Genomic DNA, 57,671 nt, shown 5'->3' with positions numbered 1-57,671 from the left:
TCTGCACGATACCACCGACCTCTTTTAGTGGCACATCTCCAACGACTAGCTTTTCAAAGCTTTTAAAGATAAGCTTTGAAGCCTCTATGGTCTCGCCAAAAGCAAATTTTAGGCTCTCTAAACCTGTGTGATAAATTTTCACCACTTCGCCATTTGGAGAAATTCCGATCAATGGTCGCTGCACCTTTTCATTAAATAGATTTATCGTCTCGCCTATCTTTGGTGTTAAATTTATAGTCATTTGCGAGCCGTTGCGATCTATCAAAATGGTGCTTGGCTCAAGCTTTACATTTTTACTGATCTCATCCCACTCGTTTATCTTTACGCCATTTATTGCTAAAATTTTATCATTTTTAGCTAGTCTAGCGCTCGCAGCTGCCGAGCCTTCAGCTATGTGGCCTACACTTGGTGCAAGTCTTTCAACTCCGATAGATCCAAGCAAAATGTATATAAAAAATGCTAAGATAAAGTTAAAAAATGGTCCAGCAAAGAGGATGTAAATTCGCTTTATAGGGCTTAGCACGTTGTAGCTGTCCGCGTCGTAGTTTTTAGCTTTTGGGTCGGTATCGTCTTGACCTTTTAGCTGTACGTATCCGCCAAGTGGGATTGCGCTTAGGCAGTAGTCGGTGCCGCCAATATTTTTGGTGTAAATTTTCTCGCCAAATCCAATACTAAAGGTGTTTACCTTTACGCCAAGCGTTCTTGCTGCCAAAAAGTGGCCAAGCTCGTGAAAAAATATAAGAAAACTAATGGCCAAAACAGTCACTAAAAAATAAAACGAATACGCATAAAGCCCAAGGCAAAGCAGGACTAGTGTGAAGAAAATGCCTTTCAAAACTTACCTTTTTTTGAAAAAATTGATGAGATTTTAGCCAAAGTTTATAAATTTACTCTCAAATTTGCCTTGCCATCTAGGCGAAAATTTCTCTTAGCCAAGAGAGTGTTTTGGCTCTATTTAGCCCTTTGCTGAGGCTAAAATAAGTTTTGTCTTTATCATCTAGGTCAAATTTCAAATCAAAACGTGACTTTACTTGATCAATGAAAGGCTCTAAATTTAAAATATCAGGGCGGGGCAAAATATCTTTTGGCAGCTCTTGCAAAAAGCTCATGCCATCATCGTTAAAATTTATTCTAGCCCTTGGCACAGCGTCGTTTCTAAGCTCTATCTCAAATGTGTGATCATACACAAATGGTGCAAAAAGGCGAATTTCTAAGTGAAATTTACTGGCTAACCCCTCATCACTTAAGCCTTGATTGCTAAACCAGTAGCCAAAATTTACAGCATTTAGCGAGATATTAAAATCATAAGGATCAGTAGGACTCACGCCTATACGGCGCAAAAGCTCATATATAGGCAGTTTTGCTTGCAAGCTATCATAATAGTCATAAAGCTTTGCAAGCAGCGGATGCGAACGACCGGCCTTCTCTTGCAAGCGTAAAATTTCAAAGATGTATCTGTGGGCAAACGAGCGGTGCGATACCGAGCGAGTAGCTTGCATGCTTAGATAGTCTAAAATGTCAGGGCTTTTTGAAAAGCTCATCGCGCTCCAAATGCCACGCAAAGTCTCTATGTCGTTATCAAACGTATCAAATTTATCTGCATGGGTTTTGTCGTATTCTAAAGCGCAGCTTAGTAAAAATTCGTTTAGCTCAGGGCTGATCACACCGCCGATCTTTTCTAAATTTTTAGCATCGTGATAGAAATTTGTGTTGATGATCTTTTGATTTAGTTTTTTTGCTTGTTTTTGTAGCGCTGGCTCTAAAATTGCAGTGCGTTCTAAAATAATCTCTTGCAGGTCGTAGCTCAAATTTAACTCTTTTTCATCGCTTTTACATAGGCAAAGACGTATTCAAATCCAGAATAAAGCGTAAGCGCAACAGCTATCCATAGCAAAAGCTCGCCACCAGGCCAGCTCATCAGCAAAAATCCAACCGCAAACATCTGCGAGACTGTTTTTACCTTGCCAGCCATCGAAGCTGCGACTTCGACGCCATCACTTGCCATCACGACACGAAAGCCAGTTATAAAAAACTCTCTTATCAAGATAAGATAAACAGCCCAAGCGCTCGCTCTGCCAAGCATCATGAGACCCAAAAATGCAGCAAGAATTAGCATCTTATCAGCTAGTGGGTCAAGGATGGCGCCAAGCTTGGTCTTTTGATCCCAGCTTCTAGCGATGTAGCCGTCAAAAAAGTCGGTCACCGAGGCGATCACAAAGATGAGGGCTGCGAAGTAGTTTATCCAGCTTATATGAATTTGCGTAAAAATTTCTGGCGCATTTACGAGCATAAAAAACATAAGCGGAGCTAGCAATATCCTAAAAAATGCCAACGCATTTGGTAAATTTAAACTCACAAATATGCCTTTATGCTTAGAAATTTCACTCTCATTTAAAAGTCGTGCCGCCATCTATTATAAATGTATGTCCAGTCACCCAGCTAGCCTTAGACGAGCATAAAAATAGACATGCTCCGGCTAGGTCAGTCGGCTGTCCCATGCGGTTTAGCGGGCTAAGCTTTGCTGTCATATCGCGCACCTCTTCGTAGTTGGTAAAGGCTCTTAGTGCATCTGTCTCGATAGGGCCGCCACTTACGACGTTTACACGGATATTTTTCTCGCCAAGCTCGGTCGCAGCGTATCTTGCCATGGCTTCAACGGCTGCTTTTGCTGTGCCATGACCTGCGTAGTTTTCGATATATACTAAATTTCCAGTCGATGATAGGCTGATGATACTGCCGCCACCAACTTTTTCTATACGTTTTGCAGCTTCTTGGGTGCCTACGACAAAGGCATTTACTGTTGCTGTAAAGATATTGTTTATGCCTCTTGGTTTTAGCTTCATAAATTTAGTGTATCCGCCAGCTACTGCGCGACCTGAAATAATTGCATTTGATATAAAAAAATCAATCCTATCAAAGTCCTCGTCTATCTTTAAAAATAGCTCTTTATAAGTCTCTGGCTCGAGGATATTTAGCGCGTAGGCTCTTGCTTTTATCTTGTAAGTAGCCTCAAGCTCTTTTGCCTGCTCTTTTGCAAGCTCTTCGTTTGAGTTATAGGTAAATGCTATGTTTACGCCAGCTTTTGCAAATTCTTCAACTATGGCTCTACCGATACCTCTAGTGCCGCCACTGATAACTAGCGTTTTACCTTTAAATTCGTTTAGTGTGTCCTTCATTAAAATCCCTTTATTTCATAATTTTTTATTACTTCTTCGATTTTTTTAAAATTCTCTTTACTTGGTTTGCAAAGTGGCAAGCGGTACTCCAAAGAGTCGATGAGTCCGGCTAAATACATCGCTGCTTTGATTGGTATCGGATTGCTTTCGCAAAAGAGTGTTTTATTTATCGTGTATAGATTGTCGTTTATTAGTTTTGCTTTTTTGTATTCTTCGTTCATTGCAAGGTGCGTAAGCTGTGAAATTTGATCTGGCAAGAGGTTTGCAGTAACTGAGATAACGCCTTTGCCCCCATTTGATATGATAGGATAGTTGATCGCATCTTCGCCGCTAATGACTACTAAATTTGGCTCGTGAGCTAGCAGATCTACGCATCTATCGATACTGCCTGTAGCCTCTTTGATACCGTAGATATTTTTACACTCTTTAAAAAGCCTAAAAACGGTAGATGGCAAGATATCCACGCCAACTCTGCCAGGGACATTATAAAGAAGCACAGGAATTTCAATGCTATTCGCAATGGCCTTGTAATGCTCATAAAGTCCTTCTTGCGTTGGTTTGTTGTAATAAGGCGCAACTGAAAGGATGCCATCAGCACCATGAGCTTGGGCAAATTTAGCGATACCAATAGCCTCGTGAGTGGCGTTGCTACCAGCACCAGCAAGCACTTTGACGTCTGTACCTTTGCATGCATTAACAGCTATTTCGATACAAATTCTATGCTCATCATGAGTTAGAGTTGCACTCTCGCCAGTGGTTCCTACTGGTACGACTACATCGATGCCATGTTTTATCTGTCTTTTTATCAGTTTCTCAAAGCCAGCTTCGTCTAATTTTTGATTTTTAAATGGCGTAATGAGTGCTGTCATCGCACCTTGAAGCGAATTTTCCACATTTATTCCTTTTTTAAAATTATTGTCGTGCTAGTTTTTTCATTAAAATATCTATTTGCTATATCTTTTAAAAGTTTTGCATCAATTTTATCGATACTTTTTTCAAGTTCATAAAGTGGCTTTATATCGCCTCTAGCAAGGTACGAGCCGTATAAATTTGCAACCTTACTTGCACTTTCAAACGAATAGATAAAGTCGCTTTTGATTAAATTTTTAACTCGCAAAACATCGTTTTTGTCGATAGGTTTGTTTTTAATATCCTCTATAATCTTTAAAATTTCAGCCTCAACTGCAGTTGCCTCGACATCCGGGTTACAAATTGCTAAAAATATAAATAAATTTTCATCAACACAGCTCATATTATAAGCGTAAATTTGATTTACAAGCATTAGCTCATCGACTAATTTTTGCTGTAAAACCGAGCTTTTGCCAGTAGCTAGATATTCACTGATCGCATTTAGACCTACTTGATCGGCGTGTTTAAAATTTGGGATTTTGTAAGCGATCGCTAGCATTTGTGTTTGGCTATCTTTGTAGATAATGGCTCTTCTAGCCCCATCTTGCTCAGGTTCTTTACAGTGAGTTTTTGGGATGGCTCTTTTATTTTTTATGCCACTAAAATTTTTCTTAGCTAGCTTAAATGCCTCATCCTTGTCGATGTCGCCACTTATCATCAAAATGGCATTTTTTGGTTGATAGTATGTAGTGTGAAATTCTTTTATGTCGCTAATGTTCCAGTTTTCGATATCTTTTATAAAGCCTATCGGCGTCCAGTGGTATGGATGGTAGATAAATGCGTGGTTGTAGAGCCTAAAGTAGAGATATCCCATAGGATTGTTGTCTGTTCGCCACCTGCGCTCTTCGTGCACTACGTCTCGCTCTGGTTGAAATTCTTTGTCTTTTAGGCTTAAATTTTTCATAAGCTCAGCAAAAAGACCAAGCGTTTTGTCTAAATTTTCATTTGAAGCTTTTATAAAGTAGTGGGTGTAGTCAAAGCCCGTACTTGCGTTATTTACGCCACCAAAACCCTTTACGATCTCGTCAAATTCGCCAGCACGTAAATTTTTAGTTGATTTGAAATTTAGATGCTCTAGCATGTGGGCGATACCACTTTTGCCCATCACTTCGTTTCTTGAGCCAACTTTGTAAAAGACATCGACGCTTATCACTTTTGAACCAGGATTTACTGGTACGTGATAAATTTCAAGTCCGTTTTCTAGTTTAAATTTATTAAATTTTATCAATCTTTTGCCTTTTATTTTTTAACATCTATGCCGACCGCTTCGCTAATAGAGGCAAAGCCATCTCTTTTTAAAAGTTCTAAAATTTCTAAATTTATATCTCTTGTGATCATCGGCCCTTTAAAGATAAAGCTTGTAAAAATTTGCACTAAATTTGCTCCCATTTTTATGCGTTCATATGCTTCTGCACCGCTATCTATGCCGCCACATGCGATAAGCGTCGTCTTGCCATAAAGTTCGTCTGCCACGGCTTTAAAGATCTCTTTGGACTTTTGAGCGATCACCTTGCCACTTAGTCCGCCAAAATCCTTTAAATTTGACGAGTGAGAAAGTGTGTAATCAACGCTTGTATTCGAGACAAGCACGCCGCTAGCGCCATTTTCTACCGCGCAACTACAAAGCCTGATCGCATTTTCGTGACTCATATCTGGAGCGATTTTGAAGATGATTGGTTTTTTGGTAAGTGATAAAATGACACTAAAAAGCTCTTTTATGAAGCTCTCATCTTGCAAGGCTCTCAAATTTGGAGTATTTGGCGATGAGACGTTTATGACAAATGTGTCGCAAATTTCACTAAATTCTTTTACTAAAATTTCATAGTCTTTTATCGCATTTTCATTTGGTGTGACCTTATTTTTGCCGATGTTTGCCCAGATTGGTATGGTGAAAGGATAGATCTTTTTTACTCTATTTTTGATAGCCTCACAGCCGTCGTTGTTAAAACCCATCGCGTTTTGGATACTCTCTTCATCTATGAGTCTAAAAAGTCTTGGTTTGTCGTTGCCAGGCTGCGGTTTTGGTGTAAATGTGCCAAATTCTAAGTGCCCAAAACCAAGGGCTGTTAGCGCCTCAAACATCGTGGCGTTTTTATCAAAGCCGCCAGCTATGCCAACTGGGTTGTGGTAAGTGCTTGAAAATAAATTTTGTTTTAGTGCATTGTCATCGACCACGCATTTGTGCGCTAAAAAGCTTAGCGAGCCAGGGAAGATTTTATTTGCCCCAACCATCGCGACTTCAGCGATCTTGTGGGCAGTTTCAGGGTCAAATTTAAAAAAAATAGATTTTAAAGTATCGTAGTTTAAGCTCATTTTAACCTCTTTAAAATGCCTAAAAATTTCTGCAAATCTTAGCAAAAATCGCCTTAAACTAAGGCTTTGCCCTTAAGTCTTGCATAAATTTCATTTCTCTTGCTAAGCTCCTCGTCGCTTCCACTATCAATGATCTTGCCATCGCTCAAAACTGCGATCTTATCGGCATTTTCAACAGTGCTTAAGCGGTGAGCGATGACAAAGATGATCTTTTTGCTTCTGAGGTTGTTTATCGCCTTTGTGATCTCTTTTTCGCTCTCGTTATCAAGTGCTGAAGTGGCCTCGTCAAAGATGAGAATTTGCGGGTTTTGATAAAGCGCTCTAGCTATGGCGATACGCTGTCTTTGACCGCCTGAGAGGTTGGTACCAAATTCGTTTAAGATAGTATTTATGCCATCATCAAGCTTGCTTACAAATTCATAGGCATTGGCTAGCTTGAGAGCGTTTATCACGGCATCTTCGTTAAATTCTCTGCCATAAGCTACGTTTTTAGCAACTGTGTCGTTAAAGATATAGACACGCTGTGTTACAAGGCCGATATTTTGGCGAAGTGAGTGGATCTTGATATTTTTTAAATTTGTATCATTTATTAAAATTTCGCCGCTATTTACGTCGTAAAATCTCATGAGCAAATTCATGAGTGAGGTTTTTCCGCCGCCACTTGAGCCAACGAGGGCTATAAATTCTGACTTATTAGCCTCTAAATTTATACCTTTTAAGACCTCTTTGTCGCCGTAGTTTAGGCAGACATTGTTAAATTTGATAAGTTTTATCTCTTCACTTAGCTCTTTTTCGCCATCTTTTATCTCGCTTACTTTATCCATCAAGAAAAAGGTTCTCTCGCTTGCAGCAACGGCGTCTTGCATCTTGTTGTATATATTTACGATGCGCTTTAGTGGAGTGTAGAGCATAAAAAGTGCAGTTAAAAACGAAAAGAAAGCACCCATGTTTATGTTACCATCAATAACATCTTTGCCACCTACGATGATAACGGCTGCGACACCAATAGAGCCTATCGTCTCCATTAGCGGGCTTACTACCTGCTCAATTTTTACGGTTTTAAGATTTAGTTTAAAAAATTTATTATTTTCATCAACAAAGCGTGAATGCTCGTATTTTTGGGCGTTATTTGCCTTTATTATCTCGATATTTGTAAAAATTTCACTCAAAGCTGAAGTGATATCAGACGTCTTTTCTTGTGACTTTTTGGAAATTTTCTTCATCTTTTTTGCAAGACGAGAAATCGGATAAATCGCTATTGGCATAACTACAAGTGCAAAAAACGCTAGCTTTGGGCTTTGATATATGACTACACAAAGTAGGCCAATGATCGTTATAAATTCCCTCGCTAATTCAGGTATCATGCTTGAGACTATCGATCTTATGCGGTCGATGTCGTTGATAGTTCTACTTATTAGCTCGCCAGTTCTAAAGGTGTTAAAAAAGTCCATATCTAAATTTATGAGGTGTCCGACTAGCTTTTCGCGAAATCTCCTAATCGTATCTTGTCCGATATATGCCGTAAAATAGGCCTGCATAAAGGTTCCTATATTTTTTAACACATAAATAGCAATAATCGCACATGGCAGCATATAAAGCAATGTTTCGTTTTTTTCAACGAAAATTTTATTTAATACAGGCTCCACTAGATACGCACTGACTGCTGTTCCGCCACTTGCGAGAGCCATGCCGATGAAGGCTATGATAAAGTGTGGAATGTAGTCTTTAAAATATGGGCCAAAGCGTTTTAGCACATCTTTTAAGCCAAAGTTATTCATTATTTTTCTCCCAAACTGCGCCATTTGGCGTATCCATGATAGAGATATTTAGGCTGGAAAGCTCATCTCTTATCTCATCAGCCCTTGCAAAATTTCTCTCTTTTTTGGCTATCGCGCGCTCATCAAGAAGTCTTTGGATGTGCTCTTTTTGCTCATCACTTACACCAAATTGAAAATACTCCACATAATCTGTGCTAGCAATGCCTAAAATTTCACTTATCAGCTCTAAATTTGCCACTATTTCGGACTTATAGACTTTATCTTTTGGATTTGTGTCAAGCCTTTCATTTGCTGCTTTTATAAACTCATCAACACTTGCAAGTGCTTTTGAAGCGTTTAGATCATCACTTAGTGCTTCAAGTAGCTCATTTTTAAAGCTTTCATTTACAGCACCTGCTACAGCACCTGCTTGCACGCCATCGACTCTTTTTTTGAGGCGATAAATTTTATCAAGCCTCTTTTTAGAAGCGCTTAGATCCTCATCTGAATAGTTAAAGTGCGCTCTGTAATGACTCGTAAGCAGATAAAATCTAAGCACTTCACCATGTACGTACTGTAGCGCATCTTTTACGAAAAAACTGTTATTTAGGCTCTTGCTCATCTTTTCGTTATTTACTTTTATAAAGCCGTTATGCATCCAGTATTTGCTTAAATTCTTGTGATAAGCACATCTGCATTGGCTAGCTTCATTTTCATGGTGCGGAAAGAGTAGGTCGATGCCACCAGCGTGGATGTCGATCTCAAATTCTTCATTTGCTTTATCGCTTAGAAATTCTCTTATCATAGCCACACATTCAGTGTGCCAGCCAGGACGACCCTTGCCAAATGGACTCTCATACCATTTTTCGTCAAATTTCCAAAGCACAAAGTCTTTTTCATCTCTTTTTTCACCAAAACTTGCCACGCGTGCAATAAGATCAGTGTTATTATCCTTGCCGCTAATGCTAAAATATCCACTATCCTTGCTCGTATCAAAGTAAATTCCATCACTGGTTTTATACGCCGCCCCTTTTTGCATAAGCAGTTCGATGTAGCCAATGATCGCCTCCAAGCACTGCGTAGCCTTTGGCTTAAAGTCTGGATCAAGCACGTTTAGAGCCTTCATATCGCTCTCATAATGCTCTATATATTTGTTTGTGATCTCTTCTAGGCTTTGGCCGGTTTGTGCCATTTTGTTTAAAATTTTATCGTCGATATCGGTGTAGTTTCTTGCAAATTTTACCTTGTAGCCAAGCGCTTTTAATGCCCTTCTTAAAAGATCAAAGCTAACGGCTGACTTTGCATGTCCCAAATGCGCGTCGTCATAGACCGTTGGACCGCACAGATATATGCTAACTTCACCTTCTTTTATCGGGCTAAATTCTACTTTTTCTCTTTTAGAAGTATCAAAAATTCGCATTAAATGTATCCTTTAAAAATGTTAAACCAAAATAGAGCAAAACCGCTGCAGCAGCGATAGCGACTATAAATTTAGGCTCGATTATAGCTAAAAATCTCTTAGCTCCAAAGGCTCTTATGTATAAAACAAGCTGTAAAAATCCCCCAAGCGAGCTTGCAAATGCAAGGCCAGCTGCTCCAAATTTCTGCATCAAAATGACAGCTAGGATCAAATTTGTCACAAGACAGATGATAGAAATTTTTGCTGCATCTTTTTGTTTCATATTTGCATAAAGCCAAAGTGAGAAAATTTTAGCTAGTCCAAATGGCGTGAGCCCCACTAAATAGGCACTTAGCACCTTGGCACACTCAAGCGTGTTTGCCCTTGTGAAATTTCCCCTCTCAAACAAGAGCCAGATGATAAATTCGCTCAAAACCACACCTGCGATCGTGGCGGCTAGCAGGGCGCAAAGGAGCAGATAAAAGCTCTTTTTCGTCCAAACTAGGGCGTTTGCTTCGTCTTTTTGCTTTAAAAGCCTAGTGATTTTAGGGAAAAGTGCCTGAGAGAGTGCGATCGCAAAGATGGCAAGCGGGAGCTGAAAAATTCTATTTGCATAAAAGAGATAGCTTATCGAGCCGCTTACCAAAAAGCTAGCCAGCCAAGTGTCCATAAATGCGCTTATTTGCATCGCACTTGAGCCAAGTAAGCCGTGGTAGAAATTTACAAAAAAGCCCTTTGTCGAGGCTCTTTTGCCCTTAAAATATCCCTTCAAGCCTCCCCAAAAGGCTCTATTTAGGCTGTTAAATTTCATTGCCAGTAGATGAACAAAGACTTGCAAAACTCCGCCTGCAACGACGCCAAAGCTAAGATAAAGTGCGACCATGCTCTCGCTCTTGCCACGAGCTAAAAGTAGCGATGCGATCATGGCTAAATTTAGCAGTGCAGTAGAAAACGCAGTCGTTGCAAAGTGCCCTTTATACTGAAGCAGTGCACCTATGAAAGTGACGATATAAACAAGGGCTAGATAGTAGAAATTTATGCGCACAAGTGGCACTGCATCTGTGATATTTTGTTCACTCAGACCGCTTGCGATGATCTTTATAAAATAAGGCGTAAATAAATTTACAAAAAGTGTCAAAACGCCTATAAAAAGTAGAAATTTGATGAAAATTTCAGCCTGAAAGATCGCTTTTTTCTTGCTATTTGTAAAATTTGGTAAAAATGCCTGCGTAAAGGCGCCCTCGCCAAAGATACGGCGAAATAAATTTGGGATTTTAAAAGCGATAAAAAAAAGATCGCTAAATATGCCAGCTCCAAGGATAGAAGCTGTTAAAAGGTCTCTTATAAGTCCAAGAATTCTTGAAACCATAATGCCAACCGAGTTTGAAAAAAAGCCTTTTATAAACATCGCCTGCCTAGTAAAAATTTAAAACGCAATAGTAACAAAAGATGCTTTAAAGCTTACATAACCCAAATTTAATAAAATTTTAGAGATAATAAGAGCCAAAAATTTATGTGAAATGGATCAAATTTGAGCGAAAACGTGCAAGAAAACGAGAGATTTTTACCACCAACACAAATTCAAACTTCAACACCTTATATATCGCTTAAAGAATTAAGCAAGCAACACAGCGTACCGGTAGAATTTATAGATTTTAAAATTTTAGACATTTTGACTTATTATAAAAATAAAGATAATGAAGAGCCAGTTTTTGTCCCTGAAGAAAATTTAGACTTTTTTGATGATAATGCTTTTTATCTTGACGAGACACTAGAGATCGAGCAGGTCTATGACGTGGAATTTTTTGATGTTAGGCTAAATGCTGTACCAAAGCTTCCAAAGATAGAAATCGGTGTAAATTCAACGGTTACAAAAGTAGTCGCAAAGGTAAAAGCCACAAAAGATTGTGAATACGAACAGCATTACGAAGATAAACTTTTTGAATACATCGCCAAACAGCTTATGAAAGCTCAAATTTTAATAGGTATAAGGATCGGCAAACTAAAAGATGAGTTAAAACAAATCGCCTCGGTTGTGCATGTAAAGGGCGAACTTGATAAAGACTACATGCTAAATATAACACAAGGTATAAATCCAAAAAAAGCTACCGATGCAAAGATACTTTACTACTACAAAGATAAACTTGATGCAATAAAAGAAGAAGATAAGGTTGATTACGCTGATAGAGGTTTTGTTTTTGGCGTGGCACAAGATGAAGTGATAATGGAAGAGAAAAAGTCTCACGAAGGGCAAAATGGCCGTGATGCGAGGGGTAAATTATTAGCAGTAGAAAAGCCAAAAGAAGATACTGGCAAAGAGATAAGTATAAGCGAAAATATAGAGAGAGTAGAAAATGACGATAGCATAATATACATCGCTAAAAAATCAGGATATGTAGTTGAGAAAAATGGCTCATTTGATATTGAAGAGCGCATAGAGATAAATGAAGCAAATTTTAAAACAACTGGCTCTATTCAAGCAGGCACTGATACAAATGTGACTTTGGTGGTTAGAGAAACTGACACTATAAAAGATGCCATCGGTACTGGTATCATCGTGGAGGCTGACGAGATCGAGGTAAAAGGAAATGTCGGTGCAAATGCGATGGTTAAAGCAAATGAAGTAATAATCGGCGGTCAGACACACCAAAAGGCTAAAATTTATGCAAAGAATGCAAAAATTTCTATCCATATCGGTAAGGTTGAAGCTGAAAATGTCGAGATAGATAGGCTAGAAGGCGGAAATGTCGTAGCAAAAAGGGTTAAGATAAATAGCGTCGTTGGTGGCTCTATAACCGCTCAAAATATCCAAATAAATACGCTTGGCTCAAACTGCACTATCACAGCTTCACACTTAATAGACGTAAGATATCTAAGAGGCACTGACAATAAATTTATAATCGATACCAGTAAAATGCCTGAAAGTGCGGAGGCTACGCAAGAGCAATTAAATAAGATCGAATATACAAAAGCAGAGCTTGCTTCGCTTCTAAAAAATATTGAAACAAAGAAAAATATCATAAATGAAAATAAAGACTCGATTTATACCATAAAAGCAAAGGTAGAAGAGCTCTCAAAAGCTAAAGTGATACCGCCAGTTACCTTTATGAAAAAGCTAAAAGAGTATCAAGGTCTAGTCAATGAATACAACACTTTGCTAAAAATTTTTAGAGATAAAAAAGATTTATTAGCTACTCTAAAAGATGAGCTTGAGATCATGCAAAATGGAATATTTTCTGCAAAAGTGATAAATAGAGGCAACTGGGTTGAATTAAATGAGATTAGATTTGTTATCGTTGATCCTCCACAAAATGTCACTTATATCTCAAAGCAAAATGAAACCGCTCATGCTATTACTTTAGAGAAGATCGGCGATGGCGATGAGGCTGAGTATAAGATCAAAAAGTCAAATAAATTAGAAGACTACACAGATACAAATTTTTAAGAATAAAAGGTTAAATGATGATAAAAGCGATCGAAGGTATTGTCAGCAAAAAAGATCCCGCATTTGTGATACTTAAGACAAATAGCGGCGTAAGTTATGGAATTTTTATCTCACTTTTTTGCTCAGCCAAGCTTAGCAAGGGCGAAAAAGTCGAGCTTACCATAACGCAGATCATAAGAGAGGATGCAAATTTACTTTACGGCTTTTTAGACGCAAATGAGCAAAAGATGTTTGAGATGCTAATAAAGCTAAATGGAATAGGGGCAAGTACGGCTATGGCAGTTTGCTCAAGTCTTAGCTCACAGGCATTTACAAACGCCATAATAAGCGGCGACGCTGACACTTTTAAAAGCGTGCCAGGCATCGGACCAAAGACTGCTAGACGCATTATAGCCGAGCTAAGCGACGCAAAGCTAATAAGTGACGAGAGTGTGCCAAGCTATCAAAATGAGGCACTTTTGGCACTTGAGGCGCTTGGCTTTAAACGTGAGAAGATAGTAAAAATTTTGCCTGAGTGTAAGAGTGAAAATACGAGTGATCTTATAAAAGAAGCATTAAAGAAATTAGGATAAGGATTAAAAAGATGAATTTAGGCGTGATATTTGGAGCAAAGAGCTATGAACATGAGATAAGCATAGTTAGTGCGATAGTTTTAAAAAATGTCCTAAAACAAGAGCTAAAATTTATATTTTGTGACGCAAATAGAAATTTTTATCTTATCGAAGAGAAAGATATGAGAGCAAATTTCTTTAGCTCAGGCAAGTACAAAAATTCAAAAAAGCTCATTTTATCTAAAGGCGGATTTTTCATACACTCTCTTTTTGGCGATAAAAAAGTAGAGTGCGATGTCATTATAAATTTGATCCACGGCATGGACGGCGAAGATGGCAAGATAGCGGCACTTTTTGACTTTTACGGCATAAAATATATAGGTCCAAGGCTTGAAGTAAGTGCGCTTAGCTACAACAAAGAGCTTACTAAATTTCTAGCGCAAAAAGCTGGCGTAAAGGCGCTTGACTATGAGATGCTAACTCGTCAAAGTGAGCCAAAATTTCACTATCCTATTATCTTAAAGCCAGCAAGACTTGGAAGCAGCATTGGTGTAAACATAGTGCATGACGCCAGTGAGCTAGCTTATGCAAAAGACGTAGCATTTGAGTTTGATAAGGATGTGCTTGTCGAGCCTTTTATAAAGGGAGTAAAAGAGTACAACCTTGCAGGCTGTAAGATAGATGGGAAGATAAAATTTTCTATCATCGAAGAGCCAAAAAAGAAAGAATTTCTTGACTACGAGCAAAAATATCTTAGCTTTTCAAATGAAAACAAGGTAAAAGAGGCTGAAATTTCTGAAGAGCTAAAGCAAAAGCTTAAATTTAACTTTTCAAAAATTTATGATTGTGGATTTGATGGAGCGATCATTAGATGCGACTTTTTTGTGATAGATGATGAGGTCTATCTAAATGAGATAAATCCAAATCCAGGAAGCCTTGCAAACTACCTATTTGAAGATTTTGAGAGCACTTTAAATGCTCTTGCAAACTCACTTCCAAGAGAGCGTAATATAAAGATCGATTATAGCTTTATAAACTCGATCACTTCAGTAAAAGGTCGCGGGAAAATTTAGACCATTTAGTAGATTATAAAGTAGTTTGTGATATTTTACGTAAAATTTTACATAAAGAGCGACAATGGTAACTTTTACAAAAGATGAAATTTATACAGCAACTGAAGTGGTTAGAAATTTTAGTTCAGTGCTCTCTCGTGTGGGAGCTAATGAATTAAAAAGAGCGGTCATTGTTAAAAATAATAAATTTGAAGCAGTGCTTTTAAATATGGAAGAGTATGAGCGCCTTTGCGAAGCAGTGAGTGTGCTTGAGAGCATTTATACTGCAAAAAAAAGAGAGAACGATGGCGAGTAGGGCGGTAAAGTACGGCTCAAATGAGTTTGATATAAACTACGAGATCGTAAATCCAAAATGTAAAAAAATAGTGCTTTTCTTGCACGGCTGGGGCGCTAATAAAGAGATAATGAAAAAGGCATTTGGCTCATATTTGAGCGAACTGTGCCATGTTTATATCGATATGCCAGGCTTTGGTAAAAGCTCAATTACTGATCCATTAAAAACAAGTGATTATGCAAAAATTGTTGAAAATTTCTGTGGTGAGCTTGACATAAAGCCAGATATCATCGTAGGTCATAGCTTTGGTGGCAAGGTCGCAACGCTTCTAAGACCGCAATATCTTGTGCTTTTAAGCTCAGCTGGCATAATTGTCAAAAAGCCATTTATTGTGCGCGCAAAGATCGCTATTTTTAAAATTTTTAAGCTTTTTGGATTTGGAAAATTTTATAAATTCTTTGCCACAAAAGATGTGAGCGGTATGAGTAGAGTGATGTATGAGACCCTAAAAAACGTCGTTGATGAGGATTTTACGAAGAATTTTGCTAGCTTTAGCGGCAAGGCTTTGATATTTTGGGGCGAAAATGACAAGGCAACTCCTATAACAAGCGGAGAGAGCATACATAAGTTCATAAAAAATAGCTCATTTTTTCCGCTTAATGGTGATCATTTTTTCTTTTTACTTCACGCTAAATTTATAAGCGAAGAGATAGAAAAAGGGATAAATTTTGAGCCAAATGAAGCAAAAAATGTCGTGCTTGACGATGAGAGCGGTATCGAGGAGATAAGATGAATATATTTTTAAACATAAGCACAGTTTTATTTATCTTTGCGCTCGCTTTTTATGTGATTACTTGCTTTCAGTGGTTTTCATATAGGCCTGAGCGTGTGCTCTTTCACTTCACAAAGCCCGCTTGGCACGTCCTTTTCTTCATCGTGCCTTTGGTGCTATTTTACACGACTGGCAAGTGGTTTTTTATCTATTTTTACTTTGCGCTTTTGCCAGCTCTTTATCTTTGGCACAAAAAACTTGATAAAAAGCTAGTCTTTACTGGCAGGATCAAGCACTTTTTTGTGATCCTTGCTTGTGCTATTATCCTAAACTACGCTCTAAATTTTATCATTCACAGGGCATTTTTAGCTCCGATGCCACTTTTTGTCTTGGTTGTGAGCCTATTTTTTAGTGAAATTTTAGAAAAGATAAAATTTCAAGGATTTAAAAACAAGGCGCTTAAAAAACTGGGTGCAAATAAAGATCTAAAAATCATCTTGATCACAGCAAGCTACGGCAAAACTAGCATCAAAAATTTTTTATTTGAAATTTTAAAAGATAGCTTTGTATGCTACAAAACACCTCGCAGCGTAAATACAATGGCTGGCATCATCAAAGATATCAATGAAAATTTAAGCGAGCAAACGCAAATTTACATCGCAGAAGCAGGCGCTAGGCTAAAGGGCGACATCCTAGAGATCACAAAATTTCTAAACCCGCAAATCGTCATCGTAGGCGAGATCGGCGCGCAACACATTGAGTATTTTAAAACACTTGATAATATCCGTTCTACCAAGCTTGAAGCACTTCAAAGCGCTCGTTTACAAATAGCATTTTTACATAGCTCGACAAAAAAAGAGCCAAGCCAAAATATAGAAATTTACGATGAGAGCCTAAAAGATATAAATGCAAATTTAGATGGAATTTCATTTATGCTTGATGGCAAAAACTACGCTTCGCCGCTACTTGGCAAATTTAACGCTACAAATTTAGCCGTTTGTATAAGGGTGGCAAAATACCTAAAAATGAGCGATGAGGCGATAAATAAAGCGCTGTCTAAGATGAAAAATGTCGAGCACCGCCTAAGCAAGATCGAGGCTGGTGGCAAGCTGATAATTGACGATAGCTTTAATGGAAATTTCTCAGGTATGAGCGCAAGCTACGAGCTTGTAAGCACCTACGCTGGCAGAAAAGTGCTGCTAACACCTGGTATCGTTGAGAGCGATGCAGAGCAAAATGCAAATTTAGCCAAGGTGATAAATGAAATTTTCGATCTCGTCATCATCACAAGCTCACTAAATGCTGAAGTTTTACTAAAGCACATCATAAAGCCAAAGATCATCATCTTAAAGGATAAAAATAAAATGCAAGAAATTCTAGCTCAAAATACGCGTGCCGGCGATCTCATACTATTTTCAAATGACACACCGAGCTTTATATGAAAAAGATAGTTTTTTTAATCCTAGCTTTAAATTTGGTATTTGGCTTTGATATTGATGATTATGACAGAGGTATTGAGGCGCTAAATGCCGGAGATTACGCAACTGCGTATGAAATTTTCTATGATGGCTGTGAGCAAAAAGATGTGCTTTCGTGCGAGGCTTTGGGCGATATGTTTGTAAATGAAGAGATAAATGAGCAAATGGATAGTGATCTAAAAAAGCACTCAAATATCGAGCTTGGCGTGAGTTATTATATGAAAAGTTGCGACCTTGGCTACCAAAATGCTTGTGATGATGTGATGAGCTTAAGGGATGATTTAAACATAAGCCTTCCAGCTGGTGTTTATGAAAACGCCAAAGCAAGGTACGATGAGATAAGACAAGAAGACGAAAAAGAAGAAGCCTTAAGCGAGCAAAATGCGACTTTGCAAAAATAAATTCTCTAGTTTTAGACTAGATTTACTTTTAGCGTATGCTCTTTTAAGCTTGCTGGAATTTTGCCATTTTCAAGCTCGATCAGTTCGCTAACTCTTAAAATATAAAAATCCTGCAAGCTTCTGTTTGCAAATTTTTCAAGCTTTTTTGAAAGCGTGTCAAACATATAAAACTCAGCCTCATTGCTAGCTAGTAAAAAATCAGCCCCGCTATCAAACGCATTAAAGATGGTCTTACTTGCAAATGCAAATGCAAATGCAAGCTTTTCGTTTACTTTTAAAAGCTCAAATCCACAAGAAAATTTATTGTTTAGATTTATAAAATTTGCTCTAAATTTATCTAAATTTACGGGGATTTTATCGCTTACGGCTATTTTAAACTTTTTAAATTTATCTAAGCTTTTTATCTTTTCAAGCTCATTTTTTAAGGTTTCATCCTCTTTTATTCCTAAAATTTCTTTAAAAAACCTAATCGCTTCGGTATAAATTTCGCTTCCGCCAAAGATAAAATCATCAATCTTGCAAGCTATTAAAATACCATTTTTATTGTTGATAAGCCTCATGATCTCATCATTTTTTTCTTTCTTATAAAGATGATGAGCCAGTATGATAGCAGCTGCACCTATAAAATTTGGCTCGTATTCTCTCACAAAATCAGCATAAAAATATGGCTTTAAGCTTGCATAAAATTCTTTGTCTGCTTGATCGCAAAATTTCTCAAATGGCTTAAATTTCTCCCAAAAGTCGTCATCGTTTATCTCAAGATCTAAAACCGCCCTTTTTTCATCAATTGGCGAAATCACAAGCTTATCTGCAAATTTCTCATATAAATTCTCTAATGGTTCAGCAGTGTTCACTACGACATCATTTACTTTCACAAAGCCAGTTGTTGGCTGAAAATAGGGATCAATTTTTTTAACATGCAAAAATAGCTCGTCAAGGTTTGCGTAATTTAAAATTTCTAAAAAATATGGTTTAAAATATGACAAAATATCCTTTTTTGCATTAAATCTAAAAATTTCTATTTTTTGCATTTGGCTCCTTTTTTGGCTTATTTTATCCTAAAATTAAAAGGAGTTTCATTATAATGGCTCGATGGATAAAGAAAATTTTACGATTGAATGCTTTGGTAACGCTTATATTGGCGATGATGCGGCTGTGCTTGGCAAGCAGGTCTTTAGCAAGGACATCTTTGCTGAAAATTCGCACTTTAAGCATGGCTGGCTAAGCCTTGAAGAGATCGGCTACAAGGCGATGATCGTAAATTTTTCAGATACGATCGTGATGAATGCTAGGCCAAAATTTGCGCTTCTTGGACTTAGCTTGCCAAAGAATTTTTCGCCGCAGCAAATCAAAGAGCTAAGTGGCGGCATAAACAGAGCTTGCGAGGAGTTTGGCGTAAAGATAATCGGTGGTGACACGATAAGTAGCAAAATTTTAAATATAAGCGTTAGTATAATTGGCGAGCTAAATGGTAAAGCTGTGCTTAGGAAAAATGCAAAATACGGCGATCTGGTAGCTTTTACTGGCGAGCTTGGAGGTAGCAAAAAGGGGCTAAATTCGCTTCTTAGGCTAGCTAAAATTTCAAAAAACTCACGATTTAAAAAACCTATTTTAAGAGATAAATTTTTCTACAAATCAGCCCATCTTATAAACTCCGCTATGGATATCTCGGACGGACTAAATGCCGATCTTGCTAAGATTTTAAAGGCTAGCAAAAAGGGTGTTAAATTTACAAAAAAGCTAAGTAAATTTGAGCTTAGTAGCGGCGAAGAGTATGAAATTTTATTTACTTTTAGTCCTAAAAATTTAAATGCCATCAAAAGGATCGCCGCAAAAACACGGACAAAGATTAATATCTTTGCAAAAATTTCAAATAAAAGGTTAAAACAAAATGCAAGAAACCACCACTTTTAAGCCACTTTATGCACTCACTCATGCACCTATCGAGGCTTACTTTTCTAAAAATTCAGATGATTTTGTCGTGCGCGAAATACCACTTTATGAGTTTAGCGGTGACGGCGAGCACTTAATCGTTGAAATTTCTAAAAAAGATATGACGACAAGCGACGCTTTGCATGTTCTTAGTGAAGTTACAGGGGCTAAAATGCGCGACTTTGGCTATGCTGGACTAAAGGATAAGCAGGGTATGACGACGCAGTTTATCTCAATGCCACGCAAATTTGAGAGTGCACTTACAAACTTTAGCCACGAAAAGATGAAAATTTTAAGCCTTAATGTGCATAAAAATAAGCTTCGAATAGGACATCTAAAGGGAAATAGCTTTTTTATTCGCCTTAAAAAGGTGCTGCCAAATAATGCCAAAAAGCTAGAGCAAGCATTTGTTAGCATCGATAAAATGGGCTATGCAAACTACTTTGGCTATCAGCGTTTTGGTAAATTTGGCGACAACGCTGCAACTGGACTGGAGCTTCTTAAAAACGGGACGATAAACGGTAAAAAGAGTAAAAATCCAAAGCTAAACGACTTTTTGATCTCGGCATATCAAAGCGATCTTTTTAACCGCTGGCTTAGCAAACGTATGGAGATTTCAAGGTTTGCGCAGGATTTTAGTCTAGGCGAGCTAACCCAAATTTACCCGTATCTGGGCGGCGAAAATTTGAAAAAATTAAAATCGCAAAAGAGATTTTTTAAGCTGATAGAGGGCGAAGTTTTGGGGCACTACCCGCACGGCAAGTGCTTTTTGTGTGAGGATTTGGACGCGGAGGGCGCGCGCTTTGACACTAGAGATATCACTAGCTGCGGGCTGATAGCGGGCGCGAAGGCGTATGAGTCGCAGGGCGCGGCTAGGGCGGTCGAGGATCAAATTTTCGCGCAGGCAAATGAATACAAAGCTAAAATGACGGGATCTAGGCGCTTTGCGTGGTGCTATTTGGAGGATACGAGCTACAAATACAACGAGGAAAAGGCGCACTTTACGATAAATTTCACGCTGCAAAAAGGCAGCTATGCGACTGTTGTGCTAGAAGAAATTTTGCATAAAAACATTTTTGAGTAGAGCAGCGGCTCGTCTCGCGAGCGCTTTTAAATGAATTTTGTGTCTATGCTTGCAAGTGCAAGCAGAGTATAAATTTTGCTCTGCGATAGGCTGTATGCCTTATTTTTGGACGAATTTTACTTCTTTTGTTTAGCTACGAGCATAGTGGCACATAAAACATTTAAAACCATCTCACAAAACTTCGCCTTAACTTTCAAGTTTAAATTTCACAAATCAAAATCTGCCTTGCCTAACGCTTTTTAAAAGCTGTGAGCCAAGCGGGACAAAAACTTTGCCTTGTCGCTTTAAGCTCAAATTTGAGGCTAAATTTATTGCAATTTTATACACTAAGACCCATATCTTAAAATCTCTAAATTTTACCCGTGGAGCAAGACGCGAGCGACGCGAAATGCTAGCGTTTCTAGGCTCGTTTGGATATAATGAGTTTGCAAATTTATATTTTAAAAGGATTAAAAATGGCGAATATTTTTCTTTGCTCTTATTTCGCGGAGGTTGCGAGCAAGATCAATGAAGTGGTAGATTTTCAAGGTAAGCATGTTGCTTTTATCGATACGGCAGCAAAATTTGAAGAGGTGAATTTTTACGTAGATGAAGCGGTGGAGATTTTAGAAAATTTTGGTGCGAAGCTAAGACGCCTTGATGTCTCTTGCACCCAGAGTTTAGCTGTGCCAGTATCTGAGAAAGATGAGCTATTTTGCAACGATGAAATTTTATCCGCCATTAGTCAGTGCGACATCATTTACATTAGCGGCGGAAATACATTTTATCTACTTAATGAGCTGCGAAAATCGCGCGTCTGGCAAGCTATAAAAAATGCAGTCAAAGCGGGCAAAATTTATATCGGTGAGTCAGCAGGTGCGGTCGTAGCGGCACCAGATACGAGATATGCTACGCCTATGGATGAAAATAGCGTAAACGTGAGTGATTTTACAGGCTTAAATTTGGTGGATTTTTTCATAGTGCCACACTTTGGTTGCGAACCTTTTATAGAAGCTACACGCGAGACAATGAAAAAATTTGGCAATTCTTGTGATTTGCGTCCTATAAATAATGCAGAATTTATCGCACTTTAATATAAAAATACAGCTATTTGACTAGTAAAAATTTATATAAAACGTAAGCTAGACTTTTGCTCAAATGGTTGTCTATAAAGTCGCTTTTTGTATGTAAAATCATATGGCTTAGAAGAAGTAAGTGTAGTTGTGATAAAAGCTAAAGCTATAAATTTAAGCCAAAACCGCTATAATTTCGCTCTGGCACGGTAAGCGATCGCTTTTGTTTTGAAAAAGAGGAAAGTCCGAGCTGCGATAAGACAAGGTTCCATCTAACGGATGGCTAGGGAAACCTAAGGGATAGTGTAACAGAAAGTAGACTTCCGCTTCGGCGGTAAAGGTGAAACGGCGGAGTAAGAGCCCACCGGCACGCTTGGTAACTTGCGTGGCCATATAAACCCAACCTGCAGCAAGAAGGGATGGTTTTGGTCTTATATTAAAACCCTTCGCTAGAGCTTGTTTGTAAAAGCAAGCGTAGATAAATGATCGCTCAAGACAGAACTCGGCTTAACGCCGTGCCTTTAAATTTATAAAAATTGATTAGTTTGTTACGTATTTTTGCGCTTTTTGTAGTTTTATAAGCTCATTTTGAATATGTGAAGACTTGCTTTTTAAAAGCTCTATTGCGCCGCCAATTAGTGCTTGTGCTTCTTGTGCTGAAGCTAGGCTTGTAAACATATCTTCACTAAAATTTTGTGATAAAGCAGCTATCTTGCTCGTGTCTTCGTTTATCAATGCTAATTTAAATTCATTGATCCAACTATTCACCTGAAGTTACCTCTCTCCATGCTTCAGATAGTTGCTTTACGACATTGGTTACTTCATTTAAGGCTGCGATATCGTTTTGTATATTTGCCATAGCAAGAAGCTGCATCTGTCTTGTATAAAGGCCGCTAAGATAGTGGGCTACGTCGCCTTGAGAATAATCAAGCGAATTTAAAAGCTCAACAAAAATAGCGTTTGTCCTATTTATATAATAAACTTTTTTCTCTATATTTCCAGCTTCTATCGCCTTTTTTGTACGAAATATAAATTTTAAAATTCCGTCATAAAGCATTTCTATTAATTTAGTTGGGGACTCAATGCCCCCAAAACTAGACTGTGCGTATGCACTATATGCACTTTGATTCATCTTTCTCTCTTATTTTCTGCTATTTATCTCTGCATCGATCATTGATTTTAGTGTCGAGAACTGATTTTCTAAGCTTGCAATGATAGCGTTATACTTGATAAAGCGCTCTTGCATTGTTGTATATTTCTCATCTAAAAGCTTTTGTGTGCTCTCTTTGTTTTTTGTGATCGACTCGTTTTCATCTTTTAACTGATTTTGCATAGCAACCATCGTACCACTTTTGCCAACGACACCATCAAGCATTTTAGCTAGCTTTGTAAATAGCCCATCTGTCTTTTTGGTTACTGGATTTATAGTAGCTTCATTCATACCTAGAGCTGTTAAGGCTGAATTTTTACCTTTTACCTCGATATTTTCGCCATCGCTTCTTTTTAAGACGATTCTTTTGCCACTTTTATCAAGACTAGCTGTAACTCCAGTTATGCCAGCGTCATTTATAGCTTGTTGAAGTTTTAGTGCGTTCTCTTCGGCTGTGGCTGTGGCAGTAGTTGAGAACGTAACTGACTTACCGTTTATCGTAAGATCACCAGCTTTTATGTCTAGTGCTCCAGCGCTAACAGTCGATGCCCCCATATAGCTTATTGGCTCGATCTTGCTTGATCCCATGAAAAATTTCTGAATCTCTTCAGGATCTTTGCTAAGAGCTGCATTTAGCTTATTTAGATCAAGCTGAAGCTGTCCGTCTTTATCAGGCACTATGCCATATTTGCTTAATGCTTTGCCTTCGCTATCTTGTCCATTTACAAGACGGCCAATGTTTGATCTTAAGCTTGAAATTTCGCTAACGCCCTGGAAAGTGCCAGCTCCTTTTTCCTCGTCATATTTTGTGGCTATACCAAGGTTCATGGTCATTAGGTTGTAGTCTTTGATAAATTCCTCAACCGCTTTTATTACCTCTTTTGTATCCTGAGAGACGCTTACGTTTGTTTTACCAGTTTCATTTAATGTAATAGAAATTCCTGGCCTTAAGTCGTTGAAGGTATTTTTACTTCTTTTTACATTTACTCCGTTATATGTAAATTCTGCATCTTGTGCTTTTAGAATTCTATTTTTTTCAAAGTTTGATGTCATCTTTGGTGTGCCATCAGGATTTGTTAGTAGAGTGCCATTTGCATCTTTGTCCTGAAACTGCGTACTATCCCAGCCAAGCTTATCTAAAACACCAGCCGTATCATTTGAAAATTTAATAGTCTGCGTAGCACCAGTGTTACCTGATTGAAGCATGATTTGATTTGGCTTATCTCCGCCAACATTTAAAATTCTAGCTTGCAATTTACCGCCACTAATATCATTTATCTTATCTACAATATCTTGATATGTGGTTGATCTAGTTATGCTAATAGAAAATTTTTGTCCATCGATCTCAACGTCAAAAGAGCCGTTATTTGTCGCACCTACTAAGCTTGAAGCATTTTTGAAATTTGAGCTTTGAAATGTATCTTTTTGAGCAAGTTTTTGCACATCGATACTAAAATTTTGCACGCTAACGCCATTTGCTGCTGAGGCTGTTACGCTTTTACCAGCGTTATTTGTAGTTCTTTTTAGATAAAGTGCCTCTCCGCCAAGTGTTTTGCCACTTACGTTTACGTTGCTAACTAGAGTTTTTAGCGCTGCAAGGTCTTTTTGCTTTAGATCATTTCTTTCTAGCCTTGCGGTTAGTGGTTTGATCTGTCCTGCTTCGTCTGCTTCTTTTAGCTTTTTGATAAGATCGTCATTTAGTCCGCTATTTTTTGTACCGATACCTAAATTTGTTACATTACCTACTGCCATTTTTAACTCTCCTTGTCAAAAAGTATTCCGATGCTTTCCTTGAAATACTCGCTTATTCTTATAGCTTCTTTGCTTGGAAGTTGTGTTATCTCTTCTCCAGTTTTAGCGTCTTTTACTTGCACGACCATTAAATTTAGCTTCTCATTGTAAGCAAATCTTACATTAGTATCGAGCTGCTGCATTTGATAGTTTAGTCTATCGGTGACCTCTCTTGTTCTTTTGGCAAGCTCTTCGTTGCTAAGTCCGTCTAGCTCGTTAACATCTTTGGTTTCATTGTTTTTATCAGCACTTAATTTAACATCAGAATGCTCGATAGGTCTGCTGTCTATTTGACGCTGAGCAGATGTGCTCATGCTCGTATCTAGTACCTGATTTGCTGCTGCCTTAAAGATTTCCATAGTTTTACTCCTTAAAACTTACGTTAGCTTCTACATCGGTAAAATTTTAAAATCCTTTAGTGTTTATATAAATTTTTGATTATTTAGGCTAAAATCGAGCAAAAATTTATAGGAAGAGATATGAAAATTTCATTTGAATGTGACTGCATTTTGCTGCAAAAGACCTTGTTGCTTTTTTGTGGAAATTTAGCCGCTCATCATAAGGATTGTGATTTTGTAGTAAGTGACCGTGAGATCGTCACAAAAAAACCGCTATTTATAATAGGTAAGAATGCTCATCTCTCTCATCCATTCACAAGAGCCACTCTTCTTGATACGCTTGAAGAATTTTACTCAGCCACGCAAATTTCAAAGGCAAAAGAGCCAGATCAGATAATAAATGAAAAGAGTTTGGAGCAAAAAGTATCGCTCTTAATAGATAAATTTAAAGCCGATCTGCTTGAAATTTTAAGGGCAAATCAGTGAAACTTTACACCAAAATTTCAAGTGGTAAATTTAAAGGCAAAAGGCTTGAGCTACCAAGTCTAAGCACGACTAGAAGCACAAAAAGCATCGTAAAAGAGTCCTTTTTTAACGTCATCAGAGATGAAATTTACTCGCTTACATTTATAGAGGGCTTTGGCGGAAGCGGCGTGATGGCAAGCGAGGCTGTTAGCAACGGAGCGCGCGAGGCTATCGCTATCGAAAAAGATAGAGCCGCTTTTAAGATCACGCAAAGCAATCTTGCAAGCCTGCAAAGTCCAAATTTAAAAGCTATAAATGGCGATAGCTTTGCGCTTTTGCCTGATCTTGTAAATTCGCAAAATAGCAAAGTTTTGCTCTATCTTGATCCACCATTTGACATAAGAGCTGGCTTTGATGATATCTATGAAAAGCTTGTAAATTTGATCTCGCAGCTAAAAAAAGAGAAAATTTATATGATAGTTTTTGAGCACAACGGCGACTTTAAATTTGGCGATGAAATTTCTGCATTTAAACTTATCAAATTTAAAAAATTTGGAGCCACTTCTCTCTCTTATTTTCAGTAAATTTTGGAACATCTTTTGCTTTAAAAACCTAAAATAACTAAATTTTAGGAAAAAATATGAATAAATTTTTATCTTTTGTAGCAGTTTCAGTGATAGCTACTTCAGCCTTTGCTACGCAGATAAAAGAGCTTGCAAACATCGTTGGTGTAAGGGACAACCAGCTAATAGGCTATGGTTTGGTCGTCGGACTAAACGGCACAGGGGATGGCTCAACGTCAAAATTTACGATCCAGTCGCTATCAAACATGCTTCAAGGCGTAAATGTCAAGATAAATCCAGATGATATCAAGTCTAAAAACGCAGCCGCTGTTATGGTGACAGCCAAGTTACCTGCATTTGCAAGGCATGGCGACAAGCTTGATATCGAGATCTCATCTATCGGCGATGCAAAAAGCTTGCAAGGTGGTACTCTTCTCATGACGCCACTAAAAGGTGTTGATGGCGATATCTACGCTTTGGCTCAAGGACCTCTAAGTATCGGTGGCAAGAGCGCGGGAAGAAGTGGCGGCAACCACCCAACCGTTGGCACTATCCTAAATGGAGCTTTGGTCGAGCGAGAAGTGACTTATGACATTTACAATCAAGATAGCATAAAACTAAGCCTAAAAGATACAAATTTTAAAACCGCTCTTGATATCCAAAACGCCATAAATGCAAACATCTCAGACGATACCGCAAAGGCGATCGATCCAAGAACGGTCATCGTTAAAAAGCCAGATGATGTTAGTATCATCGAGCTTGCAAGTGCTGTGCTTGATCTTGACGTGGAGTACAAGCCAGATGAGAAGATCGTAGTTGATGAGAGAACTGGTACGATAGTTAGCGGTATAAACGCGGTAGTTAGTCCAGTCGTGATAACTCATGGCGCTATAACTATAAAGATAGAGCCAAACAGCTACGAAGAGGCAGCGCAAAATGATGTAAATATAGGTAGCGACACCTCGGTGGCTCCTAGTCAAAATTTACTTAAAATTTCAGGCGAGAAAACAACCGTCGCAAACGTGACAAGAGCGCTAAACAAGCTTGGTGCAACACCAAGTGACATCATCTCGATACTTGAAAATTTAAAACGAGTTGGCGCGATACAAGTCGATCTGGAGATAATATAATGCAAATAGACAACACCTTAGCACTAAATTCATACAATGAAATTTCTACAAATAAGATAAAAAATGCAAATGCTAAACAAGATGCGCTTTTAAAAGAGCAAACTGATGCATTTGAGGCTTATATGGTAAAGGCTGTGCTTGATATTGCTTTAAAAGAAGATGAGCACAACTCCCTATATCCAAAAGCTGCTGGTAGCGACATTTATAGGTCAATGTATAACGATGCAATGAGTAAAGCATTGAGTGGAAATCTTGGTTTTTCAGAACTTTTGTACGATTTTTTAAAGAGAGACTCTTAAGTAAATTTATATTCTGCCGATGTAGTGATATAAATATTTTATTTTAAGAGGTATGAATATGATAAGGCCTTTGAACCAAAGACCAAATTTTCAGGCAAATACGCTAAATAAAAATAGCGATGCCAAGGTCGAAACTCAGAGTAAAGAAGTAAGAACAAACGAAAACACAAAGCTAAAAGAGATAGCTGATGCCATAGCAAATGGTACTTATCAGGTTGATATCTCAAAAACGGCTAGGGCTGTGGCTGATGCGTTGCTGTAATTAAGGAATTTAAATGATAAAAAAGCTTTTGGACGAGGCTATAGGCGAGCTTGATGAGCTCATAAATTTAACCATACAAGATATCGCAAATATAAAAGAGGCTAAGCACTCAAGCGTTGATGAGAGTGTAAAGAAAAAAAATGCCTTAGTTCGTGCATTTGAAGATACAAAAAGAGCACTAGATAAAGAGCTTTTAAAGGTATCAAAAGAGAGCGGTACGACTACACTTGCTAGTGTTTTAGACGATGAAGTGAAGTCAAAGCTTGTTCTTATGCGTTCAAAGCTTGAAAATTTACATAAAGTTAATAAAGAATATGCAAGGCATGTTGTTGCTGTTAAAGAATTTTTTGACTCACTTAATGAAAAAATTTTTGGCACTAAAGCAAGTGAATACGGCCAAGATGGAAATAGCATAGATAATAATTTTTATAAATCAAGGGTTTAAAAATGGCTAATATCTTTATGTCATTAGGCACGGGTGTTTCAGGACTAAATGCGGCCCAGCTTCAAATAAGTACAACCGGAAATAATATCGCAAATGCCGATAGCAACTACTATACAAGGCAGCGTGTTGTCCAATCTGCATCTCCAGCGATGAATACAGTCCCTGGTGGAGTTGGCACAGGCACACAAGTAGATACTATAACAAGACTTCATGATGAGTTTGCCTACTCAAGACTAAAATACTCATCGTCAAATTTAGAAAACACGGCCTATAAACAAAGAATTTTGCAAGAAGCTACAAAATATTTTCCTGACCTAAAAGATAATGGAATGGTGAAGGACATTCAGGAGTATTTTTCCGCGTGGAATAACTTTGCTTCAAACCCTAATGCAGGTGCTCAGAAAGTAAATTTGATAAATAAAGCAAGTGTATTGACTGCGAGCATCAACCGCTCATCAAAGATGCTTTATGATATGCATGAAAAGATTGATGAAACAATAAAAATAAATATAAATGAGATAAATTCGCTAGGCAGACAAATAGCAAATATTAATAAGCAAATCCAAAGAATAGAATCAGGCGCGGACGCTGGTATAAAAATAAATGCAAACGATCTTCGTGATAAACGTGATGAGCTTGAGCTTGCTATGTCAAAGCTGGTAAATACAGCAGTTTATAAAAGCGATCTAAAGAGCAATTCTAGGGTAGATACAGGAATAACAGATCAAGGAAAATACTACAATCTAAACATTGGCGGTGTAAGTATCGTTGATGGTGTAAATTTTCATGAAATTTCTATGAGTTCAACCGAAAGTGGACGATATACAAAAATTTATTATGAGAGAGAAGACGGTAGAAGAATCCCAATGGAAGAAAAGATTACAGGCGGTAAAATCGGAGCTGCGCTTGATCTTAGGGGTCGAAACTACGAGCCAGATAATGATAAATTTAGCGACGGAACGATCCAAAAATACATTGATAATCTAAATACATTTAGTAAAACCTTGATAACAAGCACAAATAATATCTATGCCGAATCCGCAGTTGAAATTTCTAACTCAGATCCGATAAGTTATTTAGAAGGCGATAAGACATTGATGAATCATGATAATAGTATAAGAAATGGAAGTTTTGAAGCTATTGTTTATGATAACAAAGGCAATGTCGTGGCCAGAAAAACTATAAACGTAAATGGTACGACGACGATGAATGATACAAGATATGGCAACTCTATCGTCAAAGACTTTAACTCAAACTCAGATGACAATAAAGATAATAATATGCTAAATGACGTTGATGACTTTTTTGAGGCGTCATATTTTTATGATAAAAATACTAAAAAAGGCACATTTTCTCTCATTCCAAAACAAGCTCAAGGGCTTTATAGCATATCAATAGTCGATCACGGTACAAATTTTCCAGGCGCTGTTGGCATAAATAGATTTTTTTCAGGTACTGACTCAAATAATATCGGCATAAATCAAAATTTTACCCAAGACCACACAAAGCTTCGTGCCTACTCAAAGCCAGTTATCGGAAATAATGAAGTTGCAAATAAAATGATCCAGCTTCAGTATCAAAAGCAGACCTTTTACTCAAGTGGCATAGCGCTTGATAGAGATGAGACGATCGAGGGATATTACCGCTATCTTACGACTGACATGGCGAGTGATACAGAGGCGAATAATACGATCCACGATACAAATACGTCTTTGCAAAAGACAGCTGAAGAGGAATTTCAATCAACAAGTGGCGTAGACACCAATGAAGAGCTTACAAATTTGATCCGCTTTCAAGCAAGTTACGGCGCAGCTGCAAAGATCATCACGACCGTTGATCAAATGCTTGACACGCTTCTTTCATTAAAACAATGAGCGAGCTAAAGAGCCTTTTAGACTCGCACGTACTTAGTAAAAATACAAATCTGGGGCTGTTTGAAGCCCCAGATCCACTTCAAGTAGCTACTAAATTTAAAGAGCCAAACATAGCGCTCATTTGTGCGTTATTTGCTTATGGTAACGCAAAAATGATAGTGAAATTTCTAAATTCGCTTGATTTTGGTTTGCTTGATGAGAGCGAGCAAAATATCAAGAAAAATTTATCAAATTTCAAATACCGCTTTCAAAATGAAAATGATGTGAGAGAAATTTTTATCACTCTCTCACGTCTTAAAAATGAGGGTGACATAGAGGAAATTTTACGCCAAGGTCTAGCAAAAAATGGCGAGATGATAGATGGCATAAATGAACTTATCAAATTTATATATAAGCTAAATTCTTACCGCTCTGACGGATATGAGTTTTTCTTTGGTAAGAGTTTTGATAAAGAGCCACAAAGTCCATATAAACGCTATAATATGTATCTTCGCTGGATGGTAAGGGATAGCGACATCGACCTTGGATTATTTAAAAATTTGCCAAAAGATAAGCTTTTGATACCGCTTGACGTGCATACACATAGAGTTTCTTTAAATTTAGGACTTATAAACAGAAAGAGCTATGATTTCAAAGCAGTCATGGATCTTACAAAAAAACTTAGAGAATTTGACGAGTTTGATCCGATAAAATACGACTTTGCGCTTTATAGAATAGGGCAGAGCAAAGAGCTAGAAACTATCATAAAAAATCTTAATCAATAAAAATTATTGCTAAATTTTTAAATTTAGGGTAGACTTGCCATACAATTTTATCCATAAGGAGCTTGTATGAAAAAAATCGTTTTACTAAGTGCAGTTTTAGGAACTTTGCTTTTTGCTCACGAAGGTCATCACTTTGATGCAAAAGCTGGAGAGCATCTAGTTATACCTGTTAATGAACTAAGTGAGAAGGGCGATAAGAGTGTCGGCGAAGTAGTAGCTGTTAAGACAAACTACGGCGTTGCGTTTTTTCCAAATTTAAAAGGCCTTCCTGCAGGACTTCACGGCTTCCACATCCATGAAAATGCTGACTGTGGTGCGACTGAAAAAGGCCTTGGTATGAAAGCAGGCGGACACTGGGATCCAGCTGGCACAAAAATGCACTCTTTTGCTTGGGATGATAAAGGTCACAAAGGCGATTTGCCAGCACTTTACGTAGATGCTGAGGGCAATGCGAACTATCCAGTACTAGCCCCAAAGATAAAAAGTCTTGACGAGCTAAAAGGTCATTCATTAATGGTTCATGTTGGTGGCGATAATCACAGCGACAACCCAAAAGCACTTGGCGGTGGCGGTGCTAGAATGCTTTGTGGCGTTATTAAGTAATCACTTTAATAAACGAGTCTTTGAGCTAGATCTAAAGGCTCGTTAAAATTTATAAATTTTAAAAATCTCTCATTTCAAATATAAAAATTTTACAAAAAGATAAGTACAAATAAATTACAATCTGCTTTTATTTCAATTATCAAAAGAGCAAAAAATGGAATTTGATCTACTTAGCTATGTCGTTTTTTTTGTAGCTGCGTTTTTAGGTGGTTTTATCGATTCTATCGCTGGTGGAGGTGGGCTTATAACGCTTCCAGCTATTATGGCGATGGGCGTGCCGCCACACCTTGCACTTGGTACAAATAAGCTCCAAGGAGTTTTTGGTAGCTTTACAGCGACTCTAAATTTCACAAAACGGGGATTAATTAATTATAAAGAGTGCTTTGTAGGTATCGTTTTTACTTTCATTGGAGCTATCATCGGAGCGGTGGTTATCCTATTTTTAAATACAAATTTTTTAAAGATAATTATCCCATTTTTACTGATTGCTATTTTTATCTATACGCTTTTTATGCCAAAAGTCGGCGAAAATGATAGAGCTGCAAAGATGAATGAAAAACTATTTTATGTAGTTTTTGGACTAATGCTTGGCTTTTATGATGGTTTTTTTGGTCCAGGAACAGGCTCTTTTTGGACATTTGCGATAGTGGCATTGATTGGGCTAAATTTAAAAAAGGCTGTTGCTCATACGAAACTCTTAAATTTTACTAGCAATATCGTTGCTCTTGGCATTTTTATAGCCGGCGGACAGATGCTTTGGGCTGTTGGACTTTTGATGGCAGTTGGTCAAATTTTAGGTGCATATTTTGGATCAAATCTTGTCATTAAAAAAGAGGTAAAATTTATTAGAATAATGTTTCTAGTGGTAGTTGCGGTGACTATTTGTAAATTGCTTTTCGATTATTTCAGAGTTTAAAATTAAAAATGTTTTAACAATAATTTTGTTACAATCACGCAAAATTCTAAATCCAAGGTAAATTAATGAAAGATTTGTTTCTATTTTCAAATTTCCTAAATAACTCCCACGCCTTTATCTATGCGTTTCACTTTCTGCTTGTAGCTTTGATTGTTATCATAGTTGCTTATATAGCAAGGAGTAAGATGCAACTTGTGCCAAGAGGTCTTCAAAATATAGTTGAAGCTTATTTAGAGGGCGTTATATCGATGGGAAGAGATACTTTAGGTAGTGAAAAACTAGCAAGGAAATATCTTCCACTTGTTGCAACTATCGGTTTTATCGTATTTTTTTCAAATGTTGTAGGTATTATTCCTGGATTTGAGTCGCCAACTTCAAGTCTAAATTTAACTCTAGTTTTGGCTTTAGTTGTATTTGTTTATTACAACTTTGAGGGCATTAGAGAAAATGGATTTTTCAAATACTTTGGACACTTTATGGGACCGAATAAATTTCTAGCTCCTATTATGTTTCCAGTTGAAGTCATCTCACATCTTTCACGTGTAGTTTCGCTATCATTTCGTCTTTTTGGTAATATCAAGGGAGATGATTTGTTCTTGCTAGCAATGCTTACACTTGCACCTTGGTTTGCTCCACTTCCAGCTTTTGCGCTTCTAACACTTATGGCTGTTTTGCAAACATTTATTTTCATGATGCTAACTTACGTTTATCTAGCTGGTGCTGTTGCTATTAGTGAGCACGAGCATTAAAATTTAAAGCCATATTTTTATATGGCTTTTTCCTTTTTAAAACTCTTTAAATTTTTAAATCACATTCTTTATTTTTCCAGTCAAAACGCTCATTTTTAGATATTTTAAAAGAAAGTATCGCTAAAATATGCCTTAAAAATTTGCATAAATTTAAAGGTAAAAATATGTTTGAAGTCGTTATCGGTTTAGAAGTTCACACTCAGCTTAATACAAAAACTAAAATTTTCTGCTCTTGCTCGACTAGCTTTGGCGACGAGGCAAATACTCACGTTTGTCCGACCTGCTTAGCTTTGCCTGGAGCGCTACCTGTGCTAAACAAAGAGGCTGTAAAAAAGGCTATCAGTTTTGGCACAGCGATAAATGCTAAGATCAATAAAAAATCAGTCTTTAATAGAAAAAACTACTTCTATCCAGACCTTCCGAAGGCATATCAAATTTCTCAGTTTGAGATACCTATCGTAGAAGGTGGCGAGCTAATAATCGACGTAAATGGTACTAAAAAACGCATCGGTGTAACAAGAGCACACCTTGAAGAGGACGCTGGCAAGAACATCCACGAAGAAACCGAAAGTTTAGTTGATTTAAATAGAGCTGGCACGCCACTTCTTGAGATAGTCAGTGAGCCAGATCTTAGAAGCAGTGATGAGGCGGTGGCTTATCTTAAAAAATTGCACTCGATCCTTCGCTTTTTAAATATAAGTGATGCGAATATGCAAGAGGGTAGCTTTCGCTGCGACGCAAACGTCTCTATTCGCCCAAAAGGCGACACCAAGCTTTATACAAGGGTTGAGATAAAAAACCTAAACTCATTTAAATTTATCCAAAAGGCGATTGACTACGAAGTAGAGCGCCAAAGTGCAGCTTGGGAAGATGGCAAATACGATGAAGAGGTCTATCAAGAGACAAGGCTGTTTGACACGACAAATTTAGTGACAAGATCGATGCGTGGTAAAGAGGATAGCGCGGAGTATAGGTATTTTCCTGACCCTGACTTGCTACCTGTTGAAGTGTCAGAGCAGATGTATAACGAAGCGATAAAAATTCCAGAGCTTGCCGAGCAAAAGGTCGCAAGATATGTTAGTGAGCTAGGCGTAAAAGAGAGTGATGCGCTAAATTTAACTCAAAGCGTTGAGATGGCTAGATATTTTGAAGAGCTGATCGCTGCTGGAATTCAGCCAAAACTTGCTACTACATGGCTCATAGTCGAGCTTCTTGGTCGCTTAAATAACGGCGTGACGATCGAGACAAGCCCAGTTAATAGTACCAAAATGATAAATTTACTAAAACGCATAGAAGATGGAACGATAAGCGGCAAGGCTGCAAAAGAGGTTCTAGACTACCTAATGGAAAATGACGCGGATGTCGATAGCGTCATCGAAAAGCTTGGTTTAAAACAAGTTAGCGACGACTCAGCGATTATCGCGATCATAGATCAAATTTTAGCTGCAAATGCCGACAAGGTCGAAGAGTATAAAAACGGCAAAGATAAGATGTTTGGCTTCTTTGTCGGTCAGGTGATGAAAGAGGGCAAGGGTGCCTTTAATCCAGGCAAGGTCAATGAGCTTTTAAAGGCCAAAATAGGCTAAAAGGGCTAAAATGAGCATAGCAGTCATCGGAGCTGGCAAGTGGGGAAGTGCGCTATTTCACGCATTTAGTGAAAATAACGAGTGCGTCATCAGCTCAAGAACGCCAAGAGAGATGCCAAATTTTGTAAGCTTGGATGAAGCTTTGGAGTGCGAATACCTAGTCTGCACGATCCCAACACAAGCTACAAATTTATGGCTAAAGCAAAACTACAAAAAAAAAGGCCAAAAGATCTTAGTCGCTAGCAAGGGCATAGACACGGCAAATCTTAAATTTTTAAATGAAATTTACGAGGATTTTGTTGATAGAGAAAATTTGGCCTTTCTTTCAGGACCAACCTTTGCAAAAGAGATCATGCAGAAGCTTCCTTGCGCCTTGGTGGTAAATTCTAAAAATGAAAATTTAGCTTTAAAATTTGCTTCATTTTTCCCAAGCTATATGAAAGCCTACACCTCAGATGATGTGATCGGCGCTGAAGTGTGTGGGGCGTATAAAAACGTGGTCGCCATAGCTGGCGGCATCTGTGACGGCCTTGGTCTTGGTAACAATGCAAGAGCAAGTCTCATTTCACGTGGGCTTGTTGAGATGGCTAGATTTGGCAAATTTTTTGGCGCAAAGGATGAAACATTTATGGGGCTAAGCGGTGCAGGAGATCTTTTTTTGACTGCCTCATCGATACTTTCACGCAACTACCGCGTAGGTCTTGGCATCGCAAGGCACGAGAGATTAGAGAAAATTTTAAATGAGCTTGGCGAAGTGGCCGAGGGTGTGGATACGGCAAGGGCTATTAGCAAGATCGCCAAAGAAAAGGGTATATATGTGCCGATCGCTAGCGAGGTTGAAAATATGCTAAATGGCAAAGACGTTTTTGAGAGCGTTAAATCGCTTTTGGGAAGAAGATGAGAGCTTTTAAATTTATAATTTTTGTGGCCATTTTTGCTTTGGGGCTTAATGGCGCAGAAGTGAGCCTAAGAGCTAAGGTCTCGCAGATGATAATGGTTGGCTTTAACGGAGCTAGCACAAAGGATGCTGCATTTCGTGCGATGCTAAGCGACGCTGGATACGAGAGATTTGGCGGTGTAATGCTACTTGGCAGAAACGTGACTAGCAAAGTCCAGCTAAAAGCAAGCATAAAAGCTATCAAAGAGAAAAGTCCTAAAATTTTCATCGCTATAGACGAAGAGGGCGGCAATGTAAGCCGCATGAAGGATAAGAGCTTTGACGGTCCATATCCTAGCGCATACGAGATCGCAAGTACGCTTGATATCAAAAGTGCTTATGATCTCTACTCAAAAATGGCTATAAATTTAAAAGAGTGCGGCATAAATATAAATTTTGCCCCAGTAGTTGATCTACACGATGAAAACTCGCCGATCATTGCTGCTAAGCAAAGAGCGTTTAGTGAGTATGCAAGCAAGGTGGTGATCTATGCTGATGCCTTTATGGACGCATTTAAAGAGCAGGGCGTGATAACTACGATCAAGCACTTTCCTGGGCATGGCAGCTCAAAAGAGGACTCACATAAAAATAAGAGCGAGATCACGCTAAGCAAAGATGCGCTGCTGCCATATAAAGACGCCATAAGCACAGGTAGAGCGCAGATCATCATGATCGGACACCTTTTTGTAAAAGGCATCGACGAGGACAATCCAGCCACGCTTTCTAAAAAAATAATAACCGATCTTTTGCGAAATGAGCTTAAATTTAATGGCGTAGTCATCAGCGATGATATGCTGATGAAAGGCGTTGCAGACGAAATTTTGGCGCAAAAGGTGGTTAAATTTATAAATGCTGGCGGTGACATCTTGCTCTTTAGTGAGTTTAAGATAAATAACCAAAGAACGGCCGATCTAGTCACTCAGATCATAGTCGATGCAGTAAACGAGAAAAAGATCAGCAAAGAGCGAATCGACGCTTCATACAAGAGGATAATGGCTCTAAAAGTGAAGCTTTAAGAGTTGCTCTTGTGAGTTAGAAAATTTACTAATCAAGAAATAGAAATTTAGAGTGGAATTTCAATAGGCTTTAAAAAGTATTTTAGACTAGTTAATTTCTAAGAATCTCGTCTTTTTCAAGATTAAAATATAAAATTTCAAGTTGCATATCTTTTTCATATTCAAATTTCATAAACTCTTGTTTTACGTCGTCTATCTTTGGATATATTAGATAGAGCTTGCCACAATTATATTTTTTACCATAAGCATATAGCTGGTATAGGTCGGCTTGTGAAATATCGTCTTTTGACTTTATGATCTTCCATTTTGTGTCGGCTATAAATTCGCTTTCTAAAAATATATCAGGCCTTAGTCTAAAGCTCTTTGGATCTTCTACGAGGTATTTTTCTGAGTGCTGTAATGCAGTGCCTGGTAGCTTTTTCTTTATAAAATTTCCAACATAGCTTTCAAAAAGCGCATTCATATCAAACAATAAGGCAAAGGCCAGATCATCACCCTTGTGCGGTGTAAAAGAGTTGCTTAGTAGAAAGATCTTGCACCATAAAAGTGTTTGCTCGTAATGTTTTACTTGGCGGTTTATGACGAGCTTTGCAAAGAAATTTTTATAATCCTCACACTCCGAAATCTCATCAAATATAAATAAAAGCTCGCGTATTTTTTGCTGATTTTTACTAGAATTTGACTTTTTATATAGAAATTTAAGCGTTGTTTTTATGATTTGATTTATCTTTATGTCGCTTAAAAATTCACTGTATCCTACGTAAAACCGCTCTTTGTGGATGCTATTTCTTTTTATCTGCTCGTTTATATTTAGCTTCCCTTTTAGAAAATTTAGGTTCTCTTCTAGCGTTACATAGTCGCTTTTTATGCCCTTTTTTACAAGAGCTTCAAGCTCACATAAAAACATAGAGATGAAAATTTCCAAAAGCGGTAAATTTTGGGTTTTTAGATTAGCTAAATTTGAGCTTTTAAATGGGAAATTTTTTAGCGTCCTTAGCATTTTTATAAAAACTGCTTTTGACTTATCAATGTCGGTTTTGTCTGCTATTTTTGGCAAAATTTCTATCGTTAAGCCACCTTTTGTCTGCAAGACGCCGACATAGTTTCTGGCTTGTATAAATTTCCCGCCAACCCCACTTGCTATCCTTAAAAACGGCGCATTTTCATCGCTATTTTTAAGGATAAAATTTTCTATATCGCCAAAGTCTTTTTTACCTACATTGTGCTCATATATACGCTCAAATTCAGTAATCGTTAGCTGACTTTGCTTCATCTGCTTGGCTGCTTGTTAAATTGTAAATTTTTAGATAGTTTTGCTCGTCGTAAAAAGCTTCTTTATCTATTTCGTATAAAATTTTGTCGTTTATATAGTCAGTGCCGCTTTTAAATAAAACATTTGCTGGCTTCTTCTCTTTGATAAATTGACTATCACCTAAAACTAGCCTTATTTTCTCCCAGTCGTCGTAAAAATACTCTTGTAGTAGCGGTAAAATTTTATTTTTAAAGACATTTGCAAGCGTTTTTAAGTCTGATATATTTATGAAATAAGCATGCCCTATCGTATGATCTCTGTCGTAAAGATACTCTATACGATCGTTTATTGTTTTTAGCATTTCGCCTATATTTATGCTTTCGATATTTATTTTGTTTAGGTTGTCATATTCTGGCATCATCTCCACAAACTCAAACCTTCTTCTAAGTGCCGTATCCATAAGGGCTATGCTGCGATCTGACGTATTCATCGTGCCTATTATGTATAAATTTGACGGCACTCCAAATTTCTCTTTTGAATATGGCAGCTTCACCATTATTTCGTCATCTGCTCCGAGTCTTTTTGATGGCTCTATAAGAGTTATGAGCTCACCAAAAATTTTAGATATATTTCCGCGGTTGATCTCGTCGATAAAGATGGCATATTTTGGTGTATCGTCATTAAAAAACTTTTGCCGTTCATCTTTTGGTAGATCGCAAAAATCCCTAAGTTTACCTTTGTATCCACTAAGAAGCAAAGCATTTTCGCAACACTGATAAAAAATTCCTTTTGATATCTCATAAGTTATATCACCATCTTCGTTTTCGCTATCAAATACAGGCTTTATGCCCTCAACAAATTCCTCATATCCATAGCTTTGGTGAAATGTTATAAATTTTATTTGTCTACTTCGTATATATTCATCAAATTTATTTTTTAGATCATTTCTGTTTTCGCTTATATCAACTTTTCTTTCTTCTATTATCTCGATAGCTTTTGTCACTGTACTGTATGTCTTTCCAGTTCCTGGAGGGCCATATAAAATTTGATTTAGTGGAAAATTTACCTTAGCTTTTTGTTGTCCATTGTTTTCTATTGGCATTGTATATCCTTTGCCATTTTTAAATTCTATGTATTTGTTTACTGCAGAGTTATAATCAGTAAAACGTTTTTTAGATCTTCCTGATTTTATAAACTCTTCTTCTAGATATTTTGGATTTTTGCTCTTTGCATCATAATAGTCAAAAATTGAGTAAATTTTATTGTTTTCTAAAAAACTAATAAAATTTCTTAAATAGGTTTGATATTGTTGAACCGTATTTTTACTCAAAGTTTTTTTACAATAATCTTTAAAACTGTCATAATCTATATCTTCAAACATACTTATTCCTTTAAATCTAAAATTTATTTGAGTTGATATCACAACCCATCAAATTCTTTCTTTAGTTCGTCTCTTAAGCTCTCGGCTTTGTTTTCGCCGTCTTTGAAATTTGCCCTTACAAAGTCATCAAGCTCGTCCAAGATCGCAAAGAGCTCGCTCTCCCAGTTTGCATTTTCTTGTTTTGTCAAAGTCTCTATCTTTTCTCTTATTTGCTCAAGCATATCAAGTAACTTATCCTTGTCGCCAGCCTCATTTAGCACATCTTCAAATAAAATATCTTGTCTTAAGCTGTTTATCTTTTTTAGGATAATGCTGCAAAATTTAGGATATTTTTCATTGTTGTTTAAGCTTTCTATAGCCTCTTGTGCTACTTTTTGGTAGGCCGGTACCGCCCCTTCTTCATCTAGCTTTTTAGTGAGTTTTTGTATCTGAAAATATAAGATGAGTGCTGCAAAAAATGCCAAAAGCAAGTAGATGGTTATGTTATTCATTTTTATTCCTTTTTGTAAATTTATTTATACTGATTATCGCAAGTGCAAGCCAAATAAGGCAAAACGAGACAATCTTGTAGCCGTCTAATGTTTCGCCAAAAATAAATACTGCACAAAGGATTGCTATGGTCGGTGAGATGTATTGCAAGTATCCGATGGTAGTTAAATTTATCCTTGTAGCGGCTGCGTTAAAAGCGACTAGTGGCACAATTGTAACGATACTTGAAGCAATCATTAAAAGCGAGTCGTTGTTAAAACCAAAGTGACTTTGTGAGTTAAAAACCAGCCATAAAACGTAGCCAAACGCAAATGGAAATATAAAGAGTGTTTCGATGAAAAGTCCGTTAAATGCACTAATCTTTGCCTTTTTTCTAACAACGCCGTAAAGTCCGAAGGATAGTGGCAAGATAATAGAAACTATCGGTAAGCCACCTTGAGAGTAAATTTGTATGCAGACAGCTATCAGCACAATGCAAACAGCTATGATACCACTTTTGCCAAGCTTCTCTTTAAAGATGATAACGCCAAGTAGCATGTTTATTAGAGGGTTGACAAAGTAGCCAAGGCTGGTATCAAGAATTTTGCCATTACCAACCGCATAGACATAAACGCCCCAGTTTATGGTGATAAAAATACCACTTAAAAATAGAGCCTTTAGCGAGCGGATATCTTTAAGAAGCGCAAAAATTTCGCCCATTTTGCCATTAATGCAAAGCACTGCCGCCATCAAGAAAAATGACCAGATGATCCTGTGGGCTAAAATTTCATAAGCATCGACATCTTTGCTAAAGAGGTTGAAATAAACCGCCAAAAACCCCCACATAAAAAAGGCGCTAAGCGCGAGAATAACGCCTTTTTGGCTCTCATTTAGTCTTGGTATTTTTGTCGCCTTTTATAGAATTTATACTATCTATCATCAAAAGTGTGACCGAGATGGCTAGGCAGATCATTAAAAAGTATGAGCTTTTCTCCAGTCTCTCGCCGATAGCAAATGAGACAAAAAGCATCATTATAGGCTCAAAATATGTAAGCAAACCTAGTACATTTATCGGCACGAGCGTGCTTGAGAGGATCTGGGCGATGAGGGCTATGCCGCTGATAGCACCAAGCAAGATGAGCAGATAGTAGATGTTTGGATTTTGGCTCATCACGTAGTTCATATCGGCTGTGAGCGCAAAATAAAATGAGAATAAAAACATAAAAATTATCTCTATAACAAAGCTTGAGAAATTTGCAAGGTTGTAGTACTTTCTAATGGCAAAATAGACTGGATAAAGGCAAAAAACTACAGCGCTCTCCCACGAGATGCCGCCGCTTAGTATAGCTGTGCTAAAGACGCCAAGGGCTGCAAAAAATATCGAGGCTAGCTTTGTTTTAGAGAGGTGCTCTTTAAAAAATATCCGTCCAAAAAGGACCATGACTATTGGCATGATGAGGTAGCCGATAGAGACTTTTAGCGCTGATCCGTTGCTTGGAGCCCAGAGATAGAGCCACATCTGAAATGAGACAATGAGCGAGGTAGCTAGTAAAACTAGTAAAATTTTAGGTTTTAGCTTTATTTTTAGAAGTAAAAATTTGAAATTTCGCTGCTGTTTTAACAAAAAAATGGCTGCGATGACAAAAGGCATGGCAAAGATCATGCGGTATCCAACAAGAGCTTGCGTGCTGATGGGGTTCATGAGCACTGACATGTAGTAGATGCAGTTAAACAAAACAGATGCCAAAAGCGAATAAAATATGCCTTTTATCATGAAAAAATTCTGCTCCTTTTTGGGTAAATTTAAAGTAGCGATTGTAGGCAAAATATCTTTAATAGCCCATTAATGGCTTTTATTTTTTAAGTTTGCCGTGATATAATCAGCGTCTAATTTAAGGCAAAAAAGATAGGAAAATAAATGACTTGGAACCGCGATAGCTGGAGAGAATTTAATATCTTGCAACAACCAAATTATCCAGATTTAAAAGAGCTTAAAGAGGTCGAAGAAAAATTAAAATCACTTCCTCCTTTGGTCTTTGCTGGCGAGGCTAGAAGTTTAAAAGAAGAACTTGCAAAAGTTTGCAATGGCGAGGCATTTTTGCTTCAAGGTGGCGACTGCGCTGAGAGCTTTACAAATTTTAATGCAAACAACATCAGAGATATGTTTAAGGTTTTACTTCAAATGGCGATAGTTTTAACCTTTGCTGGTGGCTATCCAGTGGTAAAAGTGGGCCGCGTGGCAGGGCAGTTTGCAAAGCCTAGAAGTAGCGATTTTGAAGAGATAAATGGCGTTAAGCTTCCAAGCTATAGAGGCGATATCATAAATGGCTTTGAATTTGACGAAAAGGCAAGAGTACCTGATCCAAAACGCATGATCGAGGCGTATTATCAAAGTGCATCTACGATGAACTTACTTAGAGCTTTTTCAAGAGGTGGTTTGGCCGACCTTCATCAAGTGCATAAGTGGAATTTAGGCTTTGTCAAAAAGCCAGAGATCGGCGAGAAATACGCAAAACTAGCTGATGAACTAACAAAGACGCTTTCTTTTATGGCAGCTTGTGGCATCACTTCAGCAAATACGCCAGTCATAAATCAAACCGCGGTTTATACATCTCACGAGGCACTTTTGCTACCTTATGAGGAGGCATTGACTAGGGTTGATAGTCTTAGCGGTGAGTGGTATGACTGCTCGGCTCATATGCTTTGGATAGGTGAAAGAACGCGTGGTATAAATGACGCTCACGTACATTTTTTAAGCGGCGTAAAAAATCCTATCGGTGTAAAGATCGGGCCAAGCGCAAAGGCTGAAGATGTCGTCGCTCTTGCAAATAAACTAAATCCAGAAAATGAAGCTGGCAGACTAAATGTGATAATCAGAATGGGCGCTGACAAGATAGGCGAAAATTTACCAAAAATTTTAAGAGAGCTAAAGCGAGAAGGGCTAAATATCGTTTATAGTATCGATCCGATGCATGGCAACACCGTAAAAACCTCAAATAACTACAAAACTCGCGAATTTGACAAGATAATAAGCGAAGTTAGAAGCTTTTTTGAAATTCATAAAGCTGAGGGTACAAGAGCTGGTGGCGTGCATCTTGAGATGACAGGCCAAGACGTGACTGAGTGCACGGGTGGGGCATTAAACATCACTGAAAGCTCGCTTGAGCAAAGATATGAAACACAATGTGATCCAAGACTAAATGCTGATCAGGCACTTGAGCTTGCTTTTTTGATGGCTGATCTGGTTAAAAAAGCTTAAAATTTATAAAATTTGGAGAAAAAGATGGTAAATGTTTATGACTTAATCGTTGTTGGTGGCGGACCTTGCGGGATTGCTAGCGTAGTTGAGGCAAAACGAAATGGCTTAAACAACATTTTGCTTCTTGAAAAAGGTGATAATCACAGCCAAACGATAAGAAAATTTTATAAAGATAATAAACGCGTAGATAAAGTGTATAAAGGGCAAGATAGCACGATACATGGTGTAGTTTCATTTGAGGATGGCACGAAAGAGAGCACGCTTGATTATTTTGACAAGCTGCTTGATACTGAAAAGATCGAAGCTTTTTTTAACTCTGAAGTAGAGAGCGTGAAAAAAGATGGAGAAAATTTTAAAGTAACTACCTCAAAAGCCGTCTATGAAGCTAAAAATGTGATGATATCAATTGGCAAAATGGGACGACCAAATAAGCCTGATTATAAAATCCCGCCTTCACTAAACGCGGTTGTAAATTTTAATCTTGATAGCTGTACAAACGGCGAAAAGGTGCTTGTCGTAGGTGGTGGAAACTCAGCAGTTGAGTATGCGATCGAGCTTTGCCAATACAATAAAACCACAATCGCTTATAGAAAAGATAATTTTAGCCGTGTAAATGAGACAAATTTAAGCGCACTTTGGGAGCTAGAAAAGCACGGTAAGATAAAAGTTAGGCTAAATCACGATATAAAAGAGATAGATAACGAATCAGGCAAAGTTAGAGTGCATTACGAAAATGGCAAAATTCGCGTTTATGACAGAGTTGTCTATGCAATAGGTGGCTCAAGTCCGGTTGATTTTTTACAAAAATGTCAGATAAAAATCGATGAAAAAGGCACTCCAATAGTTGATAGCAACTACCAAAGTAGCGTGCCAGGACTTTATGTGGGCGGTGACATCGTGCTAAAAAATGGCGGCTCAATAGTTGTTGCGCTAAATCACGCTCATCACGTCATAAAAGACATTTTAAAGGGCAAGGCATAAGCTTGATAAATAAAATTTTACTAGCTATTTTTTGTTTGATAGCTGGCTTTTGCCTATCGTTTTTTAAATCTCCAAAAGAAGATGAGACACCAAAAGATACTAATCAAACGATTTATTCTATAAATTTTGACAATTTACCGGAAGAAGAGAGACAAAAATATATCAGCAAAGACGATCTTTACGAATATGGCGGATATATAACTCCAAAAAGCTACATGCAAAATTTTACTGAGATTAGTGACTTAAATTTATCAAATAATGTAAATGAGCTCAAAGAGCAAGTTCGTGAGCTGAGCAAGAAAAATCAAATTTTAGCTGCTGATAATATCGATATTAGTGAGAAAAATTTAGATTTTATAAGCAAGATTTCAGAGTTGAAAAAAAATATTGAAAATGAAAAAAACGAAATAGTGGAGAAAAATCAAAAGACTCTAGGCGAGCTTGAGATGCAACACTTCGAAAATATCCAGACTTTAACAAAACGTCTAAATGAGGCTCAATCCGATATGATAGAGAGCTCAAAGGCATATGAAAAAAAGATAATCGACCTTGAAAACGCTATAAGCGAAGCCAAGAATAGCGATGAGAACAAGATAAAAGAGATCGAGGCAAATTTTAATAAATTTAAAGAAAATCTTGACGCAAATTTTACTGCACTAAAAGAGCAAAATATCGAATTAAACGCGTCTTTGACTCAAAGAGAAGCAATAATAAAAGAGTATGAAAATGCTCAAAAAGAAAAAGAGAAAAACGAAAAAAAGGAAATTTTGATCTTAAAAGAAGAGATCGAGCGAGTCAAAAATGATGCTAATGCTCAAAAATTTAGCCATGAAAAAGAGATAAATGCACTAACTGATGGCTTTGAGACACAAAAAAGTGTCATGGAAGATGAGCTTTCAAAAAAAGCAAATAAAATAATTGATCTAGAAGAAGCACTGGAGTCAAACAAAACCGCCTTAAAAGATAGAATTTATGAGCTTGATGAGATAAAGAAAAATCTAAACTCAAAGGACCTAGCAGTTGAAAACTACAATGGTAAAAATTTAGAGCTAAATGCCTCATTGGCAGCACTTCGTAAAAGTTTCGATGATCTAAAACAAAAAAATCTTAAAAGCGAACAGGATAATAAACTTGCAAATGAAAATATAAATTTACTTAAAAAAGAGCTTGAGCGAGCAAATACACTAAACAAAAAACTAGATAAACAAAATTTAGATGCAAATGCAAGCTTGGATGAGCTAAATAAAAAGCTAAATTTAAGCGAAGAGAGCCTTAAAAATGTGCGAGATGAGTTAAGAACGCTTGATGCAAAGACGAATAAATTTTTAAAAACCTTGTTTGAACAAAATCAAACCATCTCTTTACAGTCTCAAAAACTTAGCTCAAATGAGAGTGAGCTGAAAAATTTAAATACAAAGATAAACTCAAAAGATGAAAAGATAAAAGAGCTGGAAAATAATCTTACGCAAACTAGTCAAATGTTAGCTTCAAAGCAAAATGAGCTTGAGGTGCAAAAAAGGACACTAAAGATAGATATGCAAAACTATGAAATTTTGCGTCAGCAAATAAATATTTTGCAAAAAAAGATAGTTGACACTTCGACACTTTTAGCAGATAGCAACAACAGTGTTGGCAAAAATTTACTAAGCTTGCAAAATGAGCTTGAAAGCGCAAAACAAAAGCTAAACGAGAGCAATAAGACTATCGAACGGTTAAATTCTAAGATAAACGAGCTCAGTTCATCCGGCGCAAAGAGCAATACAGTAAATGCTCAAATCATTGAACTTCAAAAAGATATCGAGCAAAATTTAAATAGGCAAGATGAGCTTGAAAATGAAAATGTGAATTTAAAAAATATCTTGCAGGCGACAACTAAGCCAGAGACGCCAACAAAGCTAGTTTTGATCTCTAGCCTTGAGTGTGATGACATGGACGTAAAAGATAAGGTTAGCGTGATGTGTAAGAATAGAGTGAGCGAATTTTTGCAAAGATTTAACTCAAACTACCTTTATGAGATAATTCCGATCGTAGATAAGAAAAATTTTGTCATCCCGTCAAATGTGGCTCAAAGTATCAAAAAAGACGATCTTGGCAGGCTAAATAACTATGTAAATTATGGCGTTGGTAAAGAGCGTGCAAAGGCAGCAGCCGAGCTTATAAAAGAAGAATTTGGCGATTTTGCAAGGATCAGCTTTAGCTCCGAAGTGATCGTAAAAGATGTCACGCGTGGCTTTATCATCAAGGTTTATAGATGATCTTGGCTCAGCTAAAAAGTGGCTATCGCTACAACAGCGATACGCTGGTACTTTATGATTTTATAAGCTCAAGTTTGAAAAATTTTTCAGGCAGGATTTTAGACGTTGGCGCAGGGTGCGGAATACTTGGGCTTTTGCTTAAACGCGACTTTAAAAATTCTAGCCTAAGCTTGCTTGATATCTTACAAATAAATGGTGAAATTTCTAAATTTAATACCAGTAAGAACGGCTTGGAGGCAGAAATTATAAATGCTAATTTTGCAGATTTTAAAGATAGTGAGAAATTTGACCTCATCGTATCAAATCCACCATTTTATCACGAGGGTGCAAAGCAGAGCGAAGATGAGCATATAAAGGCTAGTAGATACACAAGCTCTTTGGGTCTAAAAGACTTTATAAGAGGTGTAAGCATAAATTTAAAACCTCACAAAAGAGCGTTTTTTTGCTATGCACCTGATGATCTTGGCCAGATCGTAATGTGTCTAAAAGAGTTTAAACTAAATTTAGTAAGCCTAAAATTTATTCATACAAAGGCTGATAAGCCAGCAAATTTAGCCTTGTTTGAGGTAAGAAATAATTCAAACTCAAAGCTAAAAATTTTGCCACCTTTGGTAATGAGCGAAAATGGCTCGAATACAAAAGAGGCAATTGAAATTTTTAAAAAAGCTGATACAAACAGCGTTGATTATCAGGGGCTAGCGTGAGGGTGCAAGGTTTTAGCTATGAGTTTGATGCCAGCTTTTGCGAGAGCTGTGGCGGTAAGTGTTGCACGGGAGAGAGTGGCTACATCTGGATAAATGAAGAAGAAATTTCAAAATTTTGTACCGCATTTCATATGAGTAAAGATGAGTTTGAAAAGCAGTTTTTAATAAGAGTTGGGCTAAGGTGTAGCATAAAAGAGAAGCCTTATGAAGATGGCTTTGCTTGTGTATTTTTTGATGAAAAAAATAAAAACTGCTCGGTTTATGAGCTAAGGCCACAGCAATGTAGGACTTTCCCGTTTTGGAATTATTTTAAAAAAAATTTAAAGGAGCTAAAAGCAGAATGTATTGGCGTAAAATTTTAGTATTTTTTATGAGCGTATTTTTTAACTCGCAGCTACTTTTGGCTGACGATAATAAAAGTATAAATTTACGTCTAATGCAGGCTTTATTGTTTCAAGATAGCGGAGATGTGAATGCTAGCATTCAAGCTTACTCAAACATTTTTAAAGATACAAATCAAAAAGCTTATTTAAAAGAGGCGATCAAACTTGCCTTTGCTACAAAAAATGAAAATTTAGATGCTTTGATAAGTGAAGGCGAAAAAAGCTTAAAAGACGATAGCGATTTTATCCGTATAAAGGTGGCAAATTTAGTAAATCTTTCAAAGCTAAATGAGGCTAAAAGTTTAATGCAAGAGCTTGCTACAAAAGAGCCAAATGCTCAAAATTTACTCATGCTTGGCACTATTTGTATGATGCAAAATGAAACAACAACTGCACTAAAATACTTTGAAGAGGCATACTCGCTAAAGCAAGAAGAAGAAAATTTGCTCCGCATCGTTGATATTTTGATAAATCGCATGGATAAGATAAAAGACGCTACAAAATATCTTGAAAAATTTAAAGATGAACAAGGTTGTACGCTAAAGACTTGCGAACTTTTGGCTGAAATTTACTCCCAGCAAAGAAATTTCCCAAAAGTGATCGAACTCTTTGAAGAGCTTTATGAGCTAAATCACGATACTTCTTATCTTGATAAGATCGTGCAGTTTTTTATCTATGATAAAAATTACAAAGCAGCAATTGAAATTTTAAAAAAATATAGCTACAACGATATGGCGCTTATGGATCTTTATGCGGCGACTAGTAATTTTGGCGATGCATACATACTTGCTGTTAAAATTTATAACGATAGCAGGGATTTAAATTTTTTAGCAAAAGCCGCGATTTACGAATACGAAATGAATAAAGATACCTTGAACGAACAAAAAATGGCTGAAATTTTAGATAAATTTGAAGCTAGCGTGCCAAAGCTAGAAAATGATATGTTTTTTAACTATTATGGCTACTTGCTGATAGACCATGACATTGATCCTAGAAAGGGTATAGAGCTTGTGCAAAGGGCACTTGCTATCTCGCCTGAGTCACCTTATTATGAGGATTCGCTAGCGTGGGGATATTTTAAGCTTGGTGAGTGCAAAAAGGCAAAAAGCATTATGCAGCATGCGATGAAAGATGTTGATTTTAGGACTTCAAAAGAGGCAAAAGAGCATTTGCACCTAATAGAGCGCTGTATAATAAATCTAAATAAAAGGCTTAAAAAATGATACTTGATGAGATAATAAAAAAAACTAAAGATGATCTTGAAAAAAGAAAAGCAGACTTCCCTGAGGAGTGGCTTGGCCGCTCGCTCGCGTACAATCCATACGTGCCAAGAGATGTTTTAAATGCACTTAGAGCAAGTCAAAATGAGCCGATAAAAATCATAGCTGAGATCAAAAAAGCAAGCCCAAGTAAGGGTGTGATAAGAGAGGATTTTGAGCCTATAAAGATCGCTCAGGAATACGAGCCATACGCAAATGCCTTTAGTATCTTGACTGAGCCACATTGGTTTAAAGGCAGCATCGAGTATATCACTCAAGTTAGGCGCTACGCCTCAAGGCCGATCCTTAGAAAAGACTTTATTATTGATAAGTATCAAATTCTTGAAGCTCTTGTTTATGGGGCAGACTTTATCCTACTTATAGCCAAGGCACTAACACAAGGCGAGCTAAAAGAGCTTTTAGACTACGCTTATCATTTAGGTCTTGAAGTTTTGGTTGAAACTCACGATGCAAGCGATGTGAAAAAGGCTATCTTTGCAGGAGCAAATATAATAGGCATAAATCATAGAAATTTAGATGATTTTACGATGGATATGAGCCTTTGTGAGAAGCTCATACCACTTTTGCCAAATGGCAAGATAATAGTCGCTGAAAGCGGTCTTTACGAGCATGAACAGCTTAGAGAGCTAAGCAAAATAGGCGTAGATGCTTTCTTGATAGGAGAGCATTTTATGAGGCAAGACGATATAAAAAATGCCGTCAAAAAGATAAAGGAGGGTGAGTAATGCAGCACCTTTGTGCCCCTTGGAGAAGTGAATACTTTAGCGCTAAAAAAGATAGTTGTGTTTTTTGTGATGTTGTAAACTCAGATGATGATGATAAAAATGGTGTGCTTTTTCGAGCTAAACATTGTTTTGGGATTATGAATTTATATCCGTATTCTCCAGGGCATTTTATGATAATACCAAATCAGCATACCGATAAGATCGAAGAGCTTGATGAGCAGACTTGGTTTGAGATGAGTAAATTTGTAAGGCTTGGAGTTGAAATTTTAAAAAAAGAGCTTTATGCTAATGGTGTAAATATAGGTATGAATTTAGGCAAGGCAGCGGGAGCCGGGATAGCTGAGCATGTGCATTATCACCTTGTACCAAGGTGGAGCGGAGATACAAATTTTATAACCACCATCTCTGATGTGAGAGTAAATGGCACGCCATTTCATCCACTTTTTGAGAAACTAAAAAAGGCATTTAGTGCCGTTATTTGAGCTTGATGTAGAGCAGTGGCTAGAGAAAAGAAGCTCTTTTGAAATTTTAATAGACGCAAGATCGCCACATGAATTTTTATATTCTCACATAAAAGATGCCATAAATTTATATGCTTTAAATGATGCAGAACATAAAGAGATAGGCACACTCTATAAAAGCGATAGATCCCTGGCAAAGAGCCTTGGTGCAAAATATATCTGCAAAAATTTACAAAATATCATTGATGAGGTTTATAAAAGAGCCAAGGTTGGTTCAGCTATTGGCATCTACTGCGCTAAAGGCGGGCTTAGATCAAATTCTGTTGGCTATGTGCTAAGCATGATAGGATATAGAGTTTTTAGACTTAGTGGTGGCTATAAAGCTTATAGAAATCACGTTTTAGAATTTCTAAATCGACCTTTGAGTACAAAATTTATCACTCTTTTTGGAAATACTGGCTGCTATAAAAGCAAGCTTATAAGGACTCTAAGCCCGTCAATAGACCTTGAAGCTATGGCAAATCATTTAGGCTCTGTCTTTGGGGCGATAAATGGCGCGCAGCCAAGCCAAAAAAGCTTAGAAGATGCGTTGTTTGAAAAGCTCATCACGCTAGAAGATAAAATTTGCTTTATTGAGGGAGAGAGTAGAAGAATAGGCTCATTAAGTTTGCCAAAGAGCCTTTATGAGGCGATGCGTAGTGGCATAAATGTCGAAGTGAGCGCAAGTTTAGAAAAAAGAATTTCTTGTATAGTAGATGACTATAAAAGTGTGGATAAAGCCTTTTTTGACGAGTGCATGAAGAAAATTTCACCATTTATCGATAAAAAAGCTAGAGATGAAGCTGTGGTTAAATTTAATGAAAATGACATTGCTAAAGTGGCTGAAATTTTACTCACAAAATACTACGATAAAGTCTATAAGAAAAATGAAAATATTAATGTTTTTATAAATTCTGATAACTTTGACGAGGCTGTTAAAAAGCTAAATGATATAAAAAATGAAGTAAAATTTTAGGCTTATTTCAATTAAAAAATTAAGCCTAAAATTTATACAAATGAGTTTTAGCTCTTAAAATTTTATAGTCTTTGCTCACTTAAATTTATCAATTTTACTAAAAATAATATGTTTAATTTTATGTAAAATATTTTGTATTATTTTTCTAAACTAGTTAAAAATTTTTCAAGAAAATCAAAGCAATACCTAAATTTCGCTAGAAAGTTAAAATGGATTTAAAATGCTTTGGGATATAATTTGCGATAAATTTATCAAAAGGCTAAAGTGATGATAAAACAAATTTCTGGTTCACAGATGATAAGCGAGGCCTTGCACGAAGAGGGCGTTGAGATAGTTTTTGGCTATCCTGGCGGTGCAGCTTTAAATATCTACGACGAAACATATAAGCAGACTTATTTCAAACACGTTTTGGTTCGCCACGAGCAAGCAGCCGTTCACGCGGCCGATGGATACGCTAGGGTTAGTGGTAAAGTTGGCGTTGCTTTTGTGACAAGTGGCCCTGGCTTTACAAATGCAGTCACTGGCCTTGCAACAGCTTATAGCGATAGTATTCCGATCGTGCTTATAAGCGGCCAGGTGCCAACATTTATGATCGGTACAGATGCTTTTCAAGAGATCGATGCGGTTGGCATTTCACGCCCCTGTGTTAAGCATAACTTTTTAGTTAATAGCGTCGAAGAGCTACCTCGTATCATAAAAGAGGCCTTTTATATCGCAAGATCAGGCCGCCAAGGACCAGTTCATATCGATATCCCAAAAAATATCACATCAAGACTTGGAGATTTTGTATACCCAAAAGAAATTTCTATTCCAAGTTACAAACCGACCTATAAGGGCAACTCAAAACAGATAAAAAAAGCAGCAGTTGCGATAAACGAAGCTAAAAGGCCGCTTTTATACATCGGTGGCGGTGCGATCGCATCAAATGCAAGCGAGATCATACGTAAATTTATGAAAAAAACTGGTATTCCAGCGGTTGAGACACTGATGGCTCTTGGTGTGCTTGATGCAAAAGATGAGCTAAATTTAGGCATGGCGGGCATGCATGGTAGCTACGCTTCAAATATGGCACTTAGCGAGTGCGACCTTCTCATCTCGCTTGGAGCTAGGTTTTGTGACAGGATCACTGGCAGGACGGACGAGTTTGCCAAACATGCAAAGATAATTCACATAGATATCGATCCAAGCTCTATCTCAAAGATCATAAATGCTCACTATCCAATCGTTGGCGATCTTACAAACGTGCTAACTGAGCTTTATGAAGAAGTCAATGCAAAGCCTGAAAACTACGCACCTTGGAGAGAAATTTTAGGTAGATACTCAAAGCTAAATCCTCTAAGCTATACAGATAGTGACACAGTTTTAAAACCGCAATGGGTCATCGAAGAGACCGCAAAGATAGCAGGAGCTGATGCGATAATCTCAACAGACGTCGGACAGCACCAAATGTGGGTGGCGCAGTTTTATCCGTTTAACCGAGCAAGACAGCTTGTCACAAGTGGCGGACTTGGTACAATGGGATACGGCCTCCCTGCAGCGATCGGCGCAAAATGTGCAAAACCAGACAATCTTGTTATAAATTTTACAGGTGATGGCTCAATACTTATGAATATCCAAGAGTTAATGACTGCTCATGAGATAAATATGCCTGTTATAAACATCATTTTAAACAACAACTTCTTAGGCATGGTTCGTCAGTGGCAGACATTTTTCTATGAAAAACGCTACTCATCGACTGATCTTAGCTTGCAGCCTGATTTTGTAAAGATCGCTGAGGGATTTGGTGGTGTTGGCTTTGTTTGCAAGAGCAAAGATGAGTTTAGAAAGGCTCTAAAAGAAGCGATCGATAGTAAAAAATCAGCGATGATCGACGTTAGGATCGACCGCTTTGAGGACGTACTTCCTATGGTTCCAGCTGGAGCTGCGATTTATAATATGATATTAAAGAGCAAGGAAGAAAAATGAGTATCAGAAGAACGATTTCGGTTATAGTTTTAAATGAACACGGCGTTTTAGCTAGAATTTCTGGGCTTTTTGCGGGCAGGGGCTACAATATTGACACGCTTACAGTTGCTCCAATACCTGAGAGCAACTTCTCAAGACTGAGCATCGTAACTAGTGGTGACGAGAGAGTTTTAGAGCAGATCGTAAAACAGCTTCACAAGCTCATACCAACGTATAAAGTCATAGAAAGTGGCGAATTTGTCGAAAAAGAGATGGCACTCGTAAAAATTCCACTTGGTGAAAATTTTGCCGGTCTTGAGGCGATACTAAAGTCGTACAATGGTATCGTTACAAATACAAATGAAAACTACATCGTTGTCATGGTGGCTGACGATGCGAGTAGGATCGAGAGCTTTTTAAAATCAATAAAGAAATTTAACCCAGTTGACGTCGTACGCGGCGGATCTGTGATAATGGATATATGATGAAACTAAGTGAAATAGCCTCAAAAGTAAATGCTACTTTTAGCGGAGAAGATATAGAAATTTTTGCCTTAAATTCTTTAAAAAATGCAAATAAAGCTGAGCTAACATATTGCGACGGCGAGAAGAATGCAAAATTTATAAGCACATCAAACGCTGGAGCCATATTGGTGACAAAATCGCTTTTAGACTTGGTGCCAGCTGGTATGGTCGCACTTGTGTGTGATAACCCGCACCTTGCATTTGCCTTGCTTAGTAAAGATTATGCTAAGCCACTTTTTTGTGAGCTAAAGCCATCAAATATCGCCAAGAGTGCAAAGATAATGCCAAATGTCTATATCGGCTCAAATGTGAGCGTGGGCGAAAATACGGTAGTAATGGCTGGAGCATTTTTGGGTGATAATGTGACTATTGGCAAAAACTGTATCATCCATCCAAATGTTGTTATTTATAATGATTGTGTGGTGGGCAATGAGTGTCACTTACTAGCAAACTGCGTGATCGGAAGTGATGGCTTTGGCTATGCACACACAAAAACTGGTGAGCATGTGAAAATTTATCACAATGGCAATGTTGTTTTGGGCGATTATGTCGAGATCGGTGCTTGCACGACGATAGATCGTGGTGTCTTTGAGAGCACAATGATCGCAAACTACACAAAGATAGACAACCTCGTTCAAATAGGCCACAACTGCGAGCTTGGAAACGGCTGCCTTATCGTCTCACAAACTGGCCTTGCTGGCTCAACAGTGCTAGGCAGAAACGTCGTCATGGGCGGGCAAAGTGGCTCGACCGGACATGTGAGTGTCGGAGACTTCGCACAGATCGCAGCACGTGGTGGTGTTAGTAAAAATTTACTAGGTGGTAAAAAATACGCCGGAGCTTATCCGATAATGGAGCTTTCGGAGCAGTTTAAACTTCAAGCAAAAATTTTGAGATTTTTTAAGAAAAATTAATTGCAAGCTTTTGCGGCTTAAAATCGCAAAAGCTTTTTATCTAGTAGTATAAAAATAATGCTAATTCTATTTTAAAACGAGCTAGGTTTAAAATTTATGTATCAAATCTAGCAAAACACAAATTAGCTATTTTATTTTAAATTTCTATTTATTTGGCTTTGCTCTCTTTTATTACTCTAGCCGTTTCTATTGCGATTTCTAGCTCTTCGTTTGTTGGGATGATGAGCGTTTTTATCTTAGCGTCATCCCCGTCTATACATCTCTCGCCTCGCATGTCTTGGAAATTTAGATCGTGATTTATGTGAATGCCAAGATGCTTTAGTTCATCACAAATTTTTTGCCTTGTATTTGGTGCATTTTCGCCGATACCGCCAGTAAATATAAGTGCATCAACGCGTCCTAAAATGGCGTAATATGAGCCAATATATTTTTTTACTCGGTAGCAAAACATCTCAAAAGCAAGCTTAGCTCGCTCATCGTTTTGCATTTTAGCCACAACCTCTCTCATGTCACTTGAGCCACAAATTCCAAAAAGTCCGCTTTTTTTGTTTAAAAAGTTATCGATCTCGTTCCACTTTAAAACGCCGATATTTAGCAAGTAAATGACCACAGCTGGGTCCATATCGCCGCTTCTTGTGCCCATTATGAGTCCTTCAAGTGGGCTAAGTCCCATCGAGGTATCGATACTTTTGCCATTTTGTACTGCACAGGCTGAGGCGCCGTTGCCTAAGTGAAGCGAGATAGCGTTAAATTTATCAAATTCTATGCCAAGCATTTTGGCCGCTTGCTTACAAACATATCTATGTGATGTGCCATGAAAGCCGTATTTTCTGATGTGATGAGTTTTGCAAACGTCATAAGGTAGAGCGTAGCGGTAGGCGTACTCTGGCATACTTTGATGAAATACCGTGTCAAAAACGACCACGTGAGGTACATTTTTGCTCTCTTTCATTGCGTTTTTAATGCCTGCTAGATGCCCTGGATTGTGAAGTGGGGCAAGCGGACTTATCTCCTCGATCTTTTTGATGACGCTCTCATCAACGATCATCGAGCTAAAAAAGCTCTCGCCACCGTGAACTATCCTGTGTCCGATACCATCAAGTTCACTTAGATCGTGCAAGGTGTGTGAAGTGATAAAGAGCTCGTTCATCGCCTCAAGTCCGTCATGGTGGTCTTTTATGAAGCGTTTTATCTCGTAGGTTTCGCCATTTGCTTTTAGTACCGCCCTTGAGCTGGAGCTACCGATTTGCTCGACTAGACCGCTTGCTAGACTGGTTTTGGTATCCATTGCAAAAAGTTGAAATTTTATTGAGCTACTACCCGAGTTTAAAACCAAAATTCTCATATTATTCTCCTGCTTGTATGGCGCTGATTAAGATAGTATTTACCACGTCTTCAACGAGGCAACCGCGGCTTAGGTCATTAACTGGCTTTTTTATTCCTTGAAGTATCGGACCCACAGCTAGGGCGTTTGCACTTCGCCGAACCGCTTTATAGCAGATGTTTCCGCAGTTTAAATTTGGAAAGATAAAGACATTTGCATGCCCAGCTACCTCTGAGTTTGGCATCTTTTTACTAGCCACGCTTAGATCAACTGCTGCATCAAACTGAATAGGTGCTGCAATTTTTAAATTTACATCAAGCTCGCTAGCTTTTTTAGCAGCTTCTTTTATAAATTCTACATCAGGCCCACTTCCACTATCAGCCGTAGAGTAGCTTAGCATAGCGATCTTTGGACTAATACCAAAGGCACTTGCCGTTTGAGCACTACTTAGCGTGATACTAGCTAGCTCATCTGCGCTTGGATTTGGCGTGACGGCGCAGTCAGCAAAGAGCAAAATTTCTTCTTCAAGCGCCATAAAAAATGCCCCACTTACCACACTTACATTTGGCTTTGTTTTTATTATCTGCAAGGCTGGGCGGATTGTATCAGCCGTGCTCATTGTAGCACCACTTACCAAGGCATCAGCTATGCCTTCATGAATTAGCATCGTAGCAAAGTAAATTTTATCTTTAGCAAGTGCGTTTGCCTTGACTTCGTCCACGCCTTTATGCTTTCTAAGCTCATAAATTTTCTTTGCAAATTCTTTTGTTAGCTCATTTTGTTCTGGATTGATCACTTTGGCTTTGCTTAAATTTAGTCCCAAAGCGGCCGCTTTTTTTGAAATTTCATCTTCAAGTCCTAGCAAGATGATATTTGCCGCACCTTTTTCTAGCACGATGTGAGCTGCTTTTAAAATTCTCTCATCGTCGCTCTCTGGTAAAACAACGGTCTTGTTTGCTACTTTGGCCCTTTTTAGAAGCAAGCTTTGAAATTTAAATGGTGTGATTATGTCAGCCTTGTAGCTCAAAATTTCATCAAAATCATCGGTTATTAGAAGCTTTGAGTTTGGATTTAGCGCTTTTAGCTCGCTTGCGTTTTCATCAAAAACTGGTGCGTTTAAATTTCTAGCTAGCTTTAAATTTAGCTCGCTTTTGCCAAAGACACTAAAGCTCTCACAGCCAAGGACTATGACAAAGTCGCTTTTGGCTTTTAGCTCTTCAAATTTATCTATAAATTTAAGAAAAAATTCTTTTTCATTTGAATTTATTAAGTTATTTTTATCGTTTTCATCTGGGATTATCTTAAAAATCTCAACTTTTTTGAATTTTGTAGCTATAATTTCTTGCAGATGTGCTAAATTTTTGTCTGTAAAAACGTAACAACTTTTCATTTGCGACCTTTTTAGGAACTTAAATTGCTTAATTTTAGCACAAAGATACTTATTTTAAGGCATTTTTTATGAATCATAAAACGATTTGGCTCGTCTTATCTGCGGGCATTATTTGCACTGGCTGCACACCAAGCGCTGATCCTCATATCAATATGAAACCCCCAGTTTATGTCGAGCAACTCCCTTCAAAAGATAGTGGCACCGGACAAAGTAACGCCGGCAGTCTCTTTGGAAAGGGCGAGAATCCTCTTTTTTCAGATAGAAAAGCGATGAATGTAAATGATATCGTGACTATCGTCATCTCAGAAAATGCAAGCCAAACTTCAACTGGTAGCAAAAGCACAAATAAAGATAGCACCATTTCGCTTGGTGGCGGTGTTTTCACAGCTGGGGCTGCACCGCTTTCAACTGTGGCTGATAATCTAAACAAATACGGCGACATAGGCTTTAAAGCAGGTGGTGGCAATAAATTTACAGGAAGTGGCACGAGCAATAGAAGCGAGAAATTTACCGCAACCATTTCAGCCAGGATCATAAAAATACTAAATAATGGCAATTACTTTATCGAGGGTAGCCGTGAGCTACTTATAAACGGCGAAAAGCAGATCATGCAAGTAAGCGGTGTCATCAGACCTTACGACATCTCACAAAACAACGAAATCGACTCAAAATACATAGCTGATGCCAAAATTTTATATAAAACAGAGGGCGAGCTAGACAAATCTACCAAAAAACCTTGGGGCACAAGGCTTATGGAAGCTATCTGGCCATTTTAATGCAACTTTAAAAGCCTAAATTTCATCCATTTGGGCTTTTAAAAATTCATATCTCAAAAATTTCTCTCGCCTTAAATATGCTAAATTTTTAAAAATCATTAAAAATTATAGTTGATATTTACTTTCAGAAT

59 protein-coding genes and 1 other RNA gene (1 of these 60 running past the window's edge) are annotated in these 57,671 nt (G+C 37.7%); 38 read left to right on the top strand and 22 right to left on the bottom strand.

The genetic code is table 11. The features are described 5' to 3' along the window. From rseP to murJ, 10 genes are all read right to left on the bottom strand, one after another. A protein-coding gene (rseP, locus tag CYP64_RS05295; RefSeq protein WP_103648947.1) for an RIP metalloprotease RseP crosses the window boundary here: on the bottom strand, positions 1-835 show its 5' portion. Its footprint begins 275 nt before the window's first position; only the first 835 of its 1,110 coding nucleotides appear in the window; it begins with the start codon at positions 833-835; its stop codon lies off the left edge, out of view. Positions 836-911: 76 nt separating this feature from the next. After that, the gene (locus CYP64_RS05290) at positions 912-1,808 is read right to left on the bottom strand and encodes a hypothetical protein (protein ID WP_103648946.1); all 897 of its coding nucleotides are present in this window, start codon (positions 1,806-1,808) and stop codon (positions 912-914) included. Between the two features lie 2 nt (positions 1,809-1,810). Then, positions 1,811-2,356: a CDP-diacylglycerol--glycerol-3-phosphate 3-phosphatidyltransferase gene (gene pgsA, locus CYP64_RS05285; protein WP_103648957.1), complete on the bottom strand. Its 546-nt coding sequence runs from the start codon at positions 2,354-2,356 to the stop codon at positions 1,811-1,813. Between the two features lie 31 nt (positions 2,357-2,387). After that, positions 2,388-3,176: an enoyl-ACP reductase gene (locus CYP64_RS05280; protein ID WP_103648945.1), complete on the bottom strand. Its 789-nt coding sequence runs from the start codon at positions 3,174-3,176 to the stop codon at positions 2,388-2,390. After that, positions 3,176-4,045 (bottom strand): 4-hydroxy-tetrahydrodipicolinate synthase, encoded by an 870-nt coding sequence (dapA, locus tag CYP64_RS05275; RefSeq protein ID WP_219809699.1) that lies wholly within the window; start codon positions 4,043-4,045, stop codon positions 3,176-3,178. The genes CYP64_RS05280 and dapA overlap by 1 nt, the downstream gene beginning before the upstream one ends. A 26-nt stretch (positions 4,046-4,071) precedes the next feature. Further along, entirely contained in the window at positions 4,072-5,313 is a 1,242-nt protein-coding gene (locus CYP64_RS05270) for a M16 family metallopeptidase (protein WP_103648943.1), read from the bottom strand. A gap of 11 nt (positions 5,314-5,324) precedes the next feature. After that, complete coding sequence (locus tag CYP64_RS05265; protein WP_103648956.1) at positions 5,325-6,398, bottom strand: quinone-dependent dihydroorotate dehydrogenase; 1,074 nt, start codon at positions 6,396-6,398, stop codon at positions 5,325-5,327. A gap of 53 nt (positions 6,399-6,451) precedes the next feature. Continuing rightward, complete coding sequence (locus CYP64_RS05260) at positions 6,452-8,176, bottom strand: ABC transporter ATP-binding protein (RefSeq protein ID WP_103648942.1); 1,725 nt, start codon at positions 8,174-8,176, stop codon at positions 6,452-6,454. After that, a complete protein-coding gene (gene cysS / locus CYP64_RS05255) occupies positions 8,169-9,575 on the bottom strand; it encodes a cysteine--tRNA ligase (RefSeq protein WP_103648941.1) in 1,407 nt (468 codons plus the stop codon). The genes CYP64_RS05260 and cysS overlap by 8 nt, the downstream gene beginning before the upstream one ends. Continuing rightward, positions 9,562-10,962 carry a murein biosynthesis integral membrane protein MurJ gene (murJ, locus tag CYP64_RS05250; RefSeq protein WP_103648940.1) on the bottom strand — a complete coding sequence of 467 codons (1,401 nt, stop codon included), beginning with the start codon at positions 10,960-10,962 and terminating at the stop codon, positions 9,562-9,564. Before murJ ends, cysS begins: the two co-directional genes overlap by 14 nt. Positions 10,963-11,085: 123 nt before the next feature. Here murJ and CYP64_RS05245 point away from each other — a divergent pair, with 123 nt between their 5' ends. From CYP64_RS05245 to CYP64_RS05215, 7 genes are all read left to right on the top strand, one after another. Further along, a complete protein-coding gene (locus CYP64_RS05245; protein ID WP_103648939.1) occupies positions 11,086-12,999 on the top strand; it encodes a flagellar assembly protein A in 1,914 nt (637 codons plus the stop codon). 17 nt (positions 13,000-13,016) lie between these two features. Further along, positions 13,017-13,571: a Holliday junction branch migration protein RuvA gene (ruvA, locus tag CYP64_RS05240; protein ID WP_103648938.1), complete on the top strand. Its 555-nt coding sequence runs from the start codon at positions 13,017-13,019 to the stop codon at positions 13,569-13,571. Between the two features lie 11 nt (positions 13,572-13,582). Then, entirely contained in the window at positions 13,583-14,623 is a 1,041-nt protein-coding gene (locus CYP64_RS05235; protein WP_103648937.1) for a D-alanine--D-alanine ligase, read from the top strand. Between the two features lie 64 nt (positions 14,624-14,687). Next, the gene (locus CYP64_RS05230; protein WP_021091404.1) at positions 14,688-14,918 is read left to right on the top strand and encodes a type II toxin-antitoxin system Phd/YefM family antitoxin; all 231 of its coding nucleotides are present in this window, start codon (positions 14,688-14,690) and stop codon (positions 14,916-14,918) included. Continuing rightward, the gene (locus CYP64_RS05225; RefSeq protein ID WP_103648936.1) at positions 14,908-15,690 is read left to right on the top strand and encodes an alpha/beta fold hydrolase; all 783 of its coding nucleotides are present in this window, start codon (positions 14,908-14,910) and stop codon (positions 15,688-15,690) included. The genes CYP64_RS05230 and CYP64_RS05225 overlap by 11 nt, the downstream gene beginning before the upstream one ends. Further along, on the top strand, positions 15,687-17,111 hold the full coding sequence (locus CYP64_RS05220) for a Mur ligase family protein (RefSeq protein WP_103648935.1): 1,425 nt from the start codon (positions 15,687-15,689) through the stop codon (positions 17,109-17,111). The genes CYP64_RS05225 and CYP64_RS05220 overlap by 4 nt, the downstream gene beginning before the upstream one ends. After that, complete coding sequence (locus CYP64_RS05215) at positions 17,108-17,548, top strand: hypothetical protein (protein ID WP_103648934.1); 441 nt, start codon at positions 17,108-17,110, stop codon at positions 17,546-17,548. The genes CYP64_RS05220 and CYP64_RS05215 overlap by 4 nt, the downstream gene beginning before the upstream one ends. Before the next feature lie 11 nt (positions 17,549-17,559). Here the strand turns inward: CYP64_RS05215 and CYP64_RS05210 are convergent, their stop codons facing one another. Next, a complete protein-coding gene (locus CYP64_RS05210; RefSeq protein ID WP_103648933.1) occupies positions 17,560-18,579 on the bottom strand; it encodes an HdrB C-terminal domain-containing protein in 1,020 nt (339 codons plus the stop codon). Positions 18,580-18,640: 61 nt separating this feature from the next. On the opposite strand from CYP64_RS05210, the gene CYP64_RS05205 reads away from it, so the two are divergent. The 4 genes from CYP64_RS05205 to rnpB all read left to right on the top strand — a co-directional run bounded on the left by CYP64_RS05205 (position 18,641) and on the right by rnpB (position 22,142). Then, positions 18,641-19,462, top strand: coding sequence for a thiamine-phosphate kinase (locus tag CYP64_RS05205; RefSeq protein ID WP_103648932.1), 822 nt, complete (start codon positions 18,641-18,643; stop codon positions 19,460-19,462). Continuing rightward, positions 19,440-20,564: a tRNA pseudouridine(13) synthase TruD gene (gene truD, locus CYP64_RS05200; protein ID WP_103648931.1), complete on the top strand. Its 1,125-nt coding sequence runs from the start codon at positions 19,440-19,442 to the stop codon at positions 20,562-20,564. Before CYP64_RS05205 ends, truD begins: the two co-directional genes overlap by 23 nt. 455 nt (positions 20,565-21,019) lie before the next feature. Further along, positions 21,020-21,637: a Type 1 glutamine amidotransferase-like domain-containing protein gene (locus tag CYP64_RS05195; protein WP_181001687.1), complete on the top strand. Its 618-nt coding sequence runs from the start codon at positions 21,020-21,022 to the stop codon at positions 21,635-21,637. A gap of 180 nt (positions 21,638-21,817) precedes the next feature. After that, an RNA gene (rnpB, locus tag CYP64_RS05190) (RNase P RNA component class A) lies at positions 21,818-22,142 on the top strand. 14 nt (positions 22,143-22,156) lie between these two features. On the opposite strand, the gene CYP64_RS05185 is transcribed toward rnpB, so the two are convergent. From CYP64_RS05185 to CYP64_RS05170, 4 genes are read right to left on the bottom strand one after another with little or no spacing between them, the layout of a single operon-like run. Then, positions 22,157-22,384 (bottom strand): hypothetical protein, encoded by a 228-nt coding sequence (locus CYP64_RS05185; RefSeq protein WP_084041079.1) that lies wholly within the window; start codon positions 22,382-22,384, stop codon positions 22,157-22,159. Further along, positions 22,377-22,748 carry a flagellar export chaperone FliS gene (fliS, locus tag CYP64_RS05180; protein ID WP_084041078.1) on the bottom strand — a complete coding sequence of 124 codons (372 nt, stop codon included), beginning with the start codon at positions 22,746-22,748 and terminating at the stop codon, positions 22,377-22,379. The genes CYP64_RS05185 and fliS overlap by 8 nt, the downstream gene beginning before the upstream one ends. A gap of 9 nt (positions 22,749-22,757) precedes the next feature. Continuing rightward, entirely contained in the window at positions 22,758-24,518 is a 1,761-nt protein-coding gene (gene fliD / locus CYP64_RS05175; RefSeq protein ID WP_103648929.1) for a flagellar filament capping protein FliD, read from the bottom strand. Between the two features lie 2 nt (positions 24,519-24,520). Next, positions 24,521-24,916: a FlaG family protein gene (locus tag CYP64_RS05170; RefSeq protein ID WP_084041076.1), complete on the bottom strand. Its 396-nt coding sequence runs from the start codon at positions 24,914-24,916 to the stop codon at positions 24,521-24,523. A gap of 120 nt (positions 24,917-25,036) precedes the next feature. Between CYP64_RS05170 and CYP64_RS05165 the strand changes: the two genes are divergently transcribed. From CYP64_RS05165 to CYP64_RS05100, 14 genes are all read left to right on the top strand, one after another. Then, positions 25,037-25,381, top strand: a complete 345-nt coding sequence (locus CYP64_RS05165; RefSeq protein WP_103648928.1) for an ornithine carbamoyltransferase — start codon at positions 25,037-25,039, stop codon at positions 25,379-25,381. Beyond that, a complete protein-coding gene (gene rsmD, locus CYP64_RS05160; protein ID WP_103648927.1) occupies positions 25,378-25,944 on the top strand; it encodes a 16S rRNA (guanine(966)-N(2))-methyltransferase RsmD in 567 nt (188 codons plus the stop codon). Before CYP64_RS05165 ends, rsmD begins: the two co-directional genes overlap by 4 nt. Positions 25,945-26,000: 56 nt before the next feature. Continuing rightward, positions 26,001-27,053: a flagellar basal body P-ring protein FlgI gene (locus CYP64_RS05155; RefSeq protein ID WP_103643372.1), complete on the top strand. Its 1,053-nt coding sequence runs from the start codon at positions 26,001-26,003 to the stop codon at positions 27,051-27,053. Next, positions 27,053-27,352, top strand: coding sequence for a rod-binding protein (locus CYP64_RS05150; RefSeq protein ID WP_054196705.1), 300 nt, complete (start codon positions 27,053-27,055; stop codon positions 27,350-27,352). The genes CYP64_RS05155 and CYP64_RS05150 overlap by 1 nt, the downstream gene beginning before the upstream one ends. A gap of 58 nt (positions 27,353-27,410) precedes the next feature. Then, positions 27,411-27,614 carry a flagellar biosynthesis anti-sigma factor FlgM gene (locus CYP64_RS05145; protein ID WP_180382065.1) on the top strand — a complete coding sequence of 68 codons (204 nt, stop codon included), beginning with the start codon at positions 27,411-27,413 and terminating at the stop codon, positions 27,612-27,614. A 13-nt stretch (positions 27,615-27,627) separates the two neighbouring features. Beyond that, entirely contained in the window at positions 27,628-28,059 is a 432-nt protein-coding gene (flgN, locus tag CYP64_RS05140) for a flagellar export chaperone FlgN (protein WP_021091397.1), read from the top strand. Positions 28,060-28,061: 2 nt separating this feature from the next. Then, a complete protein-coding gene (gene flgK, locus CYP64_RS05135; protein ID WP_103648926.1) occupies positions 28,062-29,933 on the top strand; it encodes a flagellar hook-associated protein FlgK in 1,872 nt (623 codons plus the stop codon). After that, on the top strand, positions 29,930-30,697 hold the full coding sequence (locus CYP64_RS05130) for a TIGR02757 family protein (RefSeq protein ID WP_103648925.1): 768 nt from the start codon (positions 29,930-29,932) through the stop codon (positions 30,695-30,697). Before flgK ends, CYP64_RS05130 begins: the two co-directional genes overlap by 4 nt. 66 nt (positions 30,698-30,763) lie before the next feature. Then, complete coding sequence (locus tag CYP64_RS05125) at positions 30,764-31,300, top strand: superoxide dismutase family protein (RefSeq protein ID WP_084041070.1); 537 nt, start codon at positions 30,764-30,766, stop codon at positions 31,298-31,300. A gap of 154 nt (positions 31,301-31,454) precedes the next feature. Beyond that, positions 31,455-32,216 (top strand): TSUP family transporter, encoded by a 762-nt coding sequence (locus CYP64_RS05120; RefSeq protein ID WP_103648924.1) that lies wholly within the window; start codon positions 31,455-31,457, stop codon positions 32,214-32,216. Between the two features lie 65 nt (positions 32,217-32,281). Beyond that, positions 32,282-32,965 carry a F0F1 ATP synthase subunit A gene (locus CYP64_RS05115; protein WP_103628838.1) on the top strand — a complete coding sequence of 228 codons (684 nt, stop codon included), beginning with the start codon at positions 32,282-32,284 and terminating at the stop codon, positions 32,963-32,965. 164 nt (positions 32,966-33,129) lie between these two features. After that, positions 33,130-34,551 (top strand): Asp-tRNA(Asn)/Glu-tRNA(Gln) amidotransferase subunit GatB, encoded by a 1,422-nt coding sequence (gene gatB, locus CYP64_RS05110; protein ID WP_103648923.1) that lies wholly within the window; start codon positions 33,130-33,132, stop codon positions 34,549-34,551. Between the two features lie 10 nt (positions 34,552-34,561). Beyond that, positions 34,562-35,452 (top strand): NAD(P)H-dependent glycerol-3-phosphate dehydrogenase, encoded by an 891-nt coding sequence (locus CYP64_RS05105; protein ID WP_103648922.1) that lies wholly within the window; start codon positions 34,562-34,564, stop codon positions 35,450-35,452. Continuing rightward, the gene (locus CYP64_RS05100; RefSeq protein WP_103648921.1) at positions 35,449-36,504 is read left to right on the top strand and encodes a glycoside hydrolase family 3 N-terminal domain-containing protein; all 1,056 of its coding nucleotides are present in this window, start codon (positions 35,449-35,451) and stop codon (positions 36,502-36,504) included. Before CYP64_RS05105 ends, CYP64_RS05100 begins: the two co-directional genes overlap by 4 nt. A 91-nt stretch (positions 36,505-36,595) precedes the next feature. On the opposite strand, the gene CYP64_RS05095 is transcribed toward CYP64_RS05100, so the two are convergent. Genes CYP64_RS05095 through rarD (CYP64_RS05075) form a run of 5 tightly spaced genes read right to left on the bottom strand, consistent with a single transcriptional unit; the run spans position 36,596 to position 41,379 of the window. Then, positions 36,596-37,777, bottom strand: coding sequence for an McrC family protein (locus CYP64_RS05095; RefSeq protein WP_103648920.1), 1,182 nt, complete (start codon positions 37,775-37,777; stop codon positions 36,596-36,598). Continuing rightward, the gene (locus tag CYP64_RS05090) at positions 37,749-39,137 is read right to left on the bottom strand and encodes an McrB family protein (protein ID WP_103648919.1); all 1,389 of its coding nucleotides are present in this window, start codon (positions 39,135-39,137) and stop codon (positions 37,749-37,751) included. Before CYP64_RS05090 ends, CYP64_RS05095 begins: the two co-directional genes overlap by 29 nt. Before the next feature lie 38 nt (positions 39,138-39,175). Beyond that, complete coding sequence (locus CYP64_RS05085; RefSeq protein WP_103648918.1) at positions 39,176-39,628, bottom strand: aryl-sulfate sulfotransferase; 453 nt, start codon at positions 39,626-39,628, stop codon at positions 39,176-39,178. Then, positions 39,621-40,475 carry an EamA family transporter RarD gene (gene rarD, locus CYP64_RS05080; RefSeq protein ID WP_258032961.1) on the bottom strand — a complete coding sequence of 285 codons (855 nt, stop codon included), beginning with the start codon at positions 40,473-40,475 and terminating at the stop codon, positions 39,621-39,623. The genes CYP64_RS05085 and rarD (CYP64_RS05080) overlap by 8 nt, the downstream gene beginning before the upstream one ends. 16 nt (positions 40,476-40,491) lie before the next feature. Then, positions 40,492-41,379, bottom strand: coding sequence for an EamA family transporter RarD (rarD, locus tag CYP64_RS05075; protein ID WP_021091407.1), 888 nt, complete (start codon positions 41,377-41,379; stop codon positions 40,492-40,494). A 144-nt stretch (positions 41,380-41,523) separates the two neighbouring features. Here rarD (CYP64_RS05075) and CYP64_RS05070 point away from each other — a divergent pair, with 144 nt between their 5' ends. The 12 genes from CYP64_RS05070 to lpxD all read left to right on the top strand — a co-directional run bounded on the left by CYP64_RS05070 (position 41,524) and on the right by lpxD (position 54,050). After that, entirely contained in the window at positions 41,524-42,864 is a 1,341-nt protein-coding gene (locus CYP64_RS05070) for a class II 3-deoxy-7-phosphoheptulonate synthase (protein WP_103648916.1), read from the top strand. A gap of 24 nt (positions 42,865-42,888) precedes the next feature. Next, on the top strand, positions 42,889-43,845 hold the full coding sequence (locus CYP64_RS05065; protein ID WP_103648915.1) for an NAD(P)/FAD-dependent oxidoreductase: 957 nt from the start codon (positions 42,889-42,891) through the stop codon (positions 43,843-43,845). A 2-nt stretch (positions 43,846-43,847) separates the two neighbouring features. Then, positions 43,848-46,100, top strand: coding sequence for a vesicular transport factor Uso1p (locus CYP64_RS05060; protein ID WP_103648914.1), 2,253 nt, complete (start codon positions 43,848-43,850; stop codon positions 46,098-46,100). Further along, on the top strand, positions 46,097-46,804 hold the full coding sequence (locus tag CYP64_RS05055; RefSeq protein ID WP_103648913.1) for a tRNA1(Val) (adenine(37)-N6)-methyltransferase: 708 nt from the start codon (positions 46,097-46,099) through the stop codon (positions 46,802-46,804). Before CYP64_RS05060 ends, CYP64_RS05055 begins: the two co-directional genes overlap by 4 nt. Next, positions 46,801-47,166: a YkgJ family cysteine cluster protein gene (locus CYP64_RS05050; protein WP_021091298.1), complete on the top strand. Its 366-nt coding sequence runs from the start codon at positions 46,801-46,803 to the stop codon at positions 47,164-47,166. Before CYP64_RS05055 ends, CYP64_RS05050 begins: the two co-directional genes overlap by 4 nt. Next, positions 47,145-48,410: a tetratricopeptide repeat protein gene (locus CYP64_RS05045; RefSeq protein ID WP_103648912.1), complete on the top strand. Its 1,266-nt coding sequence runs from the start codon at positions 47,145-47,147 to the stop codon at positions 48,408-48,410. The genes CYP64_RS05050 and CYP64_RS05045 overlap by 22 nt, the downstream gene beginning before the upstream one ends. Further along, entirely contained in the window at positions 48,407-49,192 is a 786-nt protein-coding gene (trpC, locus tag CYP64_RS05040; protein ID WP_103648911.1) for an indole-3-glycerol phosphate synthase TrpC, read from the top strand. Before CYP64_RS05045 ends, trpC begins: the two co-directional genes overlap by 4 nt. Further along, positions 49,192-49,674, top strand: a complete 483-nt coding sequence (locus tag CYP64_RS05035; RefSeq protein ID WP_072594287.1) for an HIT family protein — start codon at positions 49,192-49,194, stop codon at positions 49,672-49,674. Before trpC ends, CYP64_RS05035 begins: the two co-directional genes overlap by 1 nt. Continuing rightward, the gene (mnmH, locus tag CYP64_RS05030; protein WP_103648910.1) at positions 49,661-50,668 is read left to right on the top strand and encodes a tRNA 2-selenouridine(34) synthase MnmH; all 1,008 of its coding nucleotides are present in this window, start codon (positions 49,661-49,663) and stop codon (positions 50,666-50,668) included. The genes CYP64_RS05035 and mnmH overlap by 14 nt, the downstream gene beginning before the upstream one ends. Positions 50,669-50,938: 270 nt before the next feature. Beyond that, the gene (locus tag CYP64_RS05025) at positions 50,939-52,633 is read left to right on the top strand and encodes an acetolactate synthase large subunit (RefSeq protein WP_258032960.1); all 1,695 of its coding nucleotides are present in this window, start codon (positions 50,939-50,941) and stop codon (positions 52,631-52,633) included. Positions 52,634-52,635: 2 nt separating this feature from the next. Continuing rightward, positions 52,636-53,097: an acetolactate synthase small subunit gene (ilvN, locus tag CYP64_RS05020; RefSeq protein ID WP_223154204.1), complete on the top strand. Its 462-nt coding sequence runs from the start codon at positions 52,636-52,638 to the stop codon at positions 53,095-53,097. Continuing rightward, positions 53,097-54,050: a UDP-3-O-(3-hydroxymyristoyl)glucosamine N-acyltransferase gene (lpxD, locus tag CYP64_RS05015; protein ID WP_103648908.1), complete on the top strand. Its 954-nt coding sequence runs from the start codon at positions 53,097-53,099 to the stop codon at positions 54,048-54,050. Before ilvN ends, lpxD begins: the two co-directional genes overlap by 1 nt. A 148-nt stretch (positions 54,051-54,198) precedes the next feature. Here lpxD and CYP64_RS05010 read toward each other — a convergent pair whose 3' ends face one another. Both CYP64_RS05010 and pta read right to left on the bottom strand, forming a co-directional pair. Then, the gene (locus CYP64_RS05010) at positions 54,199-55,395 is read right to left on the bottom strand and encodes an acetate kinase (protein ID WP_103648907.1); all 1,197 of its coding nucleotides are present in this window, start codon (positions 55,393-55,395) and stop codon (positions 54,199-54,201) included. A 1-nt stretch (position 55,396) separates the two neighbouring features. Beyond that, a complete protein-coding gene (gene pta, locus CYP64_RS05005; RefSeq protein WP_103648906.1) occupies positions 55,397-56,764 on the bottom strand; it encodes a phosphate acetyltransferase in 1,368 nt (455 codons plus the stop codon). Positions 56,765-56,832: 68 nt separating this feature from the next. Between pta and flgH the strand changes: the two genes are divergently transcribed. Next, complete coding sequence (gene flgH, locus CYP64_RS05000) at positions 56,833-57,540, top strand: flagellar basal body L-ring protein FlgH (RefSeq protein WP_021091364.1); 708 nt, start codon at positions 56,833-56,835, stop codon at positions 57,538-57,540. Positions 57,541-57,671 lie beyond the last annotated feature (131 nt).

Origin of the sequence: Campylobacter concisus (genome assembly GCF_002913945.1) — a bacterium.
GTDB lineage: Bacteria > Campylobacterota > Campylobacteria > Campylobacterales > Campylobacteraceae > Campylobacter_A > Campylobacter_A concisus_P.
Note: the sequence above shows the minus strand (reverse complement) of the source record. Positions and strands in the feature narration are given on the sequence as shown.

Excerpts from the sequence above, each read along its gene's own strand:
- fliD (WP_103648929.1), bottom strand. The coding sequence starts at position 24,518 with ATGGCAGTAGGTAATGTAACAAATTTAGGTATCGGTACAAAAAATAGC.
- lpxD (WP_103648908.1), top strand. The coding sequence starts at position 53,097 with ATGAAACTAAGTGAAATAGCCTCAAAAGTAAATGCTACTTTTAGCGGA.
- CYP64_RS05225 (WP_103648936.1), top strand. The coding sequence starts at position 14,908 with ATGGCGAGTAGGGCGGTAAAGTACGGCTCAAATGAGTTTGATATAAAC.
- CYP64_RS05165 (WP_103648928.1), top strand. The coding sequence starts at position 25,037 with ATGAAAATTTCATTTGAATGTGACTGCATTTTGCTGCAAAAGACCTTG.
- ruvA (WP_103648938.1), top strand. The coding sequence starts at position 13,017 with ATGATAAAAGCGATCGAAGGTATTGTCAGCAAAAAAGATCCCGCATTT.
- trpC (WP_103648911.1), top strand. The coding sequence starts at position 48,407 with ATGATACTTGATGAGATAATAAAAAAAACTAAAGATGATCTTGAAAAA.
- CYP64_RS05155 (WP_103643372.1), top strand. The coding sequence starts at position 26,001 with ATGAATAAATTTTTATCTTTTGTAGCAGTTTCAGTGATAGCTACTTCA.
- CYP64_RS05280 (WP_103648945.1), bottom strand. The coding sequence starts at position 3,176 with ATGAAGGACACACTAAACGAATTTAAAGGTAAAACGCTAGTTATCAGT.
- pta (WP_103648906.1), bottom strand. The coding sequence starts at position 56,764 with ATGAAAAGTTGTTACGTTTTTACAGACAAAAATTTAGCACATCTGCAA.
- CYP64_RS05230 (WP_021091404.1), top strand. The coding sequence starts at position 14,688 with ATGGTAACTTTTACAAAAGATGAAATTTATACAGCAACTGAAGTGGTT.
- CYP64_RS05210 (WP_103648933.1), bottom strand. The coding sequence starts at position 18,579 with ATGCAAAAAATAGAAATTTTTAGATTTAATGCAAAAAAGGATATTTTG.
- CYP64_RS05235 (WP_103648937.1), top strand. The coding sequence starts at position 13,583 with ATGAATTTAGGCGTGATATTTGGAGCAAAGAGCTATGAACATGAGATA.
- CYP64_RS05265 (WP_103648956.1), bottom strand. The coding sequence starts at position 6,398 with ATGAGCTTAAACTACGATACTTTAAAATCTATTTTTTTTAAATTTGAC.
- CYP64_RS05215 (WP_103648934.1), top strand. The coding sequence starts at position 17,108 with ATGAAAAAGATAGTTTTTTTAATCCTAGCTTTAAATTTGGTATTTGGC.
- CYP64_RS05130 (WP_103648925.1), top strand. The coding sequence starts at position 29,930 with ATGAGCGAGCTAAAGAGCCTTTTAGACTCGCACGTACTTAGTAAAAAT.
- rarD (WP_021091407.1), bottom strand. The coding sequence starts at position 41,379 with ATGATAAAAGGCATATTTTATTCGCTTTTGGCATCTGTTTTGTTTAAC.
- CYP64_RS05100 (WP_103648921.1), top strand. The coding sequence starts at position 35,449 with ATGAGAGCTTTTAAATTTATAATTTTTGTGGCCATTTTTGCTTTGGGG.
- CYP64_RS05045 (WP_103648912.1), top strand. The coding sequence starts at position 47,145 with ATGTATTGGCGTAAAATTTTAGTATTTTTTATGAGCGTATTTTTTAAC.
- CYP64_RS05170 (WP_084041076.1), bottom strand. The coding sequence starts at position 24,916 with ATGGAAATCTTTAAGGCAGCAGCAAATCAGGTACTAGATACGAGCATG.
- CYP64_RS05195 (WP_181001687.1), top strand. The coding sequence starts at position 21,020 with ATGGCGAATATTTTTCTTTGCTCTTATTTCGCGGAGGTTGCGAGCAAG.
- flgK (WP_103648926.1), top strand. The coding sequence starts at position 28,062 with ATGGCTAATATCTTTATGTCATTAGGCACGGGTGTTTCAGGACTAAAT.
- cysS (WP_103648941.1), bottom strand. The coding sequence starts at position 9,575 with ATGCGAATTTTTGATACTTCTAAAAGAGAAAAAGTAGAATTTAGCCCG.
- CYP64_RS05085 (WP_103648918.1), bottom strand. The coding sequence starts at position 39,628 with ATGAATAACATAACCATCTACTTGCTTTTGGCATTTTTTGCAGCACTC.
- CYP64_RS05115 (WP_103628838.1), top strand. The coding sequence starts at position 32,282 with ATGAAAGATTTGTTTCTATTTTCAAATTTCCTAAATAACTCCCACGCC.
- flgH (WP_021091364.1), top strand. The coding sequence starts at position 56,833 with ATGAATCATAAAACGATTTGGCTCGTCTTATCTGCGGGCATTATTTGC.
- fliS (WP_084041078.1), bottom strand. The coding sequence starts at position 22,748 with ATGAATCAAAGTGCATATAGTGCATACGCACAGTCTAGTTTTGGGGGC.
- gatB (WP_103648923.1), top strand. The coding sequence starts at position 33,130 with ATGTTTGAAGTCGTTATCGGTTTAGAAGTTCACACTCAGCTTAATACA.
- CYP64_RS05055 (WP_103648913.1), top strand. The coding sequence starts at position 46,097 with ATGATCTTGGCTCAGCTAAAAAGTGGCTATCGCTACAACAGCGATACG.
- CYP64_RS05095 (WP_103648920.1), bottom strand. The coding sequence starts at position 37,777 with ATGAAGCAAAGTCAGCTAACGATTACTGAATTTGAGCGTATATATGAG.
- CYP64_RS05065 (WP_103648915.1), top strand. The coding sequence starts at position 42,889 with ATGGTAAATGTTTATGACTTAATCGTTGTTGGTGGCGGACCTTGCGGG.
- CYP64_RS05010 (WP_103648907.1), bottom strand. The coding sequence starts at position 55,395 with ATGAGAATTTTGGTTTTAAACTCGGGTAGTAGCTCAATAAAATTTCAA.
- CYP64_RS05105 (WP_103648922.1), top strand. The coding sequence starts at position 34,562 with ATGAGCATAGCAGTCATCGGAGCTGGCAAGTGGGGAAGTGCGCTATTT.
- CYP64_RS05070 (WP_103648916.1), top strand. The coding sequence starts at position 41,524 with ATGACTTGGAACCGCGATAGCTGGAGAGAATTTAATATCTTGCAACAA.
- CYP64_RS05120 (WP_103648924.1), top strand. The coding sequence starts at position 31,455 with ATGGAATTTGATCTACTTAGCTATGTCGTTTTTTTTGTAGCTGCGTTT.
- CYP64_RS05125 (WP_084041070.1), top strand. The coding sequence starts at position 30,764 with ATGAAAAAAATCGTTTTACTAAGTGCAGTTTTAGGAACTTTGCTTTTT.
- CYP64_RS05150 (WP_054196705.1), top strand. The coding sequence starts at position 27,053 with ATGCAAATAGACAACACCTTAGCACTAAATTCATACAATGAAATTTCT.
- murJ (WP_103648940.1), bottom strand. The coding sequence starts at position 10,962 with ATGTTTATAAAAGGCTTTTTTTCAAACTCGGTTGGCATTATGGTTTCA.
- CYP64_RS05035 (WP_072594287.1), top strand. The coding sequence starts at position 49,192 with ATGCAGCACCTTTGTGCCCCTTGGAGAAGTGAATACTTTAGCGCTAAA.
- CYP64_RS05145 (WP_180382065.1), top strand. The coding sequence starts at position 27,411 with ATGATAAGGCCTTTGAACCAAAGACCAAATTTTCAGGCAAATACGCTA.
- CYP64_RS05205 (WP_103648932.1), top strand. The coding sequence starts at position 18,641 with ATGGATAAAGAAAATTTTACGATTGAATGCTTTGGTAACGCTTATATT.
- CYP64_RS05260 (WP_103648942.1), bottom strand. The coding sequence starts at position 8,176 with ATGAATAACTTTGGCTTAAAAGATGTGCTAAAACGCTTTGGCCCATAT.
- CYP64_RS05090 (WP_103648919.1), bottom strand. The coding sequence starts at position 39,137 with ATGTTTGAAGATATAGATTATGACAGTTTTAAAGATTATTGTAAAAAA.
- dapA (WP_219809699.1), bottom strand. The coding sequence starts at position 4,045 with ATGACAGCACTCATTACGCCATTTAAAAATCAAAAATTAGACGAAGCT.
- flgN (WP_021091397.1), top strand. The coding sequence starts at position 27,628 with ATGATAAAAAAGCTTTTGGACGAGGCTATAGGCGAGCTTGATGAGCTC.
- truD (WP_103648931.1), top strand. The coding sequence starts at position 19,440 with ATGCAAGAAACCACCACTTTTAAGCCACTTTATGCACTCACTCATGCA.
- CYP64_RS05220 (WP_103648935.1), top strand. The coding sequence starts at position 15,687 with ATGAATATATTTTTAAACATAAGCACAGTTTTATTTATCTTTGCGCTC.